Origin of the sequence: Morganella sp. EGD-HP17, from assembly GCF_000512315.2 — a bacterium.
Taxonomy (GTDB): domain Bacteria; phylum Pseudomonadota; class Gammaproteobacteria; order Enterobacterales; family Enterobacteriaceae; genus Morganella; species Morganella morganii.
Genome location: NZ_AZRH01000001.1, coordinates 1 through 57,671, shown reverse-complemented (window position 1 = coordinate 57,671; position 57,671 = coordinate 1). Strand labels below are relative to the sequence as shown.

General features: G+C 54.3%; 53 protein-coding genes (1 of these 53 running past the window's edge). 19 read left to right on the top strand and 34 right to left on the bottom strand.

Annotated features, from left to right (window positions below):
* The 5 genes from npr to X965_RS00245 all read left to right on the top strand — a co-directional run.
* A protein-coding gene (npr, locus tag X965_RS00260) for a PTS phosphocarrier protein NPr (RefSeq protein ID WP_004240520.1) crosses the window boundary here: on the top strand, positions 1–48 show its end. The gene continues 225 nt to the left of window position 1, outside the view; only the last 48 of its 273 coding nucleotides appear in the window; its start codon lies beyond the left edge, outside the window; the stop codon is at positions 46–48.
* Between the two features lie 192 nt (positions 49–240).
* Positions 241–651: a nucleoside diphosphate kinase regulator gene (gene rnk / locus X965_RS00255; protein ID WP_004236307.1), complete on the top strand. Its 411-nt coding sequence runs from the start codon at positions 241–243 to the stop codon at positions 649–651.
* 123 nt (positions 652–774) lie between these two features.
* Entirely contained in the window at positions 775–900 is a 126-nt protein-coding gene (locus X965_RS19860; protein ID WP_004240521.1) for a hypothetical protein, read from the top strand.
* Between the two features lie 191 nt (positions 901–1,091).
* Positions 1,092–3,209 carry a TonB-dependent siderophore receptor gene (locus tag X965_RS00250; RefSeq protein ID WP_036416558.1) on the top strand — a complete coding sequence of 706 codons (2,118 nt, stop codon included), beginning with the start codon at positions 1,092–1,094 and terminating at the stop codon, positions 3,207–3,209.
* Between the two features lies 1 nt (position 3,210).
* Positions 3,211–4,308, top strand: a complete 1,098-nt coding sequence (locus tag X965_RS00245; RefSeq protein ID WP_036416849.1) for an ABC transporter substrate-binding protein — start codon at positions 3,211–3,213, stop codon at positions 4,306–4,308.
* Between the two features lie 63 nt (positions 4,309–4,371).
* Here the strand turns inward: X965_RS00245 and pmbA are convergent, their stop codons facing one another.
* Positions 4,372–5,712 carry a metalloprotease PmbA gene (gene pmbA, locus X965_RS00240; RefSeq protein WP_004240526.1) on the bottom strand — a complete coding sequence of 447 codons (1,341 nt, stop codon included), beginning with the start codon at positions 5,710–5,712 and terminating at the stop codon, positions 4,372–4,374.
* Between the two features lie 172 nt (positions 5,713–5,884).
* Between pmbA and yjgA the strand changes: the two genes are divergently transcribed.
* The gene (yjgA, locus tag X965_RS00235) at positions 5,885–6,433 is read left to right on the top strand and encodes a ribosome biogenesis factor YjgA (protein WP_004236300.1); all 549 of its coding nucleotides are present in this window, start codon (positions 5,885–5,887) and stop codon (positions 6,431–6,433) included.
* Here the strand turns inward: yjgA and X965_RS00230 are convergent.
* The 10 genes from X965_RS00230 to mreB all read right to left on the bottom strand — a co-directional run bounded on the left by X965_RS00230 (position 6,430) and on the right by mreB (position 18,246).
* Positions 6,430–6,726 (bottom strand): barstar family protein, encoded by a 297-nt coding sequence (locus X965_RS00230; protein ID WP_004236299.1) that lies wholly within the window; start codon positions 6,724–6,726, stop codon positions 6,430–6,432. The genes yjgA and X965_RS00230 overlap by 4 nt on opposite strands.
* A 3-nt stretch (positions 6,727–6,729) precedes the next feature.
* Positions 6,730–7,197, bottom strand: a complete 468-nt coding sequence (locus X965_RS00225; protein ID WP_004236298.1) for a ribonuclease domain-containing protein — start codon at positions 7,195–7,197, stop codon at positions 6,730–6,732.
* Positions 7,197–8,642, bottom strand: coding sequence for a metalloprotease TldD (gene tldD / locus X965_RS00220; protein WP_004236297.1), 1,446 nt, complete (start codon positions 8,640–8,642; stop codon positions 7,197–7,199). The genes X965_RS00225 and tldD overlap by 1 nt, the downstream gene beginning before the upstream one ends.
* Positions 8,643–8,645: 3 nt before the next feature.
* On the bottom strand, positions 8,646–9,503 hold the full coding sequence (gene nit1 / locus X965_RS00215; protein ID WP_004236296.1) for a deaminated glutathione amidase: 858 nt from the start codon (positions 9,501–9,503) through the stop codon (positions 8,646–8,648).
* Positions 9,500–13,279 carry an AsmA2 domain-containing protein YhdP gene (gene yhdP, locus X965_RS00210; protein WP_051997296.1) on the bottom strand — a complete coding sequence of 1,260 codons (3,780 nt, stop codon included), beginning with the start codon at positions 13,277–13,279 and terminating at the stop codon, positions 9,500–9,502. Before yhdP ends, nit1 begins: the two co-directional genes overlap by 4 nt.
* Positions 13,280–13,357: 78 nt before the next feature.
* Positions 13,358–14,827 (bottom strand): ribonuclease G, encoded by a 1,470-nt coding sequence (gene rng, locus X965_RS00205; protein WP_004240537.1) that lies wholly within the window; start codon positions 14,825–14,827, stop codon positions 13,358–13,360.
* The gene (locus tag X965_RS00200; RefSeq protein ID WP_004236293.1) at positions 14,824–15,435 is read right to left on the bottom strand and encodes a nucleoside triphosphate pyrophosphatase; all 612 of its coding nucleotides are present in this window, start codon (positions 15,433–15,435) and stop codon (positions 14,824–14,826) included. Before X965_RS00200 ends, rng begins: the two co-directional genes overlap by 4 nt.
* Positions 15,436–15,482: 47 nt before the next feature.
* Positions 15,483–15,971 (bottom strand): rod shape-determining protein MreD, encoded by a 489-nt coding sequence (mreD, locus tag X965_RS00195; RefSeq protein ID WP_004236292.1) that lies wholly within the window; start codon positions 15,969–15,971, stop codon positions 15,483–15,485.
* Positions 15,968–17,089, bottom strand: coding sequence for a rod shape-determining protein MreC (gene mreC / locus X965_RS00190; protein ID WP_036416556.1), 1,122 nt, complete (start codon positions 17,087–17,089; stop codon positions 15,968–15,970). Before mreC ends, mreD begins: the two co-directional genes overlap by 4 nt.
* Positions 17,090–17,202: 113 nt before the next feature.
* Positions 17,203–18,246, bottom strand: coding sequence for a rod shape-determining protein MreB (gene mreB, locus X965_RS00185; RefSeq protein WP_004236290.1), 1,044 nt, complete (start codon positions 18,244–18,246; stop codon positions 17,203–17,205).
* 979 nt (positions 18,247–19,225) lie between these two features.
* Here mreB and aroQ point away from each other — a divergent pair.
* From aroQ to X965_RS00150, 7 genes are all read left to right on the top strand, one after another.
* A complete protein-coding gene (gene aroQ / locus X965_RS00180) occupies positions 19,226–19,684 on the top strand; it encodes a type II 3-dehydroquinate dehydratase (RefSeq protein WP_004236289.1) in 459 nt (152 codons plus the stop codon).
* A gap of 17 nt (positions 19,685–19,701) precedes the next feature.
* A complete protein-coding gene (gene accB / locus X965_RS00175; protein ID WP_004236288.1) occupies positions 19,702–20,163 on the top strand; it encodes an acetyl-CoA carboxylase biotin carboxyl carrier protein in 462 nt (153 codons plus the stop codon).
* A gap of 11 nt (positions 20,164–20,174) precedes the next feature.
* Positions 20,175–21,524 (top strand): acetyl-CoA carboxylase biotin carboxylase subunit, encoded by a 1,350-nt coding sequence (gene accC, locus X965_RS00170; RefSeq protein ID WP_004240542.1) that lies wholly within the window; start codon positions 20,175–20,177, stop codon positions 21,522–21,524.
* Between the two features lie 77 nt (positions 21,525–21,601).
* On the top strand, positions 21,602–22,486 hold the full coding sequence (prmA, locus tag X965_RS00165) for a 50S ribosomal protein L11 methyltransferase (RefSeq protein WP_036416554.1): 885 nt from the start codon (positions 21,602–21,604) through the stop codon (positions 22,484–22,486).
* 290 nt (positions 22,487–22,776) lie between these two features.
* The gene (dusB, locus tag X965_RS00160; RefSeq protein WP_015422979.1) at positions 22,777–23,748 is read left to right on the top strand and encodes a tRNA dihydrouridine synthase DusB; all 972 of its coding nucleotides are present in this window, start codon (positions 22,777–22,779) and stop codon (positions 23,746–23,748) included.
* 20 nt (positions 23,749–23,768) lie between these two features.
* Positions 23,769–24,065: a DNA-binding transcriptional regulator Fis gene (fis, locus tag X965_RS00155; RefSeq protein WP_004240545.1), complete on the top strand. Its 297-nt coding sequence runs from the start codon at positions 23,769–23,771 to the stop codon at positions 24,063–24,065.
* A 428-nt stretch (positions 24,066–24,493) separates the two neighbouring features.
* Positions 24,494–24,853, top strand: coding sequence for a hypothetical protein (locus tag X965_RS00150; protein ID WP_004236282.1), 360 nt, complete (start codon positions 24,494–24,496; stop codon positions 24,851–24,853).
* Positions 24,854–24,887: 34 nt separating this feature from the next.
* On the opposite strand, the gene X965_RS00145 is transcribed toward X965_RS00150, so the two are convergent.
* Complete coding sequence (locus tag X965_RS00145) at positions 24,888–25,325, bottom strand: MarR family winged helix-turn-helix transcriptional regulator (protein WP_004240547.1); 438 nt, start codon at positions 25,323–25,325, stop codon at positions 24,888–24,890.
* A 123-nt stretch (positions 25,326–25,448) separates the two neighbouring features.
* Here X965_RS00145 and X965_RS00140 point away from each other — a divergent pair, with 123 nt between their 5' ends.
* Positions 25,449–26,864, top strand: coding sequence for a DHA2 family efflux MFS transporter permease subunit (locus X965_RS00140; protein ID WP_225310120.1), 1,416 nt, complete (start codon positions 25,449–25,451; stop codon positions 26,862–26,864).
* Between the two features lie 117 nt (positions 26,865–26,981).
* The gene (gene fhuA / locus X965_RS00135) at positions 26,982–29,156 is read left to right on the top strand and encodes a ferrichrome porin FhuA (protein ID WP_036416549.1); all 2,175 of its coding nucleotides are present in this window, start codon (positions 26,982–26,984) and stop codon (positions 29,154–29,156) included.
* 94 nt (positions 29,157–29,250) lie between these two features.
* On the opposite strand, the gene X965_RS00130 is transcribed toward fhuA, so the two are convergent.
* On the bottom strand, positions 29,251–30,723 hold the full coding sequence (locus X965_RS00130) for an amidohydrolase family protein (RefSeq protein ID WP_004236276.1): 1,473 nt from the start codon (positions 30,721–30,723) through the stop codon (positions 29,251–29,253).
* Positions 30,724–31,182: 459 nt separating this feature from the next.
* Here X965_RS00130 and X965_RS00120 point away from each other — a divergent pair, with 459 nt between their 5' ends.
* Entirely contained in the window at positions 31,183–32,748 is a 1,566-nt protein-coding gene (locus X965_RS00120) for a methyl-accepting chemotaxis protein (RefSeq protein ID WP_036416547.1), read from the top strand.
* Between the two features lie 56 nt (positions 32,749–32,804).
* Here X965_RS00120 and X965_RS00115 read toward each other — a convergent pair whose 3' ends face one another.
* From X965_RS00115 to X965_RS00085, 8 genes are all read right to left on the bottom strand, one after another.
* On the bottom strand, positions 32,805–34,145 hold the full coding sequence (locus tag X965_RS00115) for an anaerobic C4-dicarboxylate transporter (protein ID WP_024474494.1): 1,341 nt from the start codon (positions 34,143–34,145) through the stop codon (positions 32,805–32,807).
* Positions 34,146–34,310: 165 nt separating this feature from the next.
* Complete coding sequence (gene kdpE / locus X965_RS00110) at positions 34,311–34,994, bottom strand: two-component system response regulator KdpE (RefSeq protein ID WP_024474493.1); 684 nt, start codon at positions 34,992–34,994, stop codon at positions 34,311–34,313.
* Positions 34,991–37,678, bottom strand: a complete 2,688-nt coding sequence (gene kdpD / locus X965_RS00105; RefSeq protein ID WP_036416544.1) for a two-component system sensor histidine kinase KdpD — start codon at positions 37,676–37,678, stop codon at positions 34,991–34,993. The genes kdpE and kdpD overlap by 4 nt, the downstream gene beginning before the upstream one ends.
* Positions 37,679–37,693: 15 nt before the next feature.
* On the bottom strand, positions 37,694–38,284 hold the full coding sequence (kdpC, locus tag X965_RS00100; RefSeq protein WP_004236267.1) for a potassium-transporting ATPase subunit KdpC: 591 nt from the start codon (positions 38,282–38,284) through the stop codon (positions 37,694–37,696).
* 9 nt (positions 38,285–38,293) lie between these two features.
* A complete protein-coding gene (gene kdpB / locus X965_RS00095) occupies positions 38,294–40,342 on the bottom strand; it encodes a potassium-transporting ATPase subunit KdpB (protein ID WP_032099064.1) in 2,049 nt (682 codons plus the stop codon).
* Positions 40,343–40,358: 16 nt separating this feature from the next.
* The gene (kdpA, locus tag X965_RS00090) at positions 40,359–42,041 is read right to left on the bottom strand and encodes a potassium-transporting ATPase subunit KdpA (RefSeq protein WP_004240554.1); all 1,683 of its coding nucleotides are present in this window, start codon (positions 42,039–42,041) and stop codon (positions 40,359–40,361) included.
* Positions 42,041–42,130 (bottom strand): K(+)-transporting ATPase subunit F, encoded by a 90-nt coding sequence (gene kdpF, locus X965_RS18795; RefSeq protein ID WP_015422983.1) that lies wholly within the window; start codon positions 42,128–42,130, stop codon positions 42,041–42,043. The genes kdpA and kdpF overlap by 1 nt, the downstream gene beginning before the upstream one ends.
* A 130-nt stretch (positions 42,131–42,260) precedes the next feature.
* A complete protein-coding gene (locus X965_RS00085; protein WP_036416541.1) occupies positions 42,261–42,731 on the bottom strand; it encodes a GNAT family N-acetyltransferase in 471 nt (156 codons plus the stop codon).
* Between the two features lie 160 nt (positions 42,732–42,891).
* Between X965_RS00085 and X965_RS19910 the strand changes: the two genes are divergently transcribed.
* Entirely contained in the window at positions 42,892–43,335 is a 444-nt protein-coding gene (locus X965_RS19910; RefSeq protein ID WP_082457261.1) for a tetratricopeptide repeat protein, read from the top strand.
* Positions 43,335–43,625, top strand: coding sequence for a tetratricopeptide repeat protein (locus X965_RS00075; protein WP_051997295.1), 291 nt, complete (start codon positions 43,335–43,337; stop codon positions 43,623–43,625). Before X965_RS19910 ends, X965_RS00075 begins: the two co-directional genes overlap by 1 nt.
* On the opposite strand, the gene livF is transcribed toward X965_RS00075, so the two are convergent.
* Genes livF through X965_RS00050 form a run of 5 tightly spaced genes read right to left on the bottom strand, consistent with a single transcriptional unit; the run spans position 43,610 to position 48,444 of the window.
* Positions 43,610–44,311 (bottom strand): high-affinity branched-chain amino acid ABC transporter ATP-binding protein LivF, encoded by a 702-nt coding sequence (gene livF / locus X965_RS00070; protein WP_004240560.1) that lies wholly within the window; start codon positions 44,309–44,311, stop codon positions 43,610–43,612. The two genes, X965_RS00075 and livF, sit on opposite strands and share 16 nt — an antisense overlap.
* Positions 44,311–45,081: a high-affinity branched-chain amino acid ABC transporter ATP-binding protein LivG gene (gene livG, locus X965_RS00065; protein ID WP_004240561.1), complete on the bottom strand. Its 771-nt coding sequence runs from the start codon at positions 45,079–45,081 to the stop codon at positions 44,311–44,313. The genes livF and livG overlap by 1 nt, the downstream gene beginning before the upstream one ends.
* Complete coding sequence (locus tag X965_RS00060) at positions 45,078–46,361, bottom strand: high-affinity branched-chain amino acid ABC transporter permease LivM (RefSeq protein WP_004236260.1); 1,284 nt, start codon at positions 46,359–46,361, stop codon at positions 45,078–45,080. Before X965_RS00060 ends, livG begins: the two co-directional genes overlap by 4 nt.
* Entirely contained in the window at positions 46,358–47,284 is a 927-nt protein-coding gene (livH, locus tag X965_RS00055; protein WP_004236259.1) for a high-affinity branched-chain amino acid ABC transporter permease LivH, read from the bottom strand. Before livH ends, X965_RS00060 begins: the two co-directional genes overlap by 4 nt.
* Positions 47,285–47,331: 47 nt before the next feature.
* Entirely contained in the window at positions 47,332–48,444 is a 1,113-nt protein-coding gene (locus X965_RS00050; RefSeq protein WP_004236258.1) for a branched-chain amino acid ABC transporter substrate-binding protein, read from the bottom strand.
* Between the two features lie 629 nt (positions 48,445–49,073).
* Here X965_RS00050 and X965_RS00045 point away from each other — a divergent pair.
* Positions 49,074–49,235 carry a hypothetical protein gene (locus tag X965_RS00045; protein ID WP_155275483.1) on the top strand — a complete coding sequence of 54 codons (162 nt, stop codon included), beginning with the start codon at positions 49,074–49,076 and terminating at the stop codon, positions 49,233–49,235.
* A gap of 205 nt (positions 49,236–49,440) precedes the next feature.
* Here X965_RS00045 and X965_RS00040 read toward each other — a convergent pair whose 3' ends face one another.
* The 8 genes from X965_RS00040 to ftsY all read right to left on the bottom strand — a co-directional run.
* A complete protein-coding gene (locus X965_RS00040) occupies positions 49,441–50,577 on the bottom strand; it encodes a glycerate kinase (RefSeq protein ID WP_004236256.1) in 1,137 nt (378 codons plus the stop codon).
* A 12-nt stretch (positions 50,578–50,589) separates the two neighbouring features.
* Positions 50,590–51,858, bottom strand: a complete 1,269-nt coding sequence (locus X965_RS00035; RefSeq protein ID WP_036416538.1) for a GntP family permease — start codon at positions 51,856–51,858, stop codon at positions 50,590–50,592.
* A gap of 134 nt (positions 51,859–51,992) precedes the next feature.
* Complete coding sequence (locus tag X965_RS00030) at positions 51,993–53,114, bottom strand: sugar diacid recognition domain-containing protein (RefSeq protein ID WP_004236254.1); 1,122 nt, start codon at positions 53,112–53,114, stop codon at positions 51,993–51,995.
* 1 nt (position 53,115) lies between these two features.
* Positions 53,116–53,361, bottom strand: coding sequence for a hypothetical protein (locus X965_RS00025; protein ID WP_004236253.1), 246 nt, complete (start codon positions 53,359–53,361; stop codon positions 53,116–53,118).
* Positions 53,362–53,436: 75 nt separating this feature from the next.
* Positions 53,437–54,291, bottom strand: a complete 855-nt coding sequence (rpoH, locus tag X965_RS00020; protein WP_004236252.1) for an RNA polymerase sigma factor RpoH — start codon at positions 54,289–54,291, stop codon at positions 53,437–53,439.
* A 170-nt stretch (positions 54,292–54,461) separates the two neighbouring features.
* Complete coding sequence (gene ftsX / locus X965_RS00015; RefSeq protein WP_004236251.1) at positions 54,462–55,433, bottom strand: permease-like cell division protein FtsX; 972 nt, start codon at positions 55,431–55,433, stop codon at positions 54,462–54,464.
* Positions 55,426–56,091 (bottom strand): cell division ATP-binding protein FtsE, encoded by a 666-nt coding sequence (ftsE, locus tag X965_RS00010; RefSeq protein ID WP_004236250.1) that lies wholly within the window; start codon positions 56,089–56,091, stop codon positions 55,426–55,428. The genes ftsX and ftsE overlap by 8 nt, the downstream gene beginning before the upstream one ends.
* A gap of 6 nt (positions 56,092–56,097) precedes the next feature.
* On the bottom strand, positions 56,098–57,671 hold a 1,574-nt coding region (gene ftsY, locus X965_RS00005; protein ID WP_036416535.1), incomplete at its 5' end, for a signal recognition particle-docking protein FtsY.

The following is a 57,671-nucleotide window of genomic DNA, read 5'->3' as shown; positions in this document are numbered from 1 at the left end:
ATTGAGGCAATTATTTCCCTTTTTGATTCAGGTTTTGATGAAGATTAGTTATACTAACCGAAATATTTTACTTAAAGAAAACTGATACGCTGTTTCGTTCACGCAGCCCGGCGGTTCGTGATCCTGATCTCTTTCCTTTCGGGGGAGAACAGCCTACTATCAGATTAATTATCAAATGAGCACCCCCCTCCTTCTGGTGTGGGGGTGTTCTTTTGTATTGGAAATGATTTGGAGTGTGGTATGAAAAAGCCCAATATAATTATTAATGAACTGGACGCGGAGCGTCTGGATATGCTGCTGGAACAGCCGGCTTATGCTGACAGTCCGGTTGCCGAAGCCCTGAATGAAGAGTTGGATCGCGCGGAAATCCTGCCGCCGGCAGAAATGCCAGCCACGGTCGTGACGATGAACAGCCGCATCCGCTTTGAAGATTTATCGAGCGGGAAAGAGAGTATCCGTACCCTGGTGTACCCGGCTTCACTGAAAGACAGTGCTGAACAGCTGTCTGTGATGGCACCACTGGGAGCTGCGTTACTCGGGCTTTCTGTCGGTGATGAGATCTCATGGGAACTGCCGAACGGTGAAGCAACGCGCGTAAAAGTATCAGAAATTATCTATCAGCCTGAAGCTGCCGGTGAGTTACACCGTTAATCCGCTTTAAGCCGGTTCTGCGTCCGTTTCAGGCAATCTGCGGGCGCAGCTTCCTCAGGGGTTCCTTTCTTCACACCTTTATTGCATGATGTTTCTCTCTTTATTTCCTGAAGGAAACTGATCATGGCTGCCTATTCTTTGACATCTTTGTTTGGTATGAGCGGAGCTCCGGGCGGATTTCCGGTCATTCTGGGTTTTGAACAGCAGCTGTTATTACTGTGGCGGGGCTTTATGCTGCTGGCAGTCTGAATATCATCCGTACAGCACAATTCAATAACGCAAGTTAATCATGCCGCAGCGGCTTCTTCCGCTGCGGCATTTTTATTTCCGCCCCGCCCTTCACGGATGATTATCACAAAAATTATTGCGCATAGTAATCATTATCAATATCATTCCGTTTTTATTTTGGCTGTTTATTCTTCTGATATTGAGACTCACACATGAAATCTGCTGCGCATTTACGCAGACCGCATTGCTGTTCCCGGTTTGTGCTGACATTCCCCTTTATCTTTATTCCTGTTTTTCATGCGGTTGCCGCCGATGATACTCTGGTTGTCACTGCCGCCCCGCAAGACCGCGAAGGGAGTTACAGCGGGGATAATGTCTATTCCACTCTGAAAACACTGACCCCGCGTAATGAAACGCCGCAATCCATCAGTATTGTCACGCCGCAGTTGATCCGTGACTTTAATGTCACTTCAGTGGATGACGCAGTAAAGTTTGTCAGCGGTGTAACTCAGGGCAACACGCTGGGCGGCATTGAGGACGGGTTTGTCAAACGCGGCTTCGGCTCCAATACGGACGGCTCTGTGTTTATCGACGGGGTACGCAGCAACCAGGGGCTGGCGATGGATGCCACTACTGAACGTGTTGATGTTCTGAAAGGCTCTTCTTCCCTGCTTTACGGTATTCTGAATCCGGGCGGCGTGATAAACCTGATCTCCAAAAAACCACAGTATCAGTGGCAGGGACGCATCAGCGGACGGACAAACAGCAACGGCGGCGGTACCGGTACGATTGATGTGACCGGCCCTCTCGGCAATGGCGTGGCAGTCCGGCTGATAGCAGAACGCCGCCATGAAGATTACTGGCGCAATTTCGGGGAAGATCAGCACACGTTGCTGGCACCTTCCCTGAGCTGGCTCGGTGACAGCGCCTCGTTCAATGTGGCTTATACCGAAAATAAATTCGATGTGCCTTACGATCGCGGAACCGCTTTTATCGGCGGCAGCCCGATCCGTATTCCTTATAATGAACGGATAGATGACAACGCTAATCACGCATACGGGAAAAATAAACGTCTGACCGCAGAATACCGGCAGGAATTTGACGGCATCTGGGAAACCGGAATTAAGTATGCGTGGATGCAGCGCCGCTACGACAGTAATGAGGTCCGCGCGACGGCTATCAACCCGGAGACCGGAATTGTTACCCGCCGTGCTGATGCCAACCGTGGCTTTAATCATCAGACCACCTATATCGGCTGGGATATCAGCGGTACACCGGAACTCGCCGGTATGCGGCATGACATCACGCTCGGGGCTGATTACGAAAAGAACGAAACCTACAAAGCCTGGTCCTTCCGCGGCAAGCCGTCAAAACAATTCAATATGTACCATCCGGTATACGGCGAATCACCGGTCACCACAGATAAAACCGCCGATGACGCAAAAAGCAACCTGCGCGCCACGGTGTACAGCAGTTCACTCTATGCCAAAGACAGTATCCATCTGAATGACCAGTGGATTGTCGTGCTCGGAGGCCGTCTGCAGCGCTATACGCAAAATGGCAGCAGCGGATGGATAAACCATCAGACAACACTCAATGACAGCGGTTCTGAATTTGTTCCGCAGGCCGGGGTCGTCTACAAACTCACACCGGAACTGGCACTTTACAGCAGTTACAGCCAATCCTTCACCCCTTCCGCACAGGTGGATGATGACGGCAATGTGGCCTCCACTGAAAAAGGTCAGACATACGAACTGGGTGCAAAATGGCAGACAACACCAACGATGCTGACGACCTTTGCCCTTTACCGTATTGATGAAAAAGACATGTCCATCTTTATGAACGGCCTGAACCGGAATATCCCGAAATCCCGCTCGGAAGGTGCGGAACTGGAAATTAACGGCGAATTTGCGCCGGGATGGCAGATAGCGGCAAACTACAGCCTCAACAGAACGCAGATTAAAGAAGATAATCTGAAACCCCAGAATGTCGGTAACCAGCTGGTCAATGCCCCGCGCAATATGGGCAGCCTGTATCTGACGCATACCCTGACTGTACCGGGCTTACCGGGTGAACTGCGCTTCGGCGGCGGCGGACGCTATGTCGGCAAACGTGCCGGTGATCCGGAAAACAGTTTTTACCTGCCGGCGTATACCGTCACAGATGCTTTCGCCGCGTGGAACGGGACTGTCAGCGGACATGAGACCCAACTGAAACTGAATGTGAACAATCTGCTGAACAGAGAATACTATGCGTCCAGCGCGGGAAACCTGCGTGTCATCGCCGGAGAGCCGCGCACCCTGTTCCTGAATGCCTCAGTGGACTTCTGATATGAAACATCTCTTTTCCGGGCTGCTGCTGATGGCATTTTCGCTGCTGTGCGGGGCAAAAACCGTTACGGACAGTCTCGGGCGGACAGTCACGGTTCCGGATGATCCGCAGCGGATAGTACTCGGTGAAAGCAGGATACTCTATACCCTGGCACTGATCGAAACCGGTAATCCGGCGGCGCGTGTCGTCGGGTGGCCGGCTGATTTACAGCGACTCGATTCGCAGACATGGGGAAAATATGCGGCTGCATTTCCGGCGATCAGGGATATTACCATTGTCGGGAACGATAATTTTTCACAGCTTAATATTGAGAAAATCATCGCCCTGCAACCGGATCTGATTATTATGCCGGTGTATGCCAAATCCCGTCCTGATGAAACGCAATTTGCACACCAGACCGCAGCCGCCGGTATTCCGGTGATTTACCTGGATTTCAGGGTGGATCCGTTGCGGAACACGGTTCCGTCACTGAAAACGCTGGGCGAAGTTCTGAACCGGCAGGAAAAAACTGCCGCTTTTACTGCGTTTTATCAGCAGCATATGGACGTGATCCGCAACCGTCTGGCTATGCACAATCCGCATCGCCCCAAAGTTTTGCTGCAGTTACATCTCGGGAAAAAAGCAGAATGCTGCACGACTGCAGCTTCCGGAAATCTGGCCGATTTACTGGCCTTTTCCGGCGGGGATAACATTGCAGCAGGGAAGTTCAGTGGTGTTTTCGGACGGCTCAGCCCGGAGCAGGTATTGTCGGATAATCCGGAATATTATCTGGTGACCGGCAGCGGCGGAAGGGATAACCGGGGGCAGTTACAACTGGGGCCGGATCTCCGCCCTGACACCGCCCGACAAAGCCTGCAGGAACAATTACAGAAAGATCCGGTGATTGCCGCACTGCCTGCTGTCCGGGAAGGACGGACCGCCGCACTCTGGCATCATGTTTATCTCAGCCCGTGGCATCTGCTGGCAGCGGAGTTTTTCGCGCGGGAACTGCACCCGGATCTCTTTTCTGATGTTGATCCGCAGAAGACACTGGATGAAATGAACCGGCGGTTCCTGTCTGTACCGGAAACCGGGACTTACTGGCTGTTTTCGCGATAATCGCTGCTGTTTTCTGCATTTTCACTCCCGGAGGCGGATACTCCGGCTCCGGGAGTGACACACTTACTGTCCCGCAATACTCATTTCCGGCAGCCAGACTGAGCCGCACTGAATGTTGCTGCGGGTTTCAATATCGTCGCCGGTGGCGATAATGCTGGCCCACATGTCTTTCAGGTTTCCGGCAATGGTGATTTCACTGACCGGATACTGAATCTCGCCGTTTTCCACCCAGAAACCGGATGCGCCGCGGGAGTAATCACCGGTAATACCGCTGACACCCTGTCCCATCAGTTCGGTAACCACCAGACCGGTGCCCATTTCCCGGAGCATGTCGTCAAATCCCAGCCCCTGACCGGCAATGTGCCAGTTGTGGATCCCGCCTGCATGGCCGGTGCTCTTCAGCCCCAGTTTACGGGCAGCGTAGGTGGTCATCAGCCAGTTGTTCAGCACACCGTTTTCGATAATCAGGCGATCTTCTGTCCGGACCCCTTCGCTGTCAAACGGGGTGGAGGCCAGTCCGCCGATCACATGCGGCAGTTCGCGGATAGTCAGCCAGTCCGGCAGGATCTGTTTACCGAGGCTATCGAGCAGGAAGGTGGATTTGCGGTACACGGAGGTGCCGCTGATCGCGCCGACCAGATGCCCGAACAAACCGGTTGCCACTTCCGGGGCAAAAATCACCGGTGCTTTCTGTGTTGCCAGTTTGCGCGGAGCAAGGCGGGACAGTGTCCGGCGGGCACACTCTTCACCCACCCACTGTGCGGATTTCAGGTCATCCAGTTTACGTGCGATGGTATAGGCGTAATCACGCTCCATATCGCCGTTTTCTTCCGCGATCACACAAGCGGACATGGAGTGACGGCTGCTGCAGTAGCTTTGCAGCATACCCAGCGTGTTACCGAACACACGGATGCCGTAATGGCTGTTAAAGCTGCCGCCTTCTGTGTTGGTGATGCGCGGGTCGGCACTCAGTGCGGCTTTTTCCGCATTGGCGGCATAGTCGATAGCCTGGTCAGCGCTCACTTCGGACGGATAAAACAGTTGTAAATCCGGAGCCTCGAAAGCCAGTAAATCGCGATCTGCCGGGCCCGAACACGGATCTTCAGATGTATATTTCGCAATGTCGATCGCCGCCTGTACGGTACGGGCAATCGCCTCTTCGCTTAAATCTGTGGAGGATGCACTGCCTTTGCGCTGGTTATGATATACCGTGATCCCCAGTGCGCCGTCACTATTAAACTCGACATTCTCCACCTCACCCATACGGGTGCTCACACTCATCCCGGTGGTTCTGCTGACAGCAACTTCGGCGCTGTCACACCCTTTCTGTGCAATACTCAGTGCCTGCGAAACCGCTTGTTCCAGGCGCGTACGCTGCGCCATAATCTGAGAAGTGATATTCATCAATCAGGTTCCAATTCAATAAATTAAGGGGCCGTTAGCTAATCAGAGAGCTGAATAGGTGTTATCCGGCCTTTTCCCCGGTTACAATACGCAATAATCAAATGTTAACACTCACAAACACAGAGATCATCCGGCACCCGCCGCTCTGTGTTTCGCCACAGGAAATACTATTATGGCAAAGCAGCCTGAAGACTGGTTTGAAGAACCCGATGCACTTCCTCAGGAGGAAGAGGATGACGAGATAATCTGGGTCAGCAAAAGCGAAATTAAACGCGATGCTGAAGTCCTGAAAAAACTCGGCGCTGAACTGGTTGCACTGAGCAAAACCCAGCTGGAACGTATTCCGCTGGATGAACAACTGCTCGAAGCCATCCTGCTTGCACAAAAAATCAAGCGCGAAGGTCTGCGCCGTCAGTTACAGCTCATCGGTAAACTGCTGCGGGCCCGTGACCCGGAGCCGATTACCACGGCACTCGACAAACTGAAAAACCGCCATAACCAGCAGGTTGTCCTGCTGCATAAACTCGAAGATCTGCGCGAACGCCTGGTCACCGGTGATGACACTGTGACGGAAGAAGCCGTTGCGCTGTTCCCGCACCTTGATCGCCAGCAGCTGCGTGCGCTTATCCGTAACGCGAAAAAAGAGCGCGAAGGCAATAAACCGCCGAAAGCTTACCGCCAGCTGTTCCAGTATCTGAAAGAACTGGCAGAAAGCGCTTAATCCGCCGTCATGGTCAGGGGGGTCAGCACCAGCTGAATATCCCCCGGCCACTCTTCCTCCGCATCCCGGCAGGTACCGATAATGGCTGAAAACAGCCGCCGCTGCCGTGCGGTAATATGTTCAAACGCCAGTATCACCGGCAGATCTATTCCGCCTGTCAGCATGTCCCATAGTGCATCCGTGTTACACCCGAAGTACGGCAGCTGAAATTTATCACTGAATTGCTGATAAAAATCGTCTGTTGTCCGGATGGTGCGGAAATCAAAACGCACAATGCTGATATCAGGTGTCATGGGTTAATTGGCCTGCTGAAACGAACGGTAATGATCAGTGGTGACATAAATCAGCCCGTCACTGGAATAAAGCAGACGATCACTGCCGCGATGGCCGCAGTTATAGTTTATGTCCGCCTCAAACCACTGGCGTGATGGCGCATCCGGCAGCCCTTTTTCCCGGTTGCCGAAACGGTCACCGCCGATAGCTTTACCCGGCATCACCTCACAGAGATTACCTTTTGACGGCTGCCAGCCCGCATCACGGGCGGCTTTTTTCGTCACATAGTAATCCGGCAGACGCTGGTGCTGCTGCACATAGCTGACCACCCGTGACTGTGCTGTCAGGGCATCAATGCTCTGCGGCTGTTCTGTATGCTGCGGTACCGGCTCTGACGGACGGGTTTCGATAAACTGCCCCGGTAACCCCGCCAGCCAGGCGGAGACCGCCACAATCAGAACAATCACCAGCGTGCCGTATTTCTGCATCATCAGGCCGTTCCGCCGACGGTAATGCTGTCCAGTTTCAGCGTCGGCTGACCGACACCCACCGGCACGCTCTGGCCTTCTTTACCGCAGACACCGACACCTTTATCCAGTTTCAGGTCATTACCGACCATCGATACCTGCTGCATGGCTTCGATACCGGAGCCAATCAGTGTCGCGCCTTTCACCGGTCTGGTAATTTTACCGTCTTCAATGAGATACGCTTCGGATGTCGAGAACACAAACTTACCGGAGGTGATATCCACCTGACCGCCACCGAAATTCGGAGCATACAGGCCATTTTTCACACTGGCGATAATCTCTTCCGGCGACGTTTCGCCGGCCAGCATATAGGTGTTGGTCATGCGCGGCATCGGCAGATGGGCATAGGATTCACGGCGGCCGTTACCGGTCGGGTCAACCCCCATCAGACGGGCGTTGAGTTTATCCTGCATATAACCTTTCAGAATACCGTTCTCGATCAGGATGTTATACTGTCCAGGCACCCCTTCATCATCAATTGCCAGTGACCCGCGGCGATCACCGATAGTACCGTCATCAACAATGGTACAGAGTGATGATGTGACCTGCTGACCGATTTTTCCGCTGAATACCGAAGCACCACGGCGGTTGAAATCTCCTTCCAGGCCATGACCGACCGCTTCATGCAGTAACACGCCCGGCCAGCCCGCGCCCAGCACAACCGGCATTAACCCGGCCGGTGCCGCAACAGCAGAGAGATTCACCAGCGCCATGCGCACCGCTTCGCGGGCAAAATGGTCTGCGCGGATCTCACCGTCTTCCGTACCGAGGAAATATTCATAACCGAAACGACCGCCGCCGCCGCTGCCGCCGTGTTCGCGTTTACCGTCCTCTTCCACCAGCACACTGACAGACAGGCGCACCAGCGGACGGATATCCGTCGCCAGTGTGCCGTCAGTGGCAGCTACCAGCACTTCTTCATAGACACCGGTCAGGCTGGCATTCACTTCCTGCACTCGCGGATCTTCCGCACGGGCCACACGGTCAAGGCGGTGCAGCAGCGCGATTTTTTCCTCACGCGGCATTGCGCGCAGCGGATCGAGTGCAGCATAGAGTGCCGTGTTATTGACACGGTGCAGGCTCTGCACCTTACCGTTACCCTGCTCACGGACAATACTGCGGGCGGCGGATGCACTCTGCTGTAATGCGGTCAGACTTATCTGATCCGCATAGGCAAAGCCGGTTTTCTCGCCGCTGACAGCGCGGATCCCGACACCCTGGTCAATATTGTAAGAGCCGTTTTTGATAATTTTATCTTCCAGCACCCAGGCTTCATGAAAACTGCTCTGGAAGTACAGATCGCCATAATCAATATGGCGATCCGCTAACTGTGTGAGGACAGAAAAGAGATCCTGTTCATCAAGATCATGGGCGGTCAGCAGATGATTGCTGACAGTTGAAAAACTCATAATTTACTCTTTACCTGTGGTGTTTTTCTCAATCAGTGAAGTCAGCTGCGGGCGGAAACGGTTATGTTTCACCACGCGGATCTGCTCACGCATTGAGGTTAAGCTGTCCGGACGGATATCCACGCCGATGGCGGCCACCGCATCCGTATTTTTCTTCATCACTTTGCCCCAGCCGTCAACGGCCATGGTGTGTCCCCATGTGCGGCGGGTACCGTGTACACCGACCTGTGCCGGTGCCAGGATAATGCACTGGTTTTCAATCGCACGGGCGCGCAGCAGCGGCTCCCAGTGAGATTTGCCGGTCAGCCGGGTAAAGGCCGCCGGAACAGAGATAATCTCAGCGCCCTGCTCACGCAGTGCCTGAAACAGGCCCGGGAAACGCAGATCATAACAGATGGTCATACCGAGACGACCCACCGGGGTATCCACCACGGTGATGTGCTCGCCGCGCTGGAAGATTTTTGATTCATTGTATGAACCCTGCTCATCATCGATATTCACGTCAAACATGTGAATTTTATCGTAACGGGCTTTGATTTCCCCTTTATCATCAAACAGCAGACTGCTGCTGGTGATACGTGCCGGGTCTTCACGGCTGATCATCGGCATCGAACCGACCAGGATCCACACTCCGTAACGACGCGCCATATCAGCGACTGCTGACTGCAGCGGGCCTTCGCCCTGCACTTCCGCATACTTCTGATAAGTATTGCCTGATGCAAAAATCAGCGCATTTTCCGGTGTCATCACCAGTTTGATGTTATCAGGCAGTTGTTTGATCTGTTGTTCGATTTGCGCCAAATTGTGTTTAATATTTGTGCCGCTGCACAGCTGCAATAAAGCCACATTTGCGTTTTTCATTCCCGGGTCTCCTTTAACTGACGCAAAACTTCATCTATCTTCGGCTCTTCTAAACTGCCGCTCAGGTGATACCGTATCACCGAAATTTTACTCCAGAGCGGGCCGAGTACCTTACTGGCCACAAAGACTGCCGCTCCGGCTATCGGGTTAACCACAAAAGCTGTCGCCACCCCGACCGTCGCAGAGAGTTCCGGTGTGACAACCACCGACATATCAATACGACGCTCCACAAGATAAACTGAACCGCTAAAGCTGATATCCGCCATTAATCCGTCCACGCGGGTATCGGTTGTCTTTAAAATACCATCTTTTATCACGCCTTTACCGCGTATGCTGTCAAAAACGAAGTCATTACTGAAAGTATCCGTGAAATCGAGCTGTAATTTGCGCAGTAATGCATCAAAACTGACGAGCCGCAGCAGCTTACCGGCGTTACCGCCGCCCATCCGCTCAATCGCCCCTTTGCCGAGCGACGTGCTGATAATACCGTTCAGGGTTGCCACATCCGGCGACCAGGGAACATCCCGCCAGCTCAGGTCAAAATCCACATTGAACGGTGAGCCGGTGATAGGCACCAGTACCCCGAAATAGGCGGCCATATTATCAAAGACCGGCCCCTTAAACTGACCTTTAAAGTGCGACAATGGCTCCGGACCGGCATCCCAGCGGCCACTGAGTGTCAGTTCACTGGCACTGTTTTTGACGGTTGCCGCATCCAGCACCAATGAATTATTTTCCGGCCAGACTTTCGCATTCACCGTACCGATATTCAGGCCGCTTACCCAGCAGGCTTCACAGCGCAGTGTGACCGCAGGCCAGCTGCCGACGCGGTAATCCGTTTTGGTGGTTTGATTACGCTGCGATTCCGGCAGCGCATTCTGAATCGACTCCGGATTATAGTAGAGATAATCAATACTTGCCTGCCACGGTCCGGAAGCCGGAATGCGGATATCCCCGCGCAGCTCCTGACTGTCCGAACTGAGCAGCCAGCCGTTTTCCTGCGGATGAATACGCAGTTTCACCTGATTCCAGCGCTGTCCGGCAAAATCCGCATACGGGGCGGAAATATCAATATTTCCCGGCAGTTTCAGTGAGGCAGGCTGCTGGTGATTCTGACCGGCAACGGCCAGCGCACCGACCCACTCCTCACCGCTGATCGGCGGCAGGGCAATACTGATAACATCCGGCGTGACTTTCTCCGGCACTTTTGTGCCCGGAACGATTGCCGCACCATTAAGCGTGAGAATATCGCCGAGCCGCCAGTCCGTCAGGACGCTGAACGATTTGCCGACGGTTCCCCCGGCTTTCAGGGTGTGTTCTGTCCCGGTGGCATGCACATTCAGTGTGCCGCTCTCCGCCGCCCAGCGCCGGACAGCCGGTAAGGTGCTGCTGGTCAGTTTGCCGGTCTGACCTTCCAGATCCACGGTGTAGCTCATTTCCCCTTTCTGCGGCAGGGCAATGTTCACCACCCCTGTCCACGGGAACGAACCGGTTACGTGCTGTTTTATGGCCGCCGGTATGCCGTCGATGCCCTTCATCTGCCAGTTACCGTCCAGATCGATATTGACGGCAAAATCAGACGGATTTTCTTTGGTGGTAAAGCGGATATTCAGCGGCTGACCGAACCAGTGCGCCGTGATGCGGTCACTTTCCAGGTCACCGTTATCAAAGCGGAATTGTCCGCTGACACCTTTGAGTGTGCTGCCGAGCGGCACCACATCAATATCATTATTTTTCAGATTAACATGCCCGGTCGCCCGCACCATCTCATTGAAGTTAAGCGGGATTTCCAGTTTAAGATCACCCTTAACCTCACCACCGATTTTCAGCTGCTCCAGGGTATTGCCGATAGAGCTTTTCATCGGTGTCTGATCAAAATATTTACCCAGTGATTCGCCTTTGCCTTCAATATCAGACTGAATATAGAGGCGCTCAACCATGAAATCCGGAATATCTGCTTTCAGATTGCGGGCAGTGGCCTCGCCCAGTTTTGCTTCCTGTGCACTGATCCACAGACCCTGGTTATGGAAGTTCAGATCCGCATCCATGTTTATCAGGGCAGGCCATTCCTGATCATATTTAAAGGTGGCGTCACGCAGCGGTACCCAAATCTGGAACTGCCCTTCGTTTTTGCGGAACGGGAAGTCTGCCGGGTTACCCTGAAATATCACCGTGGCATTTTCCGCTTTCCCGGAAATCAGTGCCTGTGTCAGGTATTCGCTCAGGAATTCCCCCATCAGCGGTACCGGGAAATAGCGCCAGGCTTCCCCGGCATCCGTCAGGGTCACGCCGCCGAGGATCCCGAGAGACGGCGGCCGGTCCTTATCATGCTGATAGCGGAAGTTGCCGTTCGCCCGCAGCGCGCCGGATTGCAGATCTAAATTATCACTCCAGAGGCTGAAGTTGCCGTCCGTATTATTCCACTGCACCTGTCCGCGGCTTTCTGATACCGCCAACGGTGCGGTAAACATCGGGCGGTAGTCCAGCACACTGTCATCAAGGGCAAAACGCAGAATGCCGCGTGCCTGCCCGCCGCGCAATACGCCGCTGAAATGAGATACCGACGGTAATTCTTCCCGCGCTTTCCAGCTGACATCCTGCCAGGAAACATCCAGTTCGAGGTTTTCCGGGGCGGCCGGGGTGATATCAAGAGCAAAATCGCGGATAAGACCTGACGGCTCGCGCTCCTGCCAGGCTTTGACAATATCATTGGTGAGGAAAGAGAACGTCGGCACAATGCTGCTCAGACGCGCCAGCTCAATATCATTGGCGCGGATACGCAGATGCGGATTGCCGCCGTATTTGGCCGACGGCGGGATATAAAGCAGTGACAGACTGCCCTCCGGCCACTGCTGCCCGTCAGTTTTCAGATTCAGCAGATCCGGGATATTAAACAGCCAGCCTTCCCCCTGGCGGCGCATCTGCACCAGAAGATCCTGAACTTCCAGGGTGTGCGTGTCCTTGCCGACCAGCCAGTCCGCCTCGCCGGAGTTCAGTCTGACCAGGCCCCGGGTTATCGTCCCTTTCTCCACCGTCATCCAGCCGGCCAGGCTGAAACCGGCCTTGTTCAGCCCGGTGTTATCACGCAGCCAGCGGCTGAACCACGGCGTCATATCAATATCATCCGCCTGGAGGTAGACCGTTCCCTCATCCAGCAGACCGTTCACATCCCGCAGATCCAGACGCACCTGCAGCCAGCCGCGCGGGTTATTCACCGAGGAGAGACTGATCTCCCCCTGAGCGCGGTGGCGTTTGCTCTGATTGAGCCATGACAGACGGGAAACCAGCAAAGTGGCAGGATCGCCGGACGGTGTGAGAAAACGGATTTCACTGTCGCGCAGATCAAAATTATCAAAGCGCTCCAGCCAGAGACCGGACATCGCATCATCGGTTTCAATACTGCTGCCGTCACTGCTCAGCGGCTGTTTGTAATCCAGCTTCATGTGCCAGAATGTCAGATCACGGAAACTGACCTGAAAACGGAATAACGTCCGCCAGATATCCAGGGATAGGTCGATTTTTTCGGCTGAAATGTCCGCGTCCGGAGCGGTAACAGTCAGGTCACGGAGTGTCAGCGCCGGGCCGAATCCCTGCCAGCGGCCGCTGATTTCACCGATTCTGACCGTGGCACCGGTCATTTGTGAGAGTTTTTGTTCGATCTGCGGGCGGTATTCATTAATCTGAGGCAACAGATAGCGCAGACCGCCGAGCACCAGTGCTGCAGCAATCACCATCACAATCACACATGTCAGTAAAATCCCGGGCAGTCGCCTCACTGGCTCTCCTTCTCCTGCAGCTGTCAAGGCCGGCGGAACCGGATATCCGCTTATATCCGGCAGTATACCGCCAATGAATTACATCATGACGACATCAAAATGTTCCTGGCTGTAGAGCGGTTCGGCGCGAACCTGAACCTGTTTACCGACAAAAATCTCCACCTCTGCCAGGGCATGGGATTCATCCCCCTGCAATGCCTCAGTCACTGCCGGTGAGGCATAGACGAGGAAGCGATCAACATCCAGCAGATGGTGCACGCGGACAATCTCGCGCAGAATTTCATAGCAGACCGTTTCCACCGAGCGGACACTGCCGCGCCCCTGACAGGTCGGGCATTTCTCGCACAGGACATGTTCGAGGCTCTCCCGCGTGCGTTTGCGGGTCATCTCCACCAGTCCGAGCTGTGAAAAACCGTTGATAGTGGTCTTCACGCGATCTTTGGCCAGCGCCAGTTCCAGCGAACTCAGCACCCGGCGACGGTGATCCTCATCGGTCATATCAATGAAATCAATGATAATGATACCACCGAGGTTGCGCAGACGTAACTGCCGCGCAATCGCCTGGGTGGCCTCGATATTGGTATTGAAAATAGTTTCTTCCAGATTGCGGTGCCCGACAAACGCACCGGTGTTGATATCGATGGTGGTCATCGCCTCCGTCTGGTCGATAATCAGGTATCCGCCTGATTTCATTTCGACCTTGCGCTCCATCGCCCGCTGGATTTCATTTTCGGTATCATAGAGATCAAAAATCGGCTGACTGCCCTGGTACAGTTCCAGTTTGGCGGTCATTTCCGGGATGTAATCATCCACAAATTCCTGTAACTCTTTAAAGCTCAGGCGGGAGTCAATCCGGATGCGGTCGAGTGACTCACCGGCAAAATCCCGCAGAATGCGGTGTGCCAGCGCCAGTTCACCGTAGATTTTGGTACGGGTGGTATTGCGTTTTTTGCGCTGGATAACTTTGGTCCACAACCGGCGCAGGAACGCGGCATCAGAAGTCAGTTCTTCTTCCCCGACCCCTTCCGCTGCTGTGCGGATAATAAAACCGCCGTCCTCATCACAATAACCCGCCACAATGTTTTTCAGGCGCTCGCGCTCTTCTTCGCTCTCAATGCGCTGGGAAACCCCTACATGAGAGGCGCCCGGCATAAACACCAGGTAGCGGGACGGCAGCGTGATATCGGTGGTCAGACGCGCACCTTTGGTGCCCAGCGGATCTTTGACCACCTGCACAATAATATCCTGCCCCTGATGGACCAGTTCCCCGATATCGCGGGTGCGGAATTTCTCTTTTTCATCCCCGGAAATACATTCTGTATGCGGAATAATATCCGAGGCATGCAGAAAGGCTGCTTTATCCAGGCCAATATCGATAAAGGCCGCCTGCATACCGGGCAGCACCCGGCTCACACGCCCTTTATAGATATTGCCGACGATACCGCGTTTAGCCTCGCGCTCAATATGAATTTCCTGAAGGATCCCGCCGGTAATATAAGCGACCCGTGTTTCAGACGGGGTCACGTTGACTAAAAGCTCGGCTGTCATGGTATTTCTTTCCCGTCAATATGTTCCGGTACAACCCCGTTCAGGGTATCCGTGTACCGCTTAATTAATTCTTCGGTCTCCACTAACGGTAATCCCACCACAGCATGATAGCTACCGTTAATTTTGCGGACATAGCGCCCGCCTAAACCCTGGATGCCGTAAGCACCGGCTTTGTCCATCGGCTCACCTGTCTGAATATACTCGTTTATTTCGTCATCTGATAACCGGCGGAATGTCACATCCGTCACAATCAGTGTGCTCAGTGTCCGGAAACGGTCAGAAACCGCGACCGCCGTCATCACCTGATGTGTGCAGCCGGATAGTGCACTGAGCATGGTAAAGGCATGTGCCGCATCACTGGGCTTCTCCAGGATATCACCACCGAGCACCACAATGGTATCAGAGCCGATAACCGGCCTCTCTTCCGCTGCCAGCGCCACCCCGGCCTGTGCTTTCTCCCGCGCCAGGCGCTCCACGTAATCCGCAGCGGGTTCACCGTCACGGCGGATTTCATCGATACAGGGGGAGAGTGTTTCACACTGAACATTCAGCAGCCGGATAAGTTCCCGGCGGCGGGGAGAGGTTGAAGCAAGGTAAATCGGCAGCATTCAGGGGTCCTGACGTTTTGTTAACGTATCACGCCGCCGTTCCCTGATTAATGAACAGAAAAGTGACGGCGGGTCTTACGCAGTAATAAAAAAATCCATGGCCATAAGATACCATTGACCAGACTGTTCCAGAAGACTTCCGGATGAAACACAATATCGGACAATAAAAATTCTGACCAGAAAACAAAGAACTGCATCAGCACTGACAGCACCATAATGACCAGCGACTGCTGCCACAGCGCCATATTGCGCAGCAGCTGATGTCTGAATGAGACCAGATAGGTGACGATAGACAGGCTCAGGGCATGCACGCCGAGCGTGGAACCTTCAATCAGGTCAATGATCATGCCGAGAAAGAAAGCGGAGCCGACACTGACCCGGTGCGGCAGCGCCATCACCCAGTAGATAAGAAACAGCATCGCCCACGACGGACGGTAAAACTGAATCTGCTCCGGCCAGGGCATGATTTGCAGTACCAGTGCTATCAGAAAGGAGAGCCAGACAATAATCCGGTTTTGTCCCCGGTAGGTATTCATTGTTGCGGCCTCATCCTCAGCGGCCGGGCCGGTGCGGAATCAGCAGCCGGATCCTGAGCGACCGGTGCGGCAGTGGCTGGCGTGTCTGCCGGTTTTGGCTGTGCGGGTTTAGGTCCGGCCGGTTTCGGTGGTGTCGTTCCGGCGGAAGGTGCCGGAGCGGCAGGTGCGTCCGGGGCTGCCGCAGCCGGGTCAGTTTCCGGCGTCTGGACAGACGGGATCACCTGCGGCATAACCTGCATGATACGTTCGTTGGCCGCGCGGTACACCTCAGACGGGCCGGAAGGCTCACGCGGGTTGCTGTCTCCGCCCCATAATAAGAGCAGATAACGCAGACGCTGAAGGTCAGCCGTCGGTTTGGCACTGATAATGGTATAAGCGCGCTGATTATCCACTTTTACCGAAGAGACGATCCCGACCGGGTAACCTTCCGGGAAACGGCCGCCGAGGCCGGAGGTGACCAGCACATCCCCCACGCGGATATCAATATTGTTCGGCAGTGGTTCAAGCTGTAAATCGTCAGTACATCCGGTGCCGGATGCAATGACGCGAATGTCGTTACGCAGCACCTGAATCGGCAGTGCGTGGGTGGTATCGCAGATCAGCAGAACACGGCTGGTTAACTGAGACACGGCAATCACCTGCCCCACCACACCTTTATCACTGATCACCGGCTGGCCGTCATACACGCCGTCACGGCTGCCTTTGTCGATCACCACCTGGTCACGGTACGGGGTGTTGGCTCCCGCCATCACCTGAGTGACCATCATGTGCTCATCCTGACGCAGCGGTGAACCGAGCAGCTCACGCAGCCGGGCATTTTCCTGCTTAAATTGTTCAAGCAGTTGATTCTGACTGCTTTTAACCAGCAGTTCCTGGCGCAGAGCGCGGTTTTCAAATTCCAGCTGCTCGCGGGTGGCAAAGTTATCAGAGATACCGTCCAGTAACTGACGCGGGCCGTTGGCTAAAAAATAGAACGGGCTGACCGCCGTATCCAGATAGTTACGGATTTTGGTAAAAGCATCAATCCGGTTATCAACCACAATCAGTCCGATGGCAAAAATAACCGCAACAACAATGCGAATCTGAAGGGAAGGCCCCCGGCTAAAAATCGGCTTCATAGGATGCGATATCAGGCACTACAGTAATTCCGTCCGGGAAGACAGAGTGTGTATCCGGCGAGCTGGGGGAGCGGACTCCCCCGGCCTGCAGTATTGAACGGACGGGAGTCCGCTTATTCTTCACTGAGAAGATCGCTGCCGTGCATGTCGATCATCTCAAGTGCTTTGCCGCCGCCGCGGGCGACACAGGTCAGCGGATCTTCCGCGACGATCACCGGAATCCCGGTTTCTTCCATCAGCAGGCGATCCAGGTTACGCAGCAGAGCGCCGCCACCGGTCAGCACCATTCCGCGTTCGGAGATATCAGATGCCAGCTCCGGCGGGCACTGTTCCAGCGCCAGCATGACGGCACTGACAATACCGGTCAGCGGCTCCTGGAGGGCTTCCAGAATTTCGTTGGAGTTCAGGGTGAAACCGCGCGGAACCCCTTCAGCCAGGTTACGGCCGCGGACTTCAATCTCAAGCACTTCGTCAGTCGGGTAAGCCGAACCGATTTCGTGTTTGATGCGTTCTGCGGTTGCTTCACCAATCAGTGAACCATAGTTACGGCGCACATAGTTAATGATAGCTTCGTCGAAACGGTCGCCGCCGATGCGGACAGAGGAGGAATAAACCACACCGTTCAGGGAGATAACCGCCACTTCGGTAGTACCGCCGCCGATATCCACCACCATGGAACCGGTCGCTTCTGATACCGGTAAACCGGCACCGATAGCCGCCGAAACCGGCTCTTCAATCAGATAAACTTCACGTGCACCGGCGCTGAGCGCGGATTCACGGATGGCACGGCGTTCAACCTGGGTTGCACCGACCGGCACACACACCAGAACACGCGGGCTCGGGCGCATAAAACTGTTACTGTGAACCTGTTTGATAAAATGCTGGAGCATTTTCTCGGTCACAAAAAAGTCAGCGATAACACCGTCTTTCATCGGACGGATTGCTGCGATATTGCCGGGGGTACGACCCAGCATGCGTTTGGCCTCATGACCAACAGCAGCAACACTTTTGGTTGAACCCGGACGATCCTGGCGGATAGCCACGACAGACGGTTCATCCAGAACAATGCCTTGTCCTTTGACATAAATCAGGGTATTGGCTGTACCCAGGTCAATCGACAGGTCGTTGGAAAACATGCCACGAATTTTTTTAAACATACAAAAGGATAATCCTGCAAGCCGGGGACGGGGAAAAACCCGTCTACTTTACCAACCACGTTTCTTTGCGACAAGCCACAGATTGCACCTTGCCAACAGCGTGTCCACATCACATCAGGGAGCGGTCTATTCTAGATAATTTTTATATACTGCGCAGTATAAAGCTGCATAAAAACGCAGACTTTTTCACATATTTGAGGAAATACGCGCAGGCAGATTAAAATTAATGTAAAAAATCCGGCAGTTGCCCTCTTTTTTCATTAATTCCTGCAAACTTCCGAACAGTTGACCTGTAACTATGCATCAAGTTCAACCGGATTCTATATAATATACGCAATCTTACAATCGGCCTGACGCCCGCTACCTCTATCTTCGCATTAAAACCATCTGCTTAATCACAGATAAGACGGCAAAAATACCGGGTTATTCACCGGATTATGATGAATCAGCAGCACCCTTTACTCAGAATAATCTCAAAATAACCTGAAATATAAATATCCGTATCCCGGATACAGACCCGTTATATCCCGTTCTGTCCGTATTCAGCGCCATAATATTTCCGGGACTTGCCAATCTGCCGGTGCGGATGCACTATAACGCACCACAACGGCAGACAACTATTCACAACGGCTTATTCCTGCGCTGTTCATCTTACGTAAGATCCGCCTCCGGAATGCCGGTTATGTGAGCACACCGGCAGAAAAGCATCCTGACCTCCGGGCGTACCTGTTAAAAGACCGGCAGGCAGACTACTATCAGCAAACGGATGCAGACAGATAATACGTATGATTAACTGGTCAGCCTTGTACCGGTTCCGGTCTGTTCAGACCAGTATTTTGCTGCGAACTGCAATGAAATGTTTATAATGTCGCCCTTCCTCTGTAAAAATTAATATTGCCTGCGGTGAGAAAAAGGTGACAACGCATTAACATCGCGTTATCTTGTGCGTTTACGTTAGATTGCAGGAGATAGCAGCAGGATGACCGAAAGTTATCATATATTGTTACTGAACGGCCCGAATCTTAACCTGCTGGGCACGCGGGAACCCGATAAATACGGGACGCTCACTCTCGCGGATATCGTTACAACGCTGACCCGCGATGCCGGTCAGTGTGGCGTTACACTAAGCCACCTGCAATCCAACGCCGAGCACGAACTCATCGACAGAATTCATGCTGCACGGGGAAACACCGATTTTATTCTGATAAACCCGGCCGCATTCACTCACACCAGTGTGGCTCTGCGTGATGCCCTGCTGGCCGTCAGCATCCCGTTTATCGAGATCCATCTGTCGAATGTACACGCACGGGAGCCGTTCCGTCACCACTCTTATCTCTCTGATATCGCCACCGGCGTTATCTGCGGACTGGGTGCGGAAGGCTACCGTTATGCTTTACAGGCAGCGGTTCACCGTCTGTCACAATTAACTCAACACTAAGAGTACGGAATCATCTCATGGATATTCGTAAAATAAAAAAACTGATCGAGCTGGTCGAAGAGTCCGGTATTTCTGAGCTGGAAATTTCTGAAGGCGAAGAGTCAGTACGCATCAGCCGCGCTTTACCGGTTCAGGCTATGGCCGTACCACAGCAATACAGCGCACCTGTTCAGCAGCCTGCCCTGGCAGCCGCTGTTGCACCATCCGCAGGTCTTGCTGATCCGGCGCCGGAAAAAGAGATTGCCGGCCATGTGGTCCGCTCTCCGATGGTGGGTACGTTCTACCGTTCACCAAGCCCGGATGCGAAAGCCTTTATTGAAGTCGGTAAACAGGTCAATGTCGGTGACACCCTGTGCATCGTCGAAGCCATGAAAATGATGAACCAGATCGAAGCTGACAAAGCCGGTGTGGTTAAAGCAATTCTGTTAAAAGACGGCGATGCTGTCGAATTTGACGAGCCACTGGTCGTCATCGAATAACGGGGCGAATCATGCTGGAAAAAATCCTTATTGCCAACCGGGGTGAAATTGCACTGCGGATCCTGCGGGCCTGTAAAGAGCTCGGGATCAAAGCGGTCGCTGTTCACTCTTCTGCGGATCGTGATTTAAAACACGTTCTGCTGGCTGACGAGACCATCTGTATCGGTCCGGCAGCCTCTGCGAAAAGTTATCTGAATATCCCGGCCATTATCTCTGCTGCTGAAATTTCCGGCGCACAGGCCATCCACCCGGGGTACGGATTCTTATCTGAAAACGCTGATTTTGCCGAGCAGGTTGAACGCTCCGGCTTCACGTTTATCGGCCCGAAAGCTGAAACCATCCGCCTGATGGGCGACAAAGTTTCTGCTATCCGTGCGATGAAAGAAACCGGCGTTCCGTGTGTGCCGGGCTCTGACGGCCCGCTCAGCGACGATATGCCGCTGAACCACACCATTGCCAAACGTATCGGTTTCCCGGTCATCATCAAAGCCTCCGGCGGCGGCGGCGGACGCGGTATGCGCGTTGTCCGCAATGATGAAGATCTGGAAGAAGCGATTGCAATGACCAAAGCCGAAGCCAAAGCGGCTTTCAACAACGACATGGTTTACATGGAAAAATTCCTTGAGAACCCGCGTCACGTTGAAATCCAGGTTATGGCGGATGGTCAGGGCCATGCTGTTTATCTGGCTGAACGCGACTGCTCCATGCAGCGCCGTCACCAGAAAGTGGTGGAAGAAGCCCCTGCACCGGGTATCACTCCGGCGCTGCGCAAAAGCATCGGCGAACGCTGTGCCAAAGCCTGTATCGATATCGGCTACCGTGGTGCCGGTACCTTTGAGTTCCTGTTTGAAAACGGTGAGTTCTATTTCATCGAAATGAACACCCGTATTCAGGTAGAGCACCCGGTCACTGAAATGATCACCGGTGTTGACCTGATCAAAGAGCAGCTGCGTGTCGCATCCGGCCTGCCGCTCTCTGTGAAACAGGAAGATATCAAAGTAAAAGGTCACGCGATCGAATGCCGTATCAACGCCGAAGATCCGCACACCTTCTTACCGAGCCCGGGCAAAATTACCCGCTTCCACTCTCCGGGTGGTTTCGGTGTCCGCTGGGAGTCTCATATTTACGCCGGTTATACTGTACCGCCGTATTATGATTCAATGATCGGTAAGCTCATCACCTATGGTGAAACCCGCGAAATTGCTATCGCCCGTATGAAGAATGCGCTGGCGGAACTGATTATCGACGGTATCAAAACCAATATCGAGCTGCACCAGCTGATTATGAATGATGAGAACTTCTGTAAAGGCGGCACCAACATCCATTATCTGGAGAAGAAACTCGGCCTGCACGAGGTCTGATTTTCTGTCGCTTTTCTTTCTCAGGCCCCTGTCAAACAGGGGCTTTTTTATAAAGAGCTTTTTATAAAGAGTATGTTATGCCCTGGATCCAAATACGATTAAATTCCACCGGTGCTGATGCCGAAGTTATCGGTGATGAACTGACTGAAACCGGTGCGGTCTCCGTTACCTTTCAGGACAGCCACGACACCCCGATTTTTGAACCGCTGCCGGGGGAAACCCGCCTGTGGGGCGACACCGACGTGATCGGCCTGTATGACGCTGAAACGGACATGAAAGCCGTTGTTGCGCAATTACAGCAGCACCCGCTGCTCGGCGAAAACTTTGTCCATAAGATCGAACAGATTGAAGACAAAGACTGGGAACGCGAGTGGATGGATAACTTCCACCCGATGCGTTTCGGTCAGCGCCTGTGGATCTGCCCGAGCTGGCGTGAAATCCCTGACCCGGATGCGGTCAATGTTATGCTCGATCCCGGCCTTGCATTCGGCACCGGTACCCACCCTACCACCTCTCTGTGCCTGGAATGGCTCGACGGGCTGGATCTGAACGGTAAAACCGTGATCGATTTCGGCTGCGGCTCCGGAATCCTGGCGATCGCCGCCCTGAAACTGGGTGCGAAAGAAGCTATCGGTATCGATATCGATCCGCAGGCGATTCAGGCCAGCAGGGACAACGCAGAGCGCAACGGCGTTTCAGACAGGCTGACCCTTTACCTCTCTGATAAAAAGCCTCGGACGCTCTCTGCGGACGTTGTGGTGGCCAATATCCTGGCCGGTCCGCTGCGTGAACTGGCGCCGGTGATCGGCGCACTGCCGCAGGCCGGCGGATTACTCGGGTTATCCGGTGTGCTCGCCACTCAGGCAGAAGGTGTGGCAGATGCTTACCGTGACGTCTTTGAGATTGATGAGATTGCCGAAAAAGAAGAATGGTGCCGGATTACCGCGACAAAACGCGGCTGATATTCTTACTTTTTGGTATATAAATCGTGCATTTGCGTGATTCAGTGAATATATTTTAAGCAGTTTCACGCAAACGCATTTTATTCTGAAAATTAAATCAGAAAACCGCACTGTATGCTATTTTACGCTAACTTATTGTTACAAAACATTAATTAATAAAATCTGAAAAAAGCAATAAAAAAAATTTCGCCGTAAAGGTCGATTTGCTCAAAGTTTGTCCTTTCATATCTTTGAAAAAATGCGTAATATACGCGCCCTTGCAGTCACAGTATGGCCACACTTCTTCGTCTATGCGTATCGGACAATACCAGTTGAAAAACCGCCTTATCGCGGCCCCTATGGCAGGCATCACCGATCGGCCTTTCCGGTCGTTGTGCTATGAAATGGGCGCGGGTATGGCCGTCTCAGAGATGCTCTCTTCCAACCCTCAGGTCTGGAAGACGGACAAATCGAGATTACGCATGGTACACAGTGATGAGCCAGGTATCCGTTCTGTGCAGATAGCCGGTAATGATCCCGGTGAAATGGCGGCCGCGGCAAAGATTAATGTTGCCGGTGGTGCGCAGGTCATCGATATCAATATGGGGTGTCCGGCAAAAAAAGTGAACCGTAAGCTGGCAGGCTCCGCCCTGCTGCGTTATCCGGCGCTGGTGGAAGAGATTCTGAAAGCGGTGGTTAATGCGGTGGACGTGCCCGTCACACTGAAAATTCGCACCGGCTGGTCACCGGAAGAACGGAACTGTGTCACGATTGCCCAATTGGCCGAGCGTTGCGGTATTCAGGCTCTTACGATCCATGGCAGGACCCGCGCCTGTCTGTTTAATGGTGAAGCCGAATATGACAACATCCGGACAGTTAAGCAGACTGTTGCCATCCCGGTTATTGCCAATGGCGACATTACTGACCCGCTTAAAGCCAGAGCAGTACTGGACTACACCGGCGCAGACGCGCTGATGATTGGTCGTGCTGCTCAGGGAAGACCCTGGATCTTCCGGGAAATCCAGCACTATCTGGACACAGGCGAACTGTTGCCGCCCCTGCCCGGTGCAGAGGTGAAACGCATAATGTGTGAGCATGTGCGGGAATTGCACGACTTTTACGGTCAAAGCAAGGGAGCCCGCATAGCCCGCAAGCACGTTTCCTGGTATATGCAGGAACATGCACCTGATGTTCAGTTTCGGCGCACATTCAACGCCATTGAGGATGCCGGCGAACAGCTGGAGGCGTTGGAGGCATATTTTGAAAATTTTTTGCGTAAATAAAGAAAAGAGCTGACAGAACTATGTTCGAACAACGCGTAAATTCTGACGTACTAACCGTTGCTACTGTAAATTCACAAGATCAGGTAACTCAAAAGCCGTTACGTGACTCAGTTAAGCAAGCACTGAAGAACTATTTTGCTCAATTAAACGGTCAGGATGTTAATGAACTGTATGAGCTGGTACTGGCTGAAGTTGAACAGCCATTGTTGGACATGGTGATGCAATACACCCGTGGTAACCAGACCCGCGCTGCCCTGATGATGGGTATCAACCGCGGTACTCTGCGTAAAAAACTGAAAAAATACGGCATGAACTAAGTAATACCGTTTAATGCATTGAATCGAAAAGCCTTTTCAGGATAACTGAAAGGGCTTTTTTGTTGCCTTTATCATAAGTAATTCCACCTCATTGTTTTTCACTTCCCCGCTGTGTTTAATAATACTGTAACGGCTTGCGCAGCGGACAGGATTCTGTACGCACCGCTGTTCAGAATATAAAGGGAGTTATATATGGATAATCAGTATCTATTATTATATGGAAGCTTCTTATATGCATGATTATATGAGAAATTTTAATCCCCCCTTTTCCTCTCCCCGGGATAAGCACAATTAAAAAGCAACAACCGGAGTGTTCTGTTTCTTTTCCTCTTCCATGATAACCGCAGATATTTCGCCGGGCAGCGAAGCATTGATTTTCCTGTCCGCTACTATCCCCGGTACAGCAGCCCGGATATCAGGAGAGAGAAATGAACGCACTGCAACAGGCATTACATCAATCATTACAGGCAGTTCAGGCGGAGAATTCCCCGGCATTGATACACAGCGGGAAATTACTGAATTTTGTACCGTCACAAATTTCACAGCTGCAGGATGACCTGTTGTGCCTGTACGGGCAGCCGCTGCCGCTTTTTCCGGATCCGCAGGATATCAGCGGCAAGCTGGAAGCAGCACAGCGACTGCACCGGCAAATTCCCGGGCAGAATGGGGTGTTGTGGCAGCATTTCCGGAAAGAAGCCGCAAAGCTGAACCCGGCGGATGATGCCGCACTGACCGATGTGCTGCTCCGCTGGCTGTTCACCCGCCTCTCTGCCGCAGACCATACCTGAACGAAAACGCCTTTTCCGGGCAGCAGAAAAGGCGTTACTGTTTCTCATCAAACCAGGGCTGCTGAAATAACCGGACGATCAGCGCGAGATTGTCTTGTCCGACAGCAGCACCAATTTCATCACACAATCCGGTTTTGATGGCCTCATAAGCGTCATAGCATTGCTGCCCGTGCGGTGTCATTTTCACCCCCTTGAGCTTTTTACTGCCCTGAACATCAAAGATGGTGATTAATCCCTTCTCTTCCATCTGTCGGATGAATTTATGAATCGCCTGACGGGAGATGGTCACTGTCGCGGAAATATCGGCTATGGATACCGGCTGGTCATACACCCTCGATAAAATGTACCACTCCGAATTACTCATGTGAATTTCGCTCCGGACATTCCAGAGCGCATCAATCCGCTCACGGAGCAGTGTGTGCCGCTCACTGATAAGGTCAATAAAATCCAGGTCGTTTAATGCAATTTTCACGCGCTCCCCCTTTCCTTTTTGTGCAGTATACCAAAAACACTTCGTCAACTAAGTTGACCATTGTCGCAAAGTGCGTTACTTTCCTTTTCGTCAACCTGGTTGATGAAATAATAGGATAAGAATGTGACTACAGAGGCAGCAATACAGGTACGCTACCCGAAAATGATGCTGAGCGTACTGATGGCCGGGACATTTACCGGTCTGTTCGGGGAAACCGCATTAAATATGGCGCTCACCAATCTGATGAGCCAGTTCTCTCTCTCCGCCGGTCAGGCACAGTGGCTGGTGACCGGCTATCTGCTGACCCTGGCGGTGTTTGTGCCGGTGTCGGCGTTTCTGGTGCGCTGGTTTAATACCAGGGTACTGATCCTCACGGCGCTGTGTGTGTCGCTCGCCGGTTGTCTGATTGCCGCACTGGCCCCCGGTTTTGCGGTACTGCTTCTGGGGCGGGTTATTCAGGCCGTCGGTACCGGGGTGATATTGCCTGTGATGATGAGTGCCGCACTGCTCATTTTCCCGGTCTATCAGCGCGGGATGGTGATGGGAATGGTGGGGATTGCCATTACCCTGGCACCGGCGCTGGGGCCGACAATTTCCGGCTTTATTATCACCTTGTTCAGCTGGCATGCCATTTTCTGGCTCAGTGCGCTGGTCTATGCCGCCATCATTTTACTTGCCGTGAAGTCTATTGCGCCGATTGGTGATATCACCAGACCGCGTATTGATATTTTGTCTCTCCTGCTTTCCTCCGCCGGATTCAGCGGCATCATCTACGGGCTGGCTATCCTGGCGGAACACAGCCTGCGTGATCCCGCTGTCTGGGGTTCCCTGCTGGCGGGGGTTCTCTGCCTTGCCGTATTTGCCCGCCGTCAGACGCACATGGCGATGCCGATGATCCACCCGGATGTGTTCCGTAATCCGCTGTTTATTATTGGCCTGATCATGATGATCCTGAGCATGATGAGTGTGCTCTCCGCCGCGATTATTCTTCCGGTATTCCTGAAAGATGTGCTGATGCTGAGCGCGGCAATGGCCGGGATCCTGCTGCTGCCGGGCAATATTATCAACGTACTGTTCTCACCACTTATCGGTTTTCTCTATAACCGGTTTGACTCGCGCCCGTTTGTGGTCTGCGGCTCCCTGTTTATGCTGATGAGTTCTGCGCTGTTTCTGTATGCCGTCGGGGAGAACTCACCAGTGTGGCAGATTGTCGCCGCTTTTATGCTCCTGTGTCTGGGTGTCACCTGTGTGATTATGCCCGCGCAGACTACCGCGATGAGTGCTTTACCCGCCCGGTTATATGCTGATGGCTCTGCTGTCTGGAATACCTTTTATCAGGTAGCCGGCGCCGTCGGTACCGCATCGGCCATCTCTCTGATGTCTTTTTACCGTGATGCGGCAGCAACACAGCAGACAGCAACCGCGGCACTGGCGTCGGGGATCCATGCCGTATTCTGGCTGAGCCTGCTGCTCGGTCTGTTATCACTGGTTTTCGCCTTCTTCCTGAAGAAACCACATCCGCAGAATGATGCGGCGTAATCACCTGTATTAACCCTGATGGCTGCTCCGGCAGCCTTTTTCATTATTTATCACAGCCGTCATCCGCACACATGCCTTTTGTGACGGTAATAATTATCATTCAATGAGATAAGATGTATGACTGCACTTTACCGCACTTCCCTGTTCCGGCTTTCGCTGGCGGCTTTACTGGTTGCCGGTGTCTGCCACGCCGCTGAAGATGAAATCGTGGTCACCGCCGCGCCGCCTGCCGTCAGTCCGCTGGAAAATAACGGCACATATCGCGCCACACACAGCGACAGCGCCACCAAAACGGCCACGCCGCTGAATAAAGTCCCTTCCTCGGTCTCCGTGATCAGTGAGGAGGAAATCACCGCCCGCAATCCTGCCACACTGAAACAGGCACTGGGATACACACCCGGCGTAGTGACCGGCACCTCCGGCAGTTCATCCGTTTTCGACAGTGTGATGATGCGCGGCTTCCATAATGTCAGCCAGAATATCTATCTGGACGGATTAAAAGTTCAGGGGGATATGTATGCGGAAAGCAGGATGCTGCCGGAATTTATGCAGCGGATTGATGTGCTGAAAGGCCCGGCTTCTGTGCTTTACGGGCAATCCAATCCGGGCGGCGTGGTCACCATGACCTCCAAACGGCCGCAGATGAACCCGCTGCGGGAAATCCGCTTACAGGCAGGGAATCACCACCTGTGGCAGACCGGGTTTGATCTCAGTGATGCCCTGAATGATGAGGAAACACAGGCTTACCGCCTGACCGGCACACTGCATGACCAGCACCAACAGCAACAGGGGGAGCGGGAACGGTATTATGCTTTACAGGGTTCTTATCTCTGGCAGCCGGATGATGCCACTTCTTTACTGCTTACCGCCCAGGCCATGAATGCGCCGCGTAACGGCTATTACGGCTGGCTGCCGCGTGAAGGTACCGTTGACGGCGGCGCTGCCGGGAAATTGCCGACCGGTTTTAACGAAGGCGAGCCGGGCTATAACCGCTTTGAACGGCAGCAGCGGCTGATCGGCTGGCAGTTTGATCATACATTCAATGATAACTGGTCACTGCATCAGGGCATGCGTTACCAGCAGATCAGCACCAACTGGCGCACTATTTACGGCAGCGGACTATACAGCAGCAATCCGGCGGCCTGTTACGGCGTACCGCAGCAGGATCTCTCATCAACGCTTGCCCGCAGCCATATACATAATGACGAGCGGCTGTCCGGTCTGGTCACTGATACCCATGTCATCCACAACATCAGCGGCCACGGCTGGCGCAATACCCTGATGACAGGTGTGGATTACTCACAGCTGCGCAACCGGATGGTTAATGAGGTCGGTGTTGCTGCCCCGCTGGATCTGCGATCCCCGCAATACGGCAATCTGACAATCATCCCGGGGATAAATTCGAAAGCAATAAATAAAAACCACCAAATCGGGATCTACGCCCAGGATCAGCTCTTTCTGAAGGACTGGACATTCACCCTCGGCGGCCGTTATGACGAAAACACCAGCAAATCCCGCGGCCGCGATAACATCAGCGGTGATACCACTCATCACCAGACTGACCACGAGTTTACCTGGCGCGGCGGTGTGAACTATCAGCTGCCTTATGGTTTCGCTCCGTATTTCAGCTACAGCGAATCCTTTGAGCCAAGTACTGCGGCCACGGTCAGCGGCAAACCGCTGGATCCGTCACGGGGTAAACAGTATGAAGCTGGGCTGAAATACCTGCCGGAAAATGCCGCGCTGTCTGCCACACTCGCCGTTTATGAGCTGACCAAAGACAATAACCTGCACCGTGACCCGCTGAATCCGTTTTTCAGTGTGCAGGGCGGAAAAATCCGTTCGCGGGGGATTGAGCTGGAAACCAAAGCGGCGCTGACCTACAACTGGAACCTGATCGCCGGCTATGCTTATACCGATACCCGTTTCCGTCAGCAGGCGGAGAATACCAATCATCACCCCGCGATGGTACCGGCGCATACCGCCTCTCTGTGGACAGATTATACCTTTGACAGCACGCCGCTCAGCGGCCTGACTATCGGCGGCGGCGTACGCTATAACGGCAAAACACAGGGGGATGATGCCAACAGCTTCACTGTTCCCGCCTATACCGTGGCGGATATGATGCTGCGCTACCGGCTTGATAACCTCCCGGCTCTTGAAGATGCGGAGATCGCGCTGAATATCAATAACCTGTTCAATAAACACTATGTATCTGCCTGCTTTACGGATGCAGCATGCAGTTGGGGCAATGACCGGCAGATAACCACCACACTGACCCTTCACTGGTAAAACAGATAAAAAAGGGGGATTCCGCAATAAACCGGAATCCCCGAAAAGGCGGGATCACTAAGAGAGACCGCTGCCCGCCGCAGCGCACTGCACATCAGGCCTTATTCATCGCCTGAGTAAAAAATTCATCACTGTAAGCCTGTGCGAAGTGGAAGGAGGCCATCCGCTCAGCCAGACGGAAGAACGCTTCCACTTCCTGTGCATTGAGGATTTTCCGGTCGCGGATGCGTGTTTCCAGCTCAGCCAGAGCGTTACGGGATAACCGGGTCACTTCCGGAAGATCAAAACCGGTCAGCATGCCGTTTTGTTTGCGGATCACACCGTCGGCCAGCACAGTATCGATATCACCGGTATGTGTCATCTGCACCACACTGCCTGCGGCGTGCACCGGTGCCACAAAACCATCTCTGTGGCGGATAATAATGATGTCCGCTTTTTTCCCGGCCACCAGCGAGCCGATCTCGTTTTCCATGCCCAGCACCTGTGCTGCGCCGAGGGTCGCCCAGTGCAGAGCCTCGCGGACAGTCGGGGTAATTTCAAACGGCATAGTATCGCGCTGATGTACTTTTTCATTCGCCAGTGCACGTTCAATCTGCAGTGCCATATTCATCTGAGTGAACAGATCATCTGTTGTCACACCGGTGAAATCCGTTCCGAGTGCAAACGGGATCCCATACTCCGCACAAGGCTGATAAGGCAGGAACCCCATCCCCATCTGTAACTCGCTGGACGGCGTGCTCGCCACATGGCCGCCGCTTTTGGCGATCAGTTTCCAGTCTTCGCCGGTCAGCCCGTTACTGTGGGCGTGGATATGTCCCGGCAGCAGTAAACCGTGGTCGTCCAGTTCACGCAAACCACGCAGCAGAACCGAGGTTTTGGCCGCCCCGGTGTGTGAGGCGTGTTTCAGGCCGAGACCATCCGCCAGACGGATCTGTTTTGCCGATTCAGCAAACGGCACCGTACCGGGATCGGAAATCAGCATCCCGGCTGTCAGCCGATCCTGGTCGCGGAACAGGGTTTCAGAGATCTCACGGGCACAATCACGCCGTGCATCCATGGAAGCAAAACCGGCGGGTTTAAAATCATACACCTGCATACCATAACCGTAGACACCACGGATGCCGCTGTCCTTCATAGCAGCAACAGCATTAGCGGCATGTTCCGGTGAGTTAACACAGTCATTCACCTCATAAACCGTTGTCGTACCGGCATTCAGAGCGCTGATATTACCGTTCAGAACCGCCGCATACATATTGTCTGCCGTCATCATTGCGCCGAATGCATGGAAGGTATTGATAAGAAATGCCGGTAACGACTCTTCCGCCGAAACACCACGGAACAGTGCCATCCAGTTATGGCGGTGCGCATCGATCATGCCCGGTGTGACAATCGCCCCTTGTGCATCAATCACCTGCGCATCGGTGTGGTGATCAAATGCCTGTATATCCGCACTGATTGCGCTGATCCGGTTGCCCTCGATCAGTATCGCGCCGTTGATAATATCGCCGGTGGCATCATCCATTGTGATGATTGTGCCGCCGCGAATGATTTTTTTATTCTTTTCCATGCAGGCCTCTCTGGTTAATATCAAAAATGTACTATACAGTACATTATAATCTGATTATAAAATCAACCTGTAAATCGGCAGCATAAAATCCATCTCATTTTCCGGGAAAAAAACACGTTTATTCTCCCTTCCGGGATAAAAAAGAAAATAATTCTTATTTTTCAGCAAAATATCCCGTGATTTCTGACAGGAAAAAATAAGAAATCCGCGCGTTTTTACCTCATTTTTTGCGCCGTACTGACATAAAAACTCAGCACAAAACATCAACAAAGTATAAAATAAAGGTCTTAAGCACTGAAATAATCCCCCGGAAAGATCACTCCCGAAGAAAAATAACCAAACCAACCCGTTGTTATCTCTGCTGTTATTGTCATGTGCTTATAAATTAATTTAATTAATTGATAAAGTTTTCTCTATAGTTTCCGATAACCAGTCATTTACTGAGTATCCGGAGGAATGATGCTTCTGCGCAGCATTAAAATCAGTACGAAACTCTTCGTGGCTTTTGGCTTTTCCATTCTGCTGATGGTCATCAGCGCCACACTGTCGGTTGTCAGCCTGAATAACGCCAATGACGGCATCCGCGATATCCTGGACGAGGATTATCCGATCACGGTAAAAGCAAACTTACTGATTGATTATTTTCATGATTTTGTCGGCATTCAGCAACTCCTGCTGCTGGATGATAAAAATCCTCAGATTCGTCAGCTGGCCGCCGGTGCTTCTGAAACCAGTAAAAAAATCACCCTGATTCTGGATGAATTTAATGAGACGCTGAAGGATGAGGCATCTCAGAACATCCTGAAAGAGATCCGCTCAGTCCGCCAGCAGTACCTCACCTCACAGCGCCGTATGGTTCAGTTTTCACAAAACGGAGATGAAGCCTCTGCAATCAATGAGATGGTGAATACCACAGCCGGTATTCAGCGCGCTTACCGCGACAATGTGATGCAGTTAATCGCCATTCAGGATGCGCATATGAAAGAGGCGGGAAATCAGGTGGAAAGTAATTTCAAAACCAACCGCCTCCTGCTGATCACTCTGACTATCATCAGTGCCATCATCAGTGCCGTACTGGCGCGGATTATTGTGGTCAGTATCACCCGTCCGCTGGACAAAGCCGTCACGCTTGCCCGTGCCATTGCACAGGGGGATCTGACACAGCAGGTCAATGTCACACATCATGATGAAACCGGGGTGCTGCTTAATGCCCTGGCTGAAATGCAGGTTCATTTGCAGGATATCGTAACAGAGGTGAAAAACGGCGCAGTCAGCCTGTCTGCCACCGCAGAGCAGATTGTTGCCGGTAACCAGAACCTGGCCGCCCGCACGGAAGAACAGGCCGCGTCAGTGGAGGAAACTGCCGCCTCAATGGAGCAGATCACCGCGACAGTGAAAAATACCGCCGCCAATACCCTTAAGGCAACCGCACTGTCGGCGGATACCGCCGGGGTGGTGAAACACAACGGCGAAATGATGGAGCAGGTGACGGATAAAATCCGTATGATCAACACGACGGCCACCCGGATGTCAGATATTATCAATCTGATTGATTCTATTGCGTTCCAGACCAATATTCTGGCGCTGAATGCCGCTGTGGAAGCCGCCAGAGCCGGTGAGCACGGACGCGGTTTTGCGGTGGTGGCCGGTGAAGTCCGCCTGCTGGCACAGCGCAGTGCCGATTCAGCCGGTGAGATCCGCACCCTGATTGAAAACTCTGCCGGTCAGACCCGCGAGGGGCTGCAACTGGTGGAGGAAGCCGCTGAATCACTGCGCGGTATTGTCAGTAACGTCAGCCAGATGGCTGATTTACTGCATGAGATAGGCCACGCCAGTCATGAACAGACTGACGGGATCACTCAGATCAACAGTGCTATCGGGCTGATTGATTCCGCTACCCAGCAGAATGCCACCCTGGTGGAACAGTCTGTTGCCGCAGCCTCCTCCCTGAATGAGCAGGCCGGTACACTCAATGAGATGGTTGGTGTCTTTCAGCTTGCCGGAACGCCGTCTTCAGTATCTTAATGATTAACGGGCAGATAACGGGCATGACTGCCCGTTATCACTGTTCCGGATGGTTGTCAGAGAAAACCGTACATGGCGGAAAAGAACCAGCCGCACACACAGGAAACCCCGACACCGATCAGTCCCGGCGCAATAAAGCTGTGGTTAATCACAAAGCGCCCGATTTTGGTGGTACCTGAGCGGTCGAACTGGATAGCCGCCAGGTCACTCGGGTAGGTCGGCAGAATATAGTAGCCGTAACAGGCCGGTGCGGATGCCACAATATAAGCCGGATTGACCCCGATCATCAGCGCGAGCGGAACCACTGCCGCCAGAGCCGCCGCCTGCGAGTTGACAAACTTGGACACCAGCAGCAGCACCACTGCGTAAGCCCACGGATACTCTTTGACCAGCGATCCCAGCACACCCTCAATCTGCTCAAGGTGAGCACCGAACATGGTTTCCGCCATCCACGCGATACCGTAAACCGCCACAATCGCGATCATCCCCGAGCGGAATACTTCATTCTTCGAAATAGATGCCGGTTTGGTATCGGTAAAGATAATAATTAATGCCCCTGCCAGCAGCATAAAGATCTGAATCACCAAAACCATCGACAGCGGCTTGCCGTCAAAAACCGGCCGCAGCCACGAAAATGCCCCCAGTGATGCAACGACCGCGATAGAGGCCAGAAAGATCCACATTGCCAGCCAGTTACTGGCCGGTAATTTTTTATTGAGCAGGGTGGCGGTATCGCCGTAGACGTATTTCCGGTTCTCCGGTTTTGCGATAAATGACTGAAATTCCGGATCCTTATCCAGGTCTTTACCGCGATACCAGCTGAAGATACCGATGCACAGTATCCCGATCAGGGTGGATGGAATGGTGATCGCCAGCAGGTCAACAAAGCTCAGATGTTTGCCGTTGATGGTCACATCCCCCAGCATGGCGACCAGGGAGACCACCGCAACCGACACCGGGCTGGCGATTATCCCCATCTGGGAGCCTATTGTACTGGCCGCCATCGGCCTTTCCGGGCGGATATTATTTTTAATCGCGACATCATAAATGATAGGTAAGATGGTATAGACGACGTGCCCGGTACCGCACAGAATAGTCAGCAGACAGGTCACAAACGGCGCCACAATAGAGACATATTTCGGGTTACGCCGCAAAAGACGCTCTGCTATCTGCAGCATCACATCCAGTCCTCCGGATGCCTGCAAGGTAGCCGATGCCGCCACGACCGCAATAATCACCAGCATTACATCCACCGGCGGCTTTCCGGGCTTTAAGTGGAAGACAAAAACCAGCAGCACCAGGCCAATCCCGCCCAGTAAACCCAGGGCAATCCCGCCTTTACGCGCCCCGTAAAACAGACAGATCAATACCACGACAAGCTGGATAGCAAAATCCATAACTAACTCCTTTTAGGTACTTAAAAATCCGTGGGTCTGTATCACCTGGTTTCACTATAAAGCGCACAAAATAACAATTTTTTGATGTAAACGATAAAAACTGCCGGAAAACAGAACAGTTTTCCTATAACAGTGACGGAGGTAAAAAAAAGGCCGGAGAGGTATTCAGGGAACGGATACAAACCGGTAACCGATACCGGTTTCAGTGATGAAATGCTGAGGACGGGCCGGATCCGTTTCCAGTTTCTGGCGCAGATGTCCCATGTAAATACGCAGGTAGTGGGCGTGTTCGACGGCGTTCGGCCCCCACACTTCATTGAGCAGTTGCCGCTGAGTCAGTACTTTGCCGCTGTGGCCGATAAGAATGGTCAGCAGGCGGAATTCAATCGGTGTGAGATGCACTTCCTCCCCGCCTTTCCTGACCTGACGCCCGGCAATATCCACACAGATATCCCCGAATTCATAAACAGGATCATTTTTTTCGCTGCCGGGATAGCGGCGCATCAGCACCCGCAGCCGCGCCTGTAACTCCCCGACACCAAAGGGTTTGGTCATATAGTCATCCGCCCCGGCATCCAGGGCGGCAATTTTGTCATGCTCACTGTCACGGGCGGAAAGCACCAGCACCGGCACGGAACTCCACTGACGGAATTCCTGCACAAAGGTGATGCCGTCACCGTCCGGCAGACCCAGATCAAGGATCACCAGATCCGGTTTGCGGGTCGCCGCTTCCACCAGCCCGCGTGCCAGGTCTTCCGCTTCAAACACACGCACAGAATCCCCTTCCAGCGCAGTGCGCAGAAGGCGGCGGATCCCTTTTTCATCTTCAATAATCAGTACAGTGGTCACAACGGGTTATCATCTTCATCAATCACGGGCGGGTCTTCACAGGGTAGACGGATATGGAAGCTTGCGCCACCCCCGTCACGGTTTCCGGCTAAAATAGTGCCGCCGTGCACTTCCGCAATCGCCCGGCAGATAGCCAGCCCGAGGCCGATCCCCGGAATGGCGGATTCTTTCTGGCCGCGCGAAAATTTCTCAAATATCTGTGCTTCCTGTCCGGCCGGGATGCCCGGGCCGTTATCCCACACTTCAATATCAATCATATTGTCCGACAACCGCGAGCGGATGCCAATCTGCGCCTGCGGCCCGGCATATTTTATCGCGTTTTCCAGCAGATTGATCAACACCCGTTCAAACAGCGGGCCGTCCGCACAAATCAGCTGCATCGGGTCATTGAGGTCAATCTGCACCGAATCCGTATCAAAACGCGGTTTCAGCATTTGCAGGGCACTGCCGATCACCTCTTCCAGCGGTAGCCACTCTTTATTGAGATTAAAGCCGCCGGACTGGATCCGCGCCATATCCAGCAGGTTATTGACCAGCCGCGTGGTGCTGAGGATATGCTGGCGGATCTCATTGGCCTGCGCGGCATACGGTGAACCTTCGCTGGTCAGATCCAGCGTCAGGATCTCCGCCTGACCAAACAGTACAGTCAGCGGCGTGCGCAGATCATGGGACAGCGCCGCCAGCAGCGAGTTGCGCACCTGCTCGCGTTCACTGACCAGCCGCGACTGCGCCTCGCGTTCTGTCAGCGTGCGGCGTTCCAGCGCCCCCGCTGCCAGCAGGATCAGGGTTTCCAGCAGCCGCTGCTGTTCGGGGATCAGCAGCTGACGGCGGTTATACGGCTCCACAATCACCACGCCGTACACTTTCTCTGTCGTGCAGACCGGCAGGATCTGATACGGCACACCGGGCAGAGTACCGGTGCCGAACCCGGCGGGCTGGCCTTTGTCATAACTCCAGCGGATGATGGCATCGTCACGGCCGTTATCCGCCACCCCGCCCCCTGCCGGGATCAGGTTACCCTGCTCATCCGGCAGCAGCATTTCGCAGCGGGCATGCAGGCTGTGGCTGATAAAGTGGCAACTGACAGAGGCAATATCATCAGATTCCCGCGCCACCGCCAGCGCTTTCGACATTTCATACAGATGCCAGGTGCGCTGCTCGCGGTAACGTGCCACCCTGGCCTGATAGCGGACACCGGCAGTCAGGCTGCCGATCACCAGCCCGACGGTCATCATCACCGCGAAGGTGAGCAGATACTGCATATCCGAAACGGCCAGCGTGCCTTTCGGGTTGATAAGAAAGATATCAAAGCTGATAACGTTAATAATGGTGGCAAACACAGAAGGCCAGCGCCCGTAAAACCGCGCCACCACCACCACGCCCAGGATATAGAGCATTACCAGGTTGGCGTTATCAAAGGCCATCAGCCAGTGATGCGCCATAAGGGTAGTGACGGCGCAAATCAGTGCCGCGACAACACAACCCTGTAAATCGGTTTTGTGTTTATCCAGGAACGGCCGGTTGTCGCTGAATTTCTCACGGTTTTCCGGCTGCCGGTCCTGCGGGGCGATCATCACCACATCCAGATCAGCGGCACTACGGCTGAGCTGTTCCTGTAATTTGTCGCGCCGCCACCAGGATGTCCGCTCATGGCGGACAATCATAATTTTGCCGAGGTTATTTTCACGCGCATAGCGGATCACCGCGCGGCCCTCTTCCGGCTCCGCCAGCGTTGCCGTGGTGGCTCCCAGTTGCTGCGCCAGCGACAGGGTGGTGAGGATAGTACGCCGCTGCGGTGACGGCAGCTTATGCCGTGCGGGGGTTTCGACAAAAATGGCATGCCAGTCACTGCCGAGCCGTGCCGCCAGCCGGGCTGCGGCACGCACCAGTTTTTCATTGCCGCCGTCCGGACGCAGACAGACCAGAATCGCATCCCGGGTGTGCCAGACTTTCTCCTGACCTTTCCGCTCCCGCCAGGCACGCATTTGTTCATCGACACGGTCAGTGGTCCGCCGCAGCGCCAGTTCACGCAGTGCCAGCAGATTGCCTTTGCGGAAAAAGTGCTCGATCGCCCGCTCCGCCTGAGCAGGGAGATACACTTTTCCCTCACGCAGTCTGTCGAGCAGGTCGTCCGGCGTTAAATCCACCAGTACGATTTCATCGGCGGCATCAAACACCGGGTCCGGTACGGTTTCGCGCACACGAACACCAGTCACGCCGCCGACAATGTCGTTCAGGCTTTCCAGGTGCTGCACATTGATGGTGGTGAGGACATCGATCCCGGCATTGAGCAGCTCTTCCACATCCTGCCAGCGTTTCGGGTGGCGGGCGCCGGGGATGTTGGTGTGCGCCAGTTCGTCCATCAGGATCACCGCCGGATGGATCGCCAGCGCGCGGTCGAGATCAAACCCCGCCACCTGCCGCCCCCGGTAGTTATGCTTTTTCAGCGGCAGGATGCGCAGCCCTTCCAGCAAGGCAGCGGTTTCACTGCGGCCGTGGGTTTCCACCACCCCGGCCAGCACATCAATGCCCTGCTCACGCAGCCGCTGCGCCTCTTTCAGCATGGCGTAGGTTTTCCCGACACCCGCACAGGCACCGAAGAAAATCTTCAGTTTCCCGCGCGGGCGCTCTGTGACCTGTGCCAGTAACTGGTCAGGATCGGGACGCAGTGGCTCATCATACATAATGCTGTCCTTCCGTTAGTTCAGGCTGGTTTTGTCCGCCGCATGTGCATCCAGCGCCAGATTCAGTGCCAGCACATTCACGACCGGCACACCGGTAAACGCAGGCACCGGAGTGGTGATATGTTCGCGGATCAGTTTCTCCACCTCCGCCTGTGTCATATTACGCGCTTTGGCCACCCGCGCGGCCTGCCAGTAAGCGGCATCCGGAGAGATATCCGGATCCAGCCCGCTGGCAGAGGCGGTCACCAGGTCAACCGGCACCGGGCGGGAAGCATCCGGGTTTTCCGCCCTTAATGTTTCTGCCCGCTGCGCCACCCGCTGTAACAGTTCCGGGTTGCCGGTGCTCAGGTTGCTGCCGCCGGAACTCAGGGCGTTATACGGATGCTCTGCTGTTTCTGACGGGCGTCCGTGAAAATAACCGGGCTGTGTGAACTGCTGGCCGATCAGCGCCGAGCCTTTGACTTCGTTATTCACTTCAATCAGTGAGCCGTTGGCCTGGCGGGCAAACCACCACTCCCCGAGCGAGGTGGTCAGCAGAGGATAAAATACCCCTGTTACCAGTGCCAGAACCAGAAATATTATGATTGCAGGACGTATCTGACTCATTGTTTATCCTTATACTAACCCTGTCAGGGTCAGTAACATATCTATCAATTTTATACCGATAAACGGCACAACCAGGCCACCCAGTCCGTAGATCCACAGATTACGGCGTAACATCTGTGCGGCGCTCAGGGCATGGTACGGCACCCCTTTCAGCGCCAGCGGGATCAGAAAGACAATAATCAGGGCGTTGAAGATAACCGCACTTAACATGGCGGAATCCGGCGAGTGCAGACGCATGATATTGAGTGCATCCAGCTGCGGATAGGTCACCGCAAACGCCGCCGGGATAATGGCAAAATACTTGGCGATATCATTGGAGATACTGAACGTGGTCAGCGAGCCGCGTGTCATCAGCATCTGTTTACCGATATGCACCACCTCAATCAGCTTGGTCGGGTTGGAGTCCAGATCGACCATATTCCCCGCCTCTTTCGCCGCCTGGGTGCCCGAGTTCATCGCCACCGCGACATCCGCCTGTGCCAGTGCCGGCGCATCATTGGTGCCGTCGCCGGTCATTGCCACCAACCGCCCTTCTTTCTGATACTGACGGATCAGCGCCAGTTTGGCTTCCGGGGTGGCTTCCGCCAGGAAATCATCCACACCGGCCTCGGCAGCAATCGCCGCAGCCGTCAGCCGGTTATCCCCTGTGATCATCACAGTTTTGATCCCCATCTGGCGCAGTTGTGCAAAGCGTTCGCGGATCCCGCCTTTTACGATATCTTTCAGGGCGATCACCCCGAGCACGCGATGCTCTTCGGCCACTACCAGCGGGGTTCCGCCGCTGCGTGCAACCTCTTCCACCAGTTTGTCGACCTGTGCCGGAAAATGACCGTGGTTAGCCTCAATATAGCGGCGGATAGCATCGACAGAACCTTTACGGATAGTGCGCCCGTCCACATTGATGCCGCTCATGCGGGTCTGGGCGGTAAACGGGATAAAAGTCGCATTCAGGCTTTCCAGATCACGCGCCCGCAGGCTGAAACGCTGTTTTGCCAGCACCACGATACTGCGTCCTTCCGGGGTTTCATCCGCCAGTGATGACAACTGAGCTGCATCTGCCAGCGTTCTTTCATCCACACCGGATGCAGCCAGGAAAGCAGAGGCCTGGCGGTTACCCAGTGTGATGGTGCCGGTTTTGTCCAGCAACAGCACGTCCACATCCCCGGCAGCTTCCACGGCACGGCCGCTGGTGGCGATGACATTGGCGGCCAGCATACGGCTCATCCCTGCCACACCAATAGCTGAAAGCAGGCCGCTGATGGTAGTCGGGATCAGACAGACCAGCAGGGCAATCATCACTGTCAGAGTGACCGGATGGCCGGTATAGGCGGTAAACGGCCAGAGTGTCGCCACCGCCAGCAGGAACACAATACTCAGTGCGGCCAGCAGGATGGTCAGGGCAATCTCATTCGGCGTTTTGCTGCGTTTCGCACCTTCGACCATGCTGATCATGCGGTCAAGGAAGCTGTCACCCGGGTTGGCACTGCACTCAATAATCAGCCAGTCGGACAGAATCCGGGTACCGCCGGTAACAGAAGCAAAATCGCCGCCGGATTCGCGGATCACCGGCGCGGATTCACCGGTAATGGCGCTCTCATCCACAGATGCACCGCCTTCCAGCACGGTACCGTCACACGGGATCAGATCCCCTGCTTCCACCAGTACCAAATCCCCTTTGCGCAGGGTATCAGCGGAGACCATATCAAAACCGCTGTCGCGCTGTGCCGCATGCAGACGCCGTGCGCGGCTGGTTTTTTTCATTCCTTTCAGGCTGTCGGCCTGCGCTTTGCTGCGCCCTTCCGCCAGCGCTTCGGCGAAGTTGGCAAACAGCACGGTAAACCACAGCCACAGGGCGACGGTGAGGGTAAATCCGCCGTTACCGCTGATAAATCCGCTGAACATCCCGGCGGCCAGCAGTGTGGTCAGCAGGCTGCCGCACCAGACAATAAACATCACCGGGTTCTGCCACTGCACCACCGGCGAGAGCTTGCGGAATGCATCCGGCAGTGCGCGGCGCACCAGTGCGGGTTCAAATAATCGCTGTGTCTGACGACTCATGGTGTTCTCCCGTCAATCACTTAAGTAAATCAAGAAATTCCGCCACCGGCCCCAGTGCCAGTGCAGGAACAAAGGTCAGTGCGCCGATCAGCAATATTGCGGCGATCAGCAGCCCGGTAAACAGCGGCCCGGTTGTCGGCAGTGTGCCTGCCCCGGCGGTCCGGATGGTTTTGCTGACCAGCGAGCCTGCCAGCATCATCACCAGCGCAATCACCACGAAGCGGCCCGCGAGCATGCAGAATGCCAGCAGCAGGTTCCAGAACGGGGTGTTGGTACTCAGCCCGGCAAAGGCACTGCCGTTATTGTTTGAAGCGGATGAGAGGGCATACAGCACTTCACTGAAGCCGTGAGCGCCCGGATTGAGCATCGCGCCGCGTCCGGCCTCCGTCATCATAGCCAGCGCCGTGCCGCCGAGAACCAGCGCCGGGGTGACCAGAATCGCCAACGCGGTCAGTTTCATCTCCCGCACCTCGATTTTTTTGCTGAGGTATTCCGGCGTGCGGCCAATCATCAGTCCGGCGATAAAAACGGCGAGGAAAACAAACAGCATCATTCCGTAGAAACCGGCACCCACACCGCCGAAGATCACTTCACCGATCTGCATCAGCCACAGCGGCACAAGACCGCCCAGCGGAGTCAGGGAGTCATGCATACTGTTTACCGCACCACAGGAGGCGGCGGTGGTCACGGCCACAAACAGCCCGGTGGCAAGGATACCGAAGCGGCTCTCTTTCCCTTCCATATTGAAGGTGCTGTCGATCCCCATCCCCGCAAAAGCCGGATTACCGTGAGTTTCGCTCCACATCACCGCCACAGCGGCGGCAACAAAGACAATGGTCATCGCGGCCAGCAGTGCACGGCCCTGGCCCGGGTTACCGGCACAGCGCCCGAATGCAAAACAGAGTGCCGCCGGGATCAGGAAAATCGCCAGCATCTGCACAAAGTTGGTCAGTGCGGTCGGGTTTTCAAACGGATGCGCTGAGTTGGCACCGAAGAAGCCGCCGCCGTTGGTACCGAGCAGTTTAATCGCTTCCTGGGAGGCCACCGGCCCCATCGGCAGCACCTGCTGCACGCCTTCCGGGGTGATAATGGTCTGGTAGTCATGGAAGTTCTGAATCACGCCCTGCGAAATAAAGAACAGCGCAATAATCACGGAGAGCGGCAGCAGCAGCCACAGCGTGATACGGGTCAGATCCGCCCACGCATTGCCGAGTGTCTGCACAGAACGGCGGCACAGAGCGCGGATCAGGGCAAACGCCACAGCAATACCGGTGGCGGCAGACAGGAAGTTCTGTACTGTCAGTCCGGCCATCTGACTGAAATAGCTGACTGCGGATTCTCCGCTGTAAGACTGCCAGTTGGTATTAGTGACAAAACTGACCGCCGTGTTCAGCGCCAGATCCCATGACATCCCCGGGAAGTGACGCGGATTGAGCGGTAAATCCGCCTGCAGCATCAGGATCGCCGTCAGGAAAATCAGTCCCAGCGCATTAAACAGCAGCAGTGCTGTCAGATATCCCTGCCAGCGCATCTCGTCGCGGCCAATCCCCGCAAAGCGCCACAGCACACCTTCCACACGGCGCAGAACCGGCAGCGGTGTACCGTCAATAAAGCAGACCAGCAGGTTACTGAGCAGTTTTGCCGCAATCAGCAAAACAATCAGAAACCCGGCGATAAGTAAAAAGGCATTCGCGGCCATCAGAATTTCTCCGCATTAATCAGGGCATAAAGGAGGTATGCCAGCAGCAGTAATGTACCGGCGATGCCTGCAATAAGAGCCAGACTCATAACTTGTCCTTACATGTGTGAGGTATTCATCATTGAGTCTAGAAAAGCGGGTGCAAAGATGTCGCAAAATTCGGCGGGAAAGGTATAAAAAAAGTATAAAAATGCGGGTTTCCGTAAACCCGCCCTGTTATCAAAGATCCAGATGGAAAAACTGATGATGTTCACCGGCCTGATAATCACCAAACGCCGATCCGGCCTGAAAACCGCAGCGCCGGTACAGTGCCAGTGCCGGTTCAAAATCCGGATGGCAGCCGGTCTCCAGGCTCAGGCACGTCATGCCGCTCTGTTTTGCCTGTGCAATAATATGCAGCAACAGCAGTTTACCCGCCCCTTTGCCGCGAAAATCCGGGTGAGCCCGCATTGATTTTATTTCGCCCTGTGCGGCGGAAATTTGTTTCAGCGCCCCGACCGCTGCGATACGGTCACCGGCCCATACACTCCAGACACGGATGTTATCCGCCCGCAGGCCGTTTTTACCGAGCGCGTAAACATGCTCCTGCGGCGTATTCTGTGCCATTCCCTGTAAATGCAGAGTAATCAGTGCGCCGGTTTGTGGTGAGGATAAATCATCCGTTTTTATTACAAAATCATATTCAGTCATCAGTGCCTCTTATCGCTGCAAACGGGAAAGCCCCGGCTGTCAGTTATCATTGCTGCAATAATCATTCCGCTTTTGCTGCCCGCCGGATCCGCCGGTTTCCGTTGCGGAAAATACTGCCCTGCACCATTGCAGTGCACCATCAGAGAGCATCCGCCCATAAATACGTAGTCCCGGACTGATTTACCCGGACTTATCCGCCCCTTACACTGATCACGTTCAGGGCGTAATATCCGCAGGAAAATCAATAACAGGATGTGTAATAAAAACCGCTATAACCGCAGGACTCCTGTTTGCTGTACTGTTTGCCGCCGCCCCGCTTCAGGCAAAACAGGCAGCAATACAGCAGACCGAAGCCAGAGCACTGAGCGGCAATATTACCGCGCAGATAACGCTGGCCGATACCTTCCGCACAAAACAGGATATTGTGCAGGCCAAATACTGGTACCGGAAAGCGGCGGAACAGAACAATCCTTATGCCCAGAATGAGCCGGGAAAACTGATCCTGCTCAGCAATCACTCCGTGACAGCATTACAGGAAGCCAGAGTCTGGTTCGAGAAAGCCGCATCACAGAATCAGCCGGATGCGCTTTATCAGCCGGGGTGATGTATTATCGCGGAAAAGGTTGTGAACGCGATGATTGCGCCATTGCCCGGAGTTTTTATGAGAGAGCGGCAGCACAGTCACACGGCTCCGCTCAGTTTTACCTCGCGATGATGTATCTCCGGGGACACGGCGTGGCGCAGGATTACGAAAAAGGTGTGGCACTGATGAAAGCCTCCTGTGAAAACGGTGAGCCGGAAGCCTGCCCGTGGGTCAGAAATCTGACAGAAAATGAGGACAAATTCCGTCAGATTTTTTCCGGAAAACCGTCATCCGATCAGCCGCCCAGATAGGCACTCCTGACCGCTTCATTCACCAGCAGTGCCTGACCGGTATCCTCCAGTACGACCCGCCCGTTTTCAAGCACATAACCTCTGTCTGCCAGTTTCAGCGCCTGGTTGGCATTCTGTTCGACCAGGAAGATAGTCATACCCGCATCACGCAGTTCACGGATGGTATCGAAAATCTGCATGATGATAATCGGCGCCAGCCCGAGGGACGGTTCATCCAGCAGTAACAGCTGAGGGCTGCTCATCAGCGCACGGCCGATAGCCAGCATCTGCTGTTCACCGCCGGACATTGTTCCCGCCCGCTGATGACGCCGCTCCTGAAGCCTAGGGAAAAGCTCATATACCTGAGCAATCCGTGCCTGATACTGCGTTTTGGATGCAAAAAATCCGCCCATGGCCAGATTCTCTTCCACCGTCATCCGCCCGAACACGCGCCGCCCTTCCGGCACCAGTGCAATGTCTTTGCGCATGATCTGCGCCGTCGGCAGTGCAGTGATGTTTTCCCCGAGATAGCGGATCTCGCCGGTGGTCGCCCGCGGTTCCCCGCACAGCGTGCTCAGCAGTGTGGTTTTCCCCGCACCGTTCGCGCCGATCAGAGTGACTATTTCCCCTTTGCGCACCGACAGGCTGACTTCATGCAGTGCCTGAATTTTGCCGTACTGCGCGGAGACATTTATAAATTCCAGCATCAGTATGCCTCCCCCAAATACGCGCGGATCACATCCGGATGATTGCGGATCGCCGCCGGGGTGCCGCTTGCCAGCGGCGTTCCCTGGTTCACCACATAGATCCGGTCTGAAATTCCCATCACCAGTTTCATATCATGTTCGATCAGCAGGACAGACACGCCGTGCTCCGCCCGCAGTTCCGCGATCAGTGCATCCAGATCGTCCGTTTCTTTCGGGTTCAGCCCGGCCGCCGGTTCATCCAGCATCAGAATATCCGGCCGGGTCACCATACAGCGGGCGATTTCCAGCCGCCGCTGCTGACCATACGCCAGGTTACCTGCCTGCCGGTTTGCCAGTGACGTCAGCCCGATTCTGTCCAGCCACATCACTGCGCGTTCCGTGGCTTCGCGCTGATCACGGCGGAATGAGGGCAGCGTCAGCAGCCCGGCGAGTAATCCGCTTTTATGATGCTGATGCTGTGCCACCAGCAGGTTTTCAATCACCGTCATTTCCCGGAATAAACGTACATGCTGGAAAGTGCGGATCATGCCGAGACGGGCAATCGCCTGTCCGGATAATCCCTGCACCGGTTTTCCGCGCAGCAGGATCTGCCCGTCCGCCGGTTTGTAGAAGCCGGTCAGACAGTTGAAGATCGTGGTTTTTCCCGCGCCGTTGGGGCCGATCAGAGAGACTATCTCGCCCCGGTTCAGTTCCAGCGACACATTGTTCACCGCCAGCAACCCGCCGAAACGCATGGTCAGGCCGGAGACCTGCAATAAGGTATCGGTCATTGCGCACCTCCGGTTTTTTCCGCATCCGTTGTGCTGACTTTCAGGTGCGGGCGCGACACCGGCAGTAATCCCTGCGGCCGCCAGACCATCATCAGCACCATCAGCGCCCCGAGCAACAGCATGCTGTAAGCATTCAGATCGCGCATCATTTCCCGGGAAACCACCAGGATAACGGCGGCCAGAATCACCGAGGTTTGTGAGCCCATCCCTCCCAGCACCACAACAGCCAGCACAAAGGCTGATTCCGTAAAGGTAAAGGATTCCGGGCTGATAAAGCCCTGACGGGCGGCAAATAAAGTGCCCGCCACCCCGGCAAAGGCGGCACTGATGGTAAATGCCGTCAGTTTGATACGTGTCGGGCTGAGTCCCAGCGAACGGCAGGCGATTTCATCCTCACGCAGCGCTTCCCAGGCCCTGCCCAGCGGCATCCTCAGTAACCGGCTGATAATAAACAGTGTTGCCAGTACCAGCAGCAATGCGACCAAATACAGGAAAATAATACGATCGCCCGGATCATACGCCAGGCCGAAGAAATTGTGGAACGTATCCCAGCCGCCCTCTTTGGCGGTCCGGCTGAACTCCAGCCCGAACAGGGTCGGTTTCGGGATCTGACTGATGCCGTTCGGCCCGCCGGTAAACTCCGTATTATTCAGCAGCAGAATACGGACAATTTCCCCGAAACCGAGCGTCACAATCGCCAGATAATCCCCGCGCAACCGCAGCACCGGGAAGCCGAGCAGCAGCCCGGACAGCGCCGCGGCAATACCGGCCAGCGGCAGACTCTGCCAGAACCCCCAGCCGAAATAGTGGTTCATCAGCCCGTAAGTGTAGGCACCGATGGCGTAGAATCCGGCGTAGCCCAGCACCAGAAGGCCGGACAGCCCGACCACCACATTCAGCCCGAGGCCGAGCATCACATAGATAAGGGTTAAGGTGGCGATATCCACACTGCCGCGTGACACCATAAACGGCCAGATAATGGCAGCGAGAATAATCAGCCCGGCAATAATTTTCTGCGTATTGGTGGAACCGTCAAAACCCGGCAATGAGCAGCTGCTTTTCGGCAGACGCGCCGTCAGTTTTTTCAGTGACGGGCGCACCAGCTGAAAAATAAAGACAATCACACAGCCGGTACCGATCCACTCCCAGCGGACAGCATCGGCGTTGCGGACAATCAGACGGGTACCATCGAGGGACAATTGCAGCCCCATCATCACGGAGGCCAGCACAAACAGCGTTGCGGTGGCGACAATGGCGTTGATCCAGTGAGATTTAGTCATACCTTTTCAACCTCCGGACGCCCGAGGATCCCGGTCGGCATCACCAGTAACACAAGGATAAGCAAGCCGAATGAAACCACATCTTTATATTCCGTACTGAAATAGGCGGAGGTCATGGCTTCTGATACGCCGAGGATCACCCCGCCGATCATCGCCCCCGGAATACTGCCGATCCCGCCGAGAACCGCTGCGGTAAAGGCTTTCATCCCGGCCATAAAGCCGATGTACGGGTTGATCACGCCGTAAAACTGCCCCAGCAGCACCCCGGCCACCGCCGCCATCGCCGCACCGATCACAAAGGTCAGTGCAATCACGCGATCGGTGTTGATCCCGAGTAAACCGGCCATTTTCAGATCTTCCGCACAGGCACGGCAGGCGCGTCCCATCCGTGAGTAACGGATAAAGAGGGTCAGCGCCAGCATTGCCAGCACCGTCACCACCCAGATAGTGATCTGCATGGCAGAAACCGTGGCCGAGAAACCGCCGCTCTCCCCGAAGGTCCAGCGGCCGTTAATCAGCCCGGGCAGCGCGAGATCGCGGGAGCCCTGGGAAAGACTGACAAAGTTTTGCAGAAAAATGGACATCCCGATCGCCGAAATCAGGGCAATCAGCCGTTTTGAGTGACGGACGGGCCGGTAAGCGACCCGTTCGATACTCCAGCCATAGGCACTGGCAATAATTATCGCTGTAATAAATGCAGCGGTAATTAACAACCAGCCGACATCAATCCCCAGCATCATCAGCCCGGCAATCACAATAAACGAGACGTAACTGCCGATCATATACACTTCGCCGTGGGCAAAGTTAATCATACCGATAATGCCGTACACCATGGTGTAACCGATGGCGATCAGGGCATAGGTGCTTCCCAGCGTTAATCCGTTCAGCAATTGCTGCGTAAAATATAATAATTGTTCTGACATAGCGCACTCCCCTGAAACACACTGCCCGCATCAGTCACCGCTGCGGATCAGTTCAGCGGTGATGAGGTTCCGTCTTTGTGCCATTCAAATACGCCGAACTCGAAACCTTTCAGATCCCCGTTTGGTGTCCAGCTCAGTTCGCCCATTACGGTGTCAACCGGTTTGCCTTTCAGATCAGCGGCCAGATCCGCTGGTTCCATGCTGCCGCTGCGCTGCATCGCGGTAGTCAGGGACTGTAATGCCGCATAGGTTGTCCAGACGAACGGCCCGGTGGAATCCAGTTTCTTCGCCGCCAGGGCATCCACCACCGGTTTGTTGGCAGGAACCTGGTCATAGCGTTTCGGCAGCGTCACCAGCATGCCTTCGGATGCGTCACCGGCAATGTTGGAGAGTGAGGAGTTACCCACGCCTTCCGGTCCCATAAAGCGGATATTCAGCCCCGCCTGTTTTGCCTGGCGTAAAATCTGTCCCATTTCCGGGTAGTAGCCGCCGAAATAGACAAAATCGACATTATCTTTCTTCAGGCGCGCCACCAGCGCGGAGAAATCTTTATCACCCGCCGTCACCCCTTCAAACAGCACTTCTTTCACCCCGGCTTTGTTCAGATTGTCTTTCACGGAACGCGCCAGGCCTTCACCGTACTGCTGTTTGTCATGCACCACGGCAATGCGCTGCGGTTTCACTTTTTCGAGGATATATTTTGCTGCGGTCGGGCCCTGGTCAGAATCCAGGCCGGTGGTACGCATGATCAGGTTGTAACCGCGCGTGGTTAAATCCGCATTGGTTGCCGCCGGGGTGATCATCAGGATCCCTTCATCCTCATAAATATCTGACGCAGGTTGTGTGGAGGAGGAGCAGAGGTGCCCGATCACATAGCGCATGCCGTCATTGATAACTTTGTTGGCCACCGCCACCGCCTGTTTCGGGTCACAGGCGTCATCGTATTCGGTGATCACCAGTTTATTGCCGTTAATCCCGCCTTTGGCGTTGATGTCCTCAACCGCCTGGCGGGCTCCGGTAAATTCCATATCACCGTATTGTGCGACCGGTCCGGACATAGCGCCCACCACCGCAACTTTAATATCTTCAGCGTACGCCGCTGCACTTAATGCACAGGATACAGCTCCGGCAATGATTGCCATTTTCATTGTTTTTTTCATCAGAACATCCCCATCGGTTAGCTTTGCAGTGACCGGACGGTCAGCATGTGCGGTATTTTCGGAATTCCGTTATAATGAGTCGTATTACATTAATTAATTCTTTATTTTCAGTTCATTAAACAGGATTTTTATTCTGAAAAGCAAATCAGAAAAGGAGATTATTGCATCATTAACAGGATAATATCCGGTTGCAATCGGGTGTTTTTTCGGCAAAAAACAGTGTTATAAACTGGTTAATGATTCGTTAAGGATAACTTAATGCGGAAATTCACCGCCGGAAAAATAGTTTTCCCCACTATTCCGATAGCAATTATCTCTCTTTATTATTAGATTCATCCGGCGAAGTATTAACCCGTTATCTGATTCAGTTTACTGATTGATTTATCCTGATCCGGGTTTTCTGTTCACTATGACTGATGGAATGGTCCGCGACATGAATAAACTAACGGGCATGCTCCTGCTCACTTTTACGCTGCCGCTGACCGCTGCGGCCGCCCCCCGGCCGCTGTGATGATGCGGCACAGGATATTAACCGGCAAAATACATTTATTATTACCGGCGCGAAATATTACGGGCCGGTAAAATCAATCACTATCACGTCTTACCACCCGATGGGGCTTATCCTGTGGGTGAAAGAAAAACTGCACTTCGGTCCGTGCAGCAATCTGACACAATATGATTATGAATACCGGGAAATGGCGATAGAAGAAGGTCAGGTGCCGATTACGATTACGCAAACCACGCAGATCGTGCCGGAAAAACCGGATCGTCAGCCTGACAGAATCCTATAAAACAATACCGGATAACCAATCCCGGCAATCAGAAACCCGCTACCGCTATCAGAATAACCGGCTGGTTTCGCCTACACCTGCTATAAATGGGATCTGTACGGAAACTGTGAATTACAAACCATGATCAAGGCCATTCAGCTGGAAGGCTCCGCCGCCATTCAAAGCAGCGGGATCACGCCGGAATCCCGCTACGAATATTACTGATTTATCCTATTTTCATCGCCAGTACAGCAGCGATATTGCGGGCGGCCACTTCAATATTAACCGCCGCCTGTGCCAGTGCCTCATCCAGAGAGCAAATCCGCGGGATCACGGAGAACACGGCATCAATACCGTGCTCATGCACGACCGCATAGTCCTCGCTCATCCCGCCTGCCAGCGCAATAACCGGAATTCCCCGCGCTTTTGCGGCTTTCGCCACACCCGCCGGGGTTTTTCCCTGAATCGTCTGGCTGTCCATCCGTCCTTCCCCGGTGATCACCAGGTCAGCATCTTTCACCACCGAGTTCAGATCCAGTGTTTCGATCACCATCTCAATTCCCGGCTGCATCCGCGCATCAAGCCATGCCATCAGCGGAACGCCCATGCCGCCTGCCGCTCCGGCACCGGCGACATCACTCAGTGACTTACCGGTCAGGGATTCAATTACCTCCCCGTAATGACGCAGCGCCGCATCCAGCTCGCTGACAATCGCCGGTGTCGCGCCTTTCTGCGGCCCGAAGGTGGCGGATGCTCCTTTCGGCCCGCACAGCGGATTATTCACATCACAGGCCACCACAAACTCTGTTTTCGCCAGACGCGGATCCAGCCCGGATAGATCCGCGGAAGCCAGTTTTGCCAGCGCACTGCCGCCGAACGGCAGTGAATTCCCCTGTTCATCGCGGAATACCACCCCCAGCGCCTGCATCATCCCGGCACCACCGTCATTGGTGGCACTGCCGCCGATGCCGAGGATTATTTTCTCCGCGCCGTCATCCAGTGCTGCCAGGATAAGTTCCCCGGTGCCGAAGGTGGTGGTCACACGCGGATCCCGCTGTGCAGGAGGTACCAGATGTAACCCGGAAGCTGCGGCCATCTCAATAATGGCCGTTTTACCGTCACCGGACAGCCCGTAAAACCCGGTCACTTTATTCCCCAGCGGGGCCGTAACTTCGGTTTCTTTCAGTGTTCCCTGTGTGGCTTCAATAATGGAGACCACTGTGCCCTCGCCACCGTCCGCCATCGGCAACTTGATGTACTGCGCATCCGGGAAAACGGTTCTGAAACCCGCTTCCACCGCATCGGCGACCTGAAGGGCGGTCAGACTCTCTTTAAATGAATCCGGAGCAATCACTATTTTCATACTTAATTCCTTTTACCCGCCAAACCCGAAGACACCGAAAATCAGTGTGGAGACAATAGCGATCACCAGACCCACCATGGTTTCGTAAGGCAGTAATTTCAGACGCTCATGAACCTGCATATTGACACTGCCGCCGGTCGCATGGAAGAAGCTGCCGTGCGGCATCTGGTCGAGCACCACCGCACCGGCGTGGATCATCGCCGCCCCGGCCAGCGCACTCACACCCAGATCAAGCAGCGTGGAGCTGAATACCGCAGACGCCACCGCCGTACCTGCTGTGGTGGACGCGGTTGCCATTGACATCAGTGCCCCGGAAATCGGTGCCAGCAGATAGGATGGCAGACCGGACGCCGTCAGGCCGTTAATTAACACATCTTTCAGGCCGGAGTTGGCGATAATCCCCGCCAGGGTTCCGGTCCCCAGCAGCATAATCGCCACCGGTGCCATCCGGCTCAGCCCGGAAGTAATAAAGTGGTTGGACTGACGGATACGTCCCATAATCAGCGCACCGGCCAGGCCGCCGACCGGCAGCGCGATCAGCGGGTCAATGCTGATACCGGCGATCGGACGCAGCGACAGCAGGAAAATCGCCACCAGCGGTGCACTCATTGCTGCCCAGAATCCCGGTAACTTACCATCATGATGCGCCGCAATCAGCTCTTCCTGCGTCACTTTTGAACCACGGTGAACCAGACGTTTCGCCAGGAAATACGCCACGATCAGCCCGAAAATGCCCGGGATAATCCCCGCAGCCATCAGTGATGTCAGCGGCACGTTAAAGTTATCCGCTGCCGCAATGGTGTTCGGGTTCGGTGACATCACGTTTCCCGCTTTACCGCCGCCGATCATCGCCAGCAGAATCGCCATTTTGGACAGATCCGCGCGGTGCGCAATCGCCAGTGCAATCGGTGAAACCGTAATAACCGCCACGTCGATAAACACACCGACGGCTGTCAGTAACAGAGTGGCTACCGCCAGCGCCAGCAGCGCCCGCTTCTCACCCACTTTGCGGACAATGGTTTCCGCAATAGTATTTGCCGCACCAGACTCAATCAGTACCCCCGCCAGCACACCCGCCGCCAGAATACGCAGCACCGCGTTAGTGATCCCCTGGGCACCGGTCACCATCAGTGTCACCGTCTGCACCAGATCCGCGCCGCCGACCAATCCTCCGGCCAGTGCCCCCGCCATCATCCCGTATACCGGCGGTACTTTTTTCAGTATTAACCCTATCGCCACGACCAGCGCAACCATTGCGCCCAAAGCTGAAACAGTCACCATGTGCAGACTCCTGCTGTAGTTATGATTATTCGGACAGAACAGGATGCATTATGGCGGCAGCCATCAGCTTAAGCTTGAGAGGTTCCGACAAAAAAGAACGGGCTGAAACCGCGTATTTTGTACAAACGTACAAATCACAGATCAGTCAGAATACCGAAATAAAGCTGAATCATTGATTCTAATCTATTGATATTTAAGCCAGTAATCGATTCAACACGCTGAAGGCGGTAACGGAGGGTATTTGTGTGAATATGCAGCGTTTTTGTGGTTTGAGACAGATCACAATTCTGATCAAAATAGGTCTTCAGAGTATGACACAACACACGGCGGCTGTCCGCCGCTTTCAGTTTCTGCCAGGCAGAAGCCAGTTCAGCGGCCTGCCAGCTATCCTGAAATCCCTGTAACAGCGCGGGTAATTTGACTTCATCATAAAAAATGGTTTTCTGGCGGCTGTACGCCGGGGTCTGCCCCAGTTGCTGCACAGCGCAGGCACTCTGCCAGGAGCGGTGCAGGCCATTGTGTCCGTGAAAAAAACCGCCGACATACATCAGCAGATCCGGCAGCTGGCGGCGCAGTGCCTGTAACTGCTTCTGCACCGGAGAGAGCGGCTGAAAATCCGCATCACAGGCCACCGGTTTCAGTACCACCAGGGAATTTATTCCCCGGATACTGACCAGCAGATCCATTTTCAGATTATCAATATAGTCCACCAGACGGTGAAACTGCTCGTGATCAGGCGCTGGCAGTGCAAGGATCAGGGCAATACGGGGTTTATCGGGGGAGATCCCGAGATAGGCGGCGATGGATTTTACTGACTGCGGCTGCTGCTCCGGGCTTATCAGCTGGCTGACCAGCTCATCACGGTAACGGCGATCCCACTGGGATTTCTCCAGCAGATCGGCCTGCTCCAGCACCAGCTCCGCCGCCATGCGCACCAGTTCGGCGTAGTTGCGCACTTCATCCGGTTTGCCGGAAATCCCGACCACACCCACCATGGTATCGCGGAAAATTACCGGCAGATTAATGCCCGGTTTCACGCCTTTCAGCGTGGCAGCGGTGGCTTCATCAATTTCCACAATCCGGTTTTCTGTCAGCGCCAGCACCGCGCCCTCGTGACGCTGATTGACCCGCTGCGGGTCACCGGAAGCGATAATCACGCCCTGTGCGTTCATCACATTCACGGAGTAACTGAGGATTTGCATCGCCCGCTGAACAATCAGCCGGGCGGTGCGCTGATCGAGCTGAACCGGTGTCATATCAGGACGGATTCTGTGCCTGGCGTGCTGCCGCTATGGCAGACTCAATGGCTTTTCTGGCCAGCGGACTGTTGCGCCAGCAGGTGGAGCCGGTGAGTGCCGCACCGGCACTCAGCAGGGATTGGGCATCTGCGGCAGCAAGCTGATTAAGGTCTGAGAAACCCATCTGCTCAAGGCGTTCGATAACTTTCGTGCCCACGCCCTTTACCGCCAGTAAAACTGCCTTGTCTTCAGACGAAAAAGCCATAATATCCCCATCAGTGATTATCAGAAAATACTATGGCTACCATAACAGATTGCGGCGGAAACGGGAGCATTGTTATCAGCCCTCAATCGCCTCGCGCAGTTTTTTCATGGCATTTTTTTCCAGCTGACGGACGCGCTCTGCAGAAACGCCGTATTTATCCGCCAGTTCCTGGAGGGTGGTTTTGCTGTCATCATCCAGCCAGCGGGCACGGATAATGTCACGGCTGCGCTCATCCAGTGAATCAATCGCCAGGGTGAGTTTGTCCGTGGCGTGGTTATCCCAGTTATCTTCCTCGATTTCATCCGCGAAATCAGAGGATTTATCTTCCAGGAACAGTGCCGGTGCCACCACAGGGTGATCGCCGTCGTCGTCATCGGACATATCAAATGCCATGTCCTGCGCCGCCATACGGGATTCCATTTCCAGCACATCTTTGCTGGTTACCCCCAACTCTTTCGCCACCATTTCCACTTCGTCCTGGTTAAACCAGCCCAGACGTTTTTTGGATTTGCGCAGATTAAAAAACAGTTTGCGCTGTGCTTTGGTGGTGGCGATTTTAACGATGCGCCAGTTACGCAGCACATACTCATGAATTTCAGCTTTGATCCAGTGAACCGCAAACGACACCAGGCGCACACCCATTTCCGGGTTAAAACGGCGCACCGCTTTCATCAGCCCGATATTGCCTTCCTGGATAAGATCCGCCTGAGGCAGGCCATAACCTGAATAACTGCGGGCGACATGGATAACAAACCGCAGATGCGACATGATCAGTTTTTTCGCGGCCTCAAGGTCGCCGTCATAATACAGACGCTCAGCCAGCTCTTTTTCTTCTTCGGCTGTCAGCATCGGATACTGGTTAGCTGCCCGGATATAGGCCTCAATGCTCCCTTGCGGAACTAAAACAGGGAATTGCGTATCTTTAGTCATTCAGTCCTCAGTACAAATAAAAATGACGTCGGCAGACGGTAATGGTGAATAGTGTACAACACAGGACAGAGTTACGCCTATCACTTAGTGCCGGCGTTGTCATTTGGTTGAATGTAAACCGGTGATGCGGGATACCCGGCGGGATAATGCCCCGCCGGATAGTGAGACAGTTACTGCGGCATAAAATTCCGTAAATGGCGGACCGTTGCCAGCCAGGCGGCAACCCAGCCAATCATACCTGACACCAGCACAATCAGCAGTGCTTCGTCCCAGTCCAGCCCGGTCAGTGCAAATGTGGTGCCGAAAATTTTGGACACATCGGTCACAACATCACCCAGTTTCCAGACCAGCAGAGAGGATAACACCAGTGACAATATTGCGCCGAACGCCCCGAGCAGCATGCCGCCGTTGAGGAACGGACGCAGAATAAAGCCGTCTGTCGCGCCGATCAGTTTCATCACATTGATGGTTTCGCGGCGGCTGAAAATATTGAGCCGCACGCTGTTGCCAATCACCAGGAACAGGGCCACAACCATCAGCACCCCGATCAGCGAGGCAATCTGCCCCACCAGGCCGGTCAGTGCCGCCAGCCGGGCAAACCAGCTGTCATCCATCCGCACCTCATCAATCCCGGACAGTGCCGTGACACGATCACGCAGGGTGGAGAGCGTTTCGCTGCTCTGCATATCCACTTTCGGTGTGACGATAGCCACTGCCGGCAGCGGGTTTTCTTCCAGCATATCCAGCGCGGTACTGAATCCGGACCAGGCGCGGAATTCGGTTATCGCCTGGTCGCGGGAGAGATAATTAACGCTCTCCACGCCGTCGAGCGCTTTCAGCTCGTCCGCCAGTTTCTGACCGCCCTGTTCATCCAGACCTTTATCCAGATAAACGGTCAGTTGCGGGGTCGGATACCACTGTTCCGCCGCATGGCTGACGTTTTTCCAGACGATATAAAAGACACTCGGCAGTGTCAGGGAAATCGCAATCACCATCACTGTCAGCAGTGTTGACAGCGGCTGGCGCAGCATATCGCCCAGCGTGTTTACCCACGCATGCCGCCACTGTTCCCGCCATCCGCCTTTCAGTGCTTTGGCTTTGGACGGCATTTTTTTTACGGGTTTACGCGGTTGTTTAGCCATGATGACCTCCCGCCATGCGTCCCTGACTCAGCGTCAGCACGCGGTAATTGCGCCGTTCAATCAGCATGATATCGTGTGTTGCCATCAGGACGGTGACACCCACACGGTTAAACTCTTCAAACAGCCGTAAAATGCCTTCTGACAGCTCACTGTCCAGGTTACCGGTCGGTTCATCCGCCAGCAGCACCATCGGTTTATTGACCACCGCACGGGCAATGCCCACGCGCTGCTGTTCACCGCCGGAGAGCTGGACCGGGAAGTTACGGGCCTTATCCAGCAGACCGACTTTATCCAGCGCGGCACTGACGCGGCGGCGGATATCTTCCGGGCTGGCACCGGCAATGATCAGCGGCATCGCCACATTGTCATATACCGTGCGATCCAGCAGCAGATGGTGATCCTGAAAAATCATGCCGATTTGGCGGCGCAGGAAAGGCACTTCACGGTTTTTCAGACGGCTGATGTTGTGGCCGTCAAATAAAATGGTGCCGTCACTGGGTCGCTCAATCCCACAAATCAGTTTCAGCAGGGTACTCTTTCCTGCGCCGGAATGGCCGGTCAGGAAGACCATCTCCGCCGGGCGGATATGGAAATCCACCCCCTGGAGCGCCTGACGGCCGCCTAAATAGGCTTTACTGACGTGTTCAAAGCGAATCATGGATGATTAATCCTCCCGGGCAAAAAGTGCCTCAATAAAATCACCGGCTTTGAAAGGACGCAGATCTTCAATACCTTCACCCACCCCGATATACCGGATAGGAATACCGAACTGGTCTGCAATGGCAAAGATCACACCGCCTTTCGCCGTTCCGTCAAGTTTGGTCAGAGTCAGCCCGGTCAGGCCGACCGCTTCATTAAAGAGACGCGCCTGGCTGACAGCGTTCTGTCCGGTACTGGCATCTAATGTCAGCATAATCTCATGCGGGGCATCTTCATCAAGTTTCTTCATCACCCGCACGATTTTCTTGAGCTCTTCCATCAGGTGTGCTTTGTTCTGCAGACGCCCTGCGGTGTCCGCAATCAGCACATCCACCCCTTTGGCTTTGGCGGACTGAATGGCATCAAAAATCACCGAGGCCGGATCCGCGCCGGTGTGCTGTGCCACCACCGGGATATTGTTGCGCTCGCCCCAGACCTGGAGCTGTTCCACCGCAGCTGCACGGAAGGTATCTCCGGCAGCCAGCATGACAGATTTACCCTGAGCCTGATACTGACGCGCCATTTTACCGATGGTGGTGGTTTTACCGACACCATTGACGCCGACCATCAGGATCACATACGGTTTTTTATCTTCAATTTCCAGCGGCTTATCGACTGTTGCCAGGATCTCGCCCATCTCTTCGCGCAGTTTAACGAATAAGGCTTCCGCATCTTTCAGATCACGGCGGCTGGCATGCTGAGTCAGACTGGTGATGATCTTGCGGGTGGTTTCCACACCGACATCGGCCACCAGCAATTGTTCTTCCAGCTCTTCAAACAGATCGTCATCGATCTTTTTGCCACGGAAGATCCCGAAGAAACCGGAGCCGATATTCTCACGGGTGCGCACCAGGCTGCGTTTAAGACGGGCAAAGAACCCTTCTTTTGCCGGTCTTTCCTGCATGTCCGCCGGTGCCGGAGATTCATTTTCAACCAGTACCGCGTCCTGTGCTTCCGCTTCGGCTTCCGCGAGACGGCGGGCTTCTTCCTCCTGCGCAAGACGCTGTTCTTCGGCCAGACGCGCCTGTTCGGCGGCTTCGGCATCACGCTGTTTCTGCTCTTGTGCTAAACGCTGCTGTTCTGCGGCTTCTTCTTCCGCACGGCGTTTATCTTCCGCGATGCGCTGCTCTTTTGCCGCTTCCGCATCACGCAGTGCCTGCTCTTCAGCCCGGCGCTGTTCTTCTTCCGCACGCTGCTGCTCTGCGGCCTGCTCTTCGGCCAGCCGTTTTTCTTCCGCGATACGCTGCTGTTTCGCAATTTCCGCGTCACGCAGTGCCTGCTCTTCCGCGCGGCGCTGTTCTTCTTCGGCACGGCGCTGTGCTGCGGCCTGTTCTTCGGCCAGCCGTTTTTCTTCCGCGATACGCTGTTGCTTCGCGGCTTCCGCATCACGACGGGCCTGTTCTTCTGCCTGACGAGCCTGTTCCGCTGCCTCTGCATCACGGCGGGCCTGCTCTTCGGCTAAACGCGCCTGTTCAGCCGCTTCCGCATCACGGCGGGCCTGCTCTTCGGCTAAACGCGCCTGTTCAGCCGCTTCTGTAT

Bases quoted from the DNA above. Each gene is read 5' to 3' on its own strand.
- accB (WP_004236288.1), top strand. From the start codon at position 19,702: ATGGATATTCGTAAAATAAAAAAACTGATCGAGCTGGTCGAAGAGTCC.
- X965_RS00250 (WP_036416558.1), top strand. From the start codon at position 1,092: ATGAAATCTGCTGCGCATTTACGCAGACCGCATTGCTGTTCCCGGTTT.
- pmbA (WP_004240526.1), bottom strand. From the start codon at position 5,712: ATGAATATCACTTCTCAGATTATGGCGCAGCGTACGCGCCTGGAACAA.
- mreB (WP_004236290.1), bottom strand. From the start codon at position 18,246: ATGTTTAAAAAAATTCGTGGCATGTTTTCCAACGACCTGTCGATTGAC.
- X965_RS00245 (WP_036416849.1), top strand. From the start codon at position 3,211: ATGAAACATCTCTTTTCCGGGCTGCTGCTGATGGCATTTTCGCTGCTG.
- rnk (WP_004236307.1), top strand. From the start codon at position 241: ATGAAAAAGCCCAATATAATTATTAATGAACTGGACGCGGAGCGTCTG.
- ftsE (WP_004236250.1), bottom strand. From the start codon at position 56,091: ATGATTCGCTTTGAACACGTCAGTAAAGCCTATTTAGGCGGCCGTCAG.
- mreD (WP_004236292.1), bottom strand. From the start codon at position 15,971: ATGAATACCTACCGGGGACAAAACCGGATTATTGTCTGGCTCTCCTTT.
- X965_RS00225 (WP_004236298.1), bottom strand. From the start codon at position 7,197: ATGATGCAGAAATACGGCACGCTGGTGATTGTTCTGATTGTGGCGGTC.
- X965_RS00040 (WP_004236256.1), bottom strand. From the start codon at position 50,577: ATGAAAATAGTGATTGCTCCGGATTCATTTAAAGAGAGTCTGACCGCC.
- X965_RS00130 (WP_004236276.1), bottom strand. From the start codon at position 30,723: ATGGAAAAGAATAAAAAAATCATTCGCGGCGGCACAATCATCACAATG.
- X965_RS00200 (WP_004236293.1), bottom strand. From the start codon at position 15,435: ATGCTGCCGATTTACCTTGCTTCAACCTCTCCCCGCCGCCGGGAACTT.
- prmA (WP_036416554.1), top strand. From the start codon at position 21,602: ATGCCCTGGATCCAAATACGATTAAATTCCACCGGTGCTGATGCCGAA.
- X965_RS00075 (WP_051997295.1), top strand. From the start codon at position 43,335: ATGTATTATCGCGGAAAAGGTTGTGAACGCGATGATTGCGCCATTGCC.
- tldD (WP_004236297.1), bottom strand. From the start codon at position 8,642: ATGAGTTTTTCAACTGTCAGCAATCATCTGCTGACCGCCCATGATCTT.
- X965_RS00025 (WP_004236253.1), bottom strand. From the start codon at position 53,361: ATGGCTTTTTCGTCTGAAGACAAGGCAGTTTTACTGGCGGTAAAGGGC.
- X965_RS19860 (WP_004240521.1), top strand. From the start codon at position 775: ATGGCTGCCTATTCTTTGACATCTTTGTTTGGTATGAGCGGAGCTCCG.
- ftsX (WP_004236251.1), bottom strand. From the start codon at position 55,433: ATGGCTAAACAACCGCGTAAACCCGTAAAAAAAATGCCGTCCAAAGCC.
- X965_RS00230 (WP_004236299.1), bottom strand. From the start codon at position 6,726: ATGACACCTGATATCAGCATTGTGCGTTTTGATTTCCGCACCATCCGG.
- rpoH (WP_004236252.1), bottom strand. From the start codon at position 54,291: ATGACTAAAGATACGCAATTCCCTGTTTTAGTTCCGCAAGGGAGCATT.
- livG (WP_004240561.1), bottom strand. From the start codon at position 45,081: ATGACCGATACCTTATTGCAGGTCTCCGGCCTGACCATGCGTTTCGGC.
- dusB (WP_015422979.1), top strand. From the start codon at position 22,777: ATGCGTATCGGACAATACCAGTTGAAAAACCGCCTTATCGCGGCCCCT.
- X965_RS00060 (WP_004236260.1), bottom strand. From the start codon at position 46,361: ATGACTAAATCTCACTGGATCAACGCCATTGTCGCCACCGCAACGCTG.
- X965_RS00035 (WP_036416538.1), bottom strand. From the start codon at position 51,858: ATGGTGACTGTTTCAGCTTTGGGCGCAATGGTTGCGCTGGTCGTGGCG.
- kdpB (WP_032099064.1), bottom strand. From the start codon at position 40,342: ATGAGTCGTCAGACACAGCGATTATTTGAACCCGCACTGGTGCGCCGC.
- rng (WP_004240537.1), bottom strand. From the start codon at position 14,827: ATGACAGCCGAGCTTTTAGTCAACGTGACCCCGTCTGAAACACGGGTC.
- kdpC (WP_004236267.1), bottom strand. From the start codon at position 38,284: ATGAGTCAGATACGTCCTGCAATCATAATATTTCTGGTTCTGGCACTG.
- X965_RS00115 (WP_024474494.1), bottom strand. From the start codon at position 34,145: ATGGATTTTGCTATCCAGCTTGTCGTGGTATTGATCTGTCTGTTTTAC.
- livH (WP_004236259.1), bottom strand. From the start codon at position 47,284: ATGTCAGAACAATTATTATATTTTACGCAGCAATTGCTGAACGGATTA.
- X965_RS00030 (WP_004236254.1), bottom strand. From the start codon at position 53,114: ATGACACCGGTTCAGCTCGATCAGCGCACCGCCCGGCTGATTGTTCAG.
- fis (WP_004240545.1), top strand. From the start codon at position 23,769: ATGTTCGAACAACGCGTAAATTCTGACGTACTAACCGTTGCTACTGTA.
- aroQ (WP_004236289.1), top strand. From the start codon at position 19,226: ATGACCGAAAGTTATCATATATTGTTACTGAACGGCCCGAATCTTAAC.
- X965_RS00050 (WP_004236258.1), bottom strand. From the start codon at position 48,444: ATGAAAAAAACAATGAAAATGGCAATCATTGCCGGAGCTGTATCCTGT.
- yjgA (WP_004236300.1), top strand. From the start codon at position 5,885: ATGGCAAAGCAGCCTGAAGACTGGTTTGAAGAACCCGATGCACTTCCT.
- accC (WP_004240542.1), top strand. From the start codon at position 20,175: ATGCTGGAAAAAATCCTTATTGCCAACCGGGGTGAAATTGCACTGCGG.
- kdpD (WP_036416544.1), bottom strand. From the start codon at position 37,678: ATGTATGATGAGCCACTGCGTCCCGATCCTGACCAGTTACTGGCACAG.
- X965_RS00120 (WP_036416547.1), top strand. From the start codon at position 31,183: ATGCTTCTGCGCAGCATTAAAATCAGTACGAAACTCTTCGTGGCTTTT.
- kdpA (WP_004240554.1), bottom strand. From the start codon at position 42,041: ATGGCCGCGAATGCCTTTTTACTTATCGCCGGGTTTCTGATTGTTTTG.
- mreC (WP_036416556.1), bottom strand. From the start codon at position 17,089: ATGAAGCCGATTTTTAGCCGGGGGCCTTCCCTTCAGATTCGCATTGTT.
- nit1 (WP_004236296.1), bottom strand. From the start codon at position 9,503: ATGAAAAACGCAAATGTGGCTTTATTGCAGCTGTGCAGCGGCACAAAT.
- kdpF (WP_015422983.1), bottom strand. From the start codon at position 42,130: ATGAGTCTGGCTCTTATTGCAGGCATCGCCGGTACATTACTGCTGCTG.
- X965_RS00150 (WP_004236282.1), top strand. From the start codon at position 24,494: ATGAACGCACTGCAACAGGCATTACATCAATCATTACAGGCAGTTCAG.
- livF (WP_004240560.1), bottom strand. From the start codon at position 44,311: ATGCTGGAATTTATAAATGTCTCCGCGCAGTACGGCAAAATTCAGGCA.
- X965_RS00085 (WP_036416541.1), bottom strand. From the start codon at position 42,731: ATGACTGAATATGATTTTGTAATAAAAACGGATGATTTATCCTCACCA.
- fhuA (WP_036416549.1), top strand. From the start codon at position 26,982: ATGACTGCACTTTACCGCACTTCCCTGTTCCGGCTTTCGCTGGCGGCT.